The 57,671-nt window shown below is 73.6% G+C and carries 46 protein-coding genes, 1 tRNA gene and 2 riboswitches (2 of these 49 running past the window's edge); of the genes, 26 read left to right on the plus strand and 21 right to left on the minus strand.

Annotated features, from left to right (window positions below; all coding sequences use genetic code 11):
- A protein-coding gene (locus ACZ5GH_RS29820) for a protein kinase domain-containing protein (RefSeq protein WP_464335821.1) crosses the window boundary here: on the plus strand, positions 1-2,702 show its 3' portion. It extends 472 nt beyond the left edge of the window; 2,702 of the gene's 3,174 nt are visible here — the last part of the coding sequence; its start codon lies beyond the left edge, outside the window; the stop codon is at positions 2,700-2,702.
- Between the two features lie 28 nt (positions 2,703-2,730).
- Here ACZ5GH_RS29820 and ACZ5GH_RS29825 read toward each other — a convergent pair whose 3' ends face one another.
- Positions 2,731-3,360: a GTP cyclohydrolase II gene (locus tag ACZ5GH_RS29825; RefSeq protein WP_464335822.1), complete on the minus strand. Its 630-nt coding sequence runs from the start codon at positions 3,358-3,360 to the stop codon at positions 2,731-2,733.
- A 293-nt stretch (positions 3,361-3,653) separates the two neighbouring features.
- Here ACZ5GH_RS29825 and gdhA point away from each other — a divergent pair, with 293 nt between their 5' ends.
- The 3 genes from gdhA (at position 3,654) to ACZ5GH_RS29840 (ending at position 7,161) form a co-directional block, all read left to right on the plus strand.
- Positions 3,654-5,072, plus strand: a complete 1,419-nt coding sequence (gene gdhA, locus ACZ5GH_RS29830; RefSeq protein WP_464335823.1) for an NADP-specific glutamate dehydrogenase — start codon at positions 3,654-3,656, stop codon at positions 5,070-5,072.
- Positions 5,073-5,235: 163 nt separating this feature from the next.
- Positions 5,236-6,111: an AraC family transcriptional regulator gene (locus ACZ5GH_RS29835; RefSeq protein WP_387756694.1), complete on the plus strand. Its 876-nt coding sequence runs from the start codon at positions 5,236-5,238 to the stop codon at positions 6,109-6,111.
- Positions 6,112-6,396: 285 nt separating this feature from the next.
- A complete protein-coding gene (locus ACZ5GH_RS29840) occupies positions 6,397-7,161 on the plus strand; it encodes a VOC family protein (RefSeq protein WP_464335824.1) in 765 nt (254 codons plus the stop codon).
- Here ACZ5GH_RS29840 and lnt read toward each other — a convergent pair.
- The 3 genes from lnt to ACZ5GH_RS29855 form a co-directional block, all read right to left on the minus strand.
- Entirely contained in the window at positions 7,137-8,735 is a 1,599-nt protein-coding gene (gene lnt / locus ACZ5GH_RS29845) for an apolipoprotein N-acyltransferase (RefSeq protein WP_464335825.1), read from the minus strand. The genes ACZ5GH_RS29840 and lnt overlap by 25 nt on opposite strands.
- A gap of 234 nt (positions 8,736-8,969) precedes the next feature.
- Positions 8,970-12,593, minus strand: a complete 3,624-nt coding sequence (gene cobN / locus ACZ5GH_RS29850) for a cobaltochelatase subunit CobN (RefSeq protein ID WP_464335826.1) — start codon at positions 12,591-12,593, stop codon at positions 8,970-8,972.
- A complete protein-coding gene (locus tag ACZ5GH_RS29855; RefSeq protein ID WP_387756690.1) occupies positions 12,590-12,766 on the minus strand; it encodes a hypothetical protein in 177 nt (58 codons plus the stop codon). Before ACZ5GH_RS29855 ends, cobN begins: the two co-directional genes overlap by 4 nt.
- Before the next feature lie 47 nt (positions 12,767-12,813).
- Positions 12,814-12,899, minus strand: a riboswitch (cobalamin riboswitch).
- A gap of 261 nt (positions 12,900-13,160) precedes the next feature.
- Between ACZ5GH_RS29855 and ACZ5GH_RS29860 the strand changes: the two genes are divergently transcribed.
- The 3 genes from ACZ5GH_RS29860 to ACZ5GH_RS29870 are packed head-to-tail and all read left to right on the plus strand — an operon-like array spanning position 13,161 to position 16,704.
- Positions 13,161-14,567, plus strand: coding sequence for a hypothetical protein (locus ACZ5GH_RS29860; RefSeq protein ID WP_464335827.1), 1,407 nt, complete (start codon positions 13,161-13,163; stop codon positions 14,565-14,567).
- The gene (locus ACZ5GH_RS29865; RefSeq protein ID WP_387756688.1) at positions 14,564-15,190 is read left to right on the plus strand and encodes a precorrin-8X methylmutase; all 627 of its coding nucleotides are present in this window, start codon (positions 14,564-14,566) and stop codon (positions 15,188-15,190) included. The genes ACZ5GH_RS29860 and ACZ5GH_RS29865 overlap by 4 nt, the downstream gene beginning before the upstream one ends.
- Positions 15,187-16,704, plus strand: a complete 1,518-nt coding sequence (locus ACZ5GH_RS29870) for a precorrin-2 C(20)-methyltransferase (RefSeq protein ID WP_464335828.1) — start codon at positions 15,187-15,189, stop codon at positions 16,702-16,704. Before ACZ5GH_RS29865 ends, ACZ5GH_RS29870 begins: the two co-directional genes overlap by 4 nt.
- A gap of 154 nt (positions 16,705-16,858) precedes the next feature.
- Here the strand turns inward: ACZ5GH_RS29870 and ACZ5GH_RS29875 are convergent, their stop codons facing one another.
- Entirely contained in the window at positions 16,859-18,598 is a 1,740-nt protein-coding gene (locus ACZ5GH_RS29875; protein ID WP_387756687.1) for a TIGR03767 family metallophosphoesterase, read from the minus strand.
- Between the two features lie 389 nt (positions 18,599-18,987).
- Between ACZ5GH_RS29875 and ACZ5GH_RS29880 the strand changes: the two genes are divergently transcribed.
- Positions 18,988-20,265 (plus strand): cobalt-precorrin-5B (C(1))-methyltransferase, encoded by a 1,278-nt coding sequence (locus tag ACZ5GH_RS29880; RefSeq protein WP_464335829.1) that lies wholly within the window; start codon positions 18,988-18,990, stop codon positions 20,263-20,265.
- 146 nt (positions 20,266-20,411) lie between these two features.
- Positions 20,412-21,941, plus strand: a complete 1,530-nt coding sequence (locus ACZ5GH_RS29885) for a UDP-N-acetylglucosamine 1-carboxyvinyltransferase (RefSeq protein ID WP_387756685.1) — start codon at positions 20,412-20,414, stop codon at positions 21,939-21,941.
- A gap of 25 nt (positions 21,942-21,966) precedes the next feature.
- Here ACZ5GH_RS29885 and ACZ5GH_RS29890 read toward each other — a convergent pair whose 3' ends face one another.
- The 6 genes from ACZ5GH_RS29890 to ACZ5GH_RS29915 form a co-directional block, all read right to left on the minus strand.
- A complete protein-coding gene (locus ACZ5GH_RS29890) occupies positions 21,967-22,473 on the minus strand; it encodes a protein-tyrosine phosphatase family protein (RefSeq protein WP_464335830.1) in 507 nt (168 codons plus the stop codon).
- 97 nt (positions 22,474-22,570) lie between these two features.
- On the minus strand, positions 22,571-23,077 hold the full coding sequence (locus ACZ5GH_RS29895) for a DinB family protein (protein ID WP_464335831.1): 507 nt from the start codon (positions 23,075-23,077) through the stop codon (positions 22,571-22,573).
- Between the two features lie 103 nt (positions 23,078-23,180).
- A complete protein-coding gene (locus ACZ5GH_RS29900) occupies positions 23,181-23,918 on the minus strand; it encodes a cobalt-precorrin-6A reductase (RefSeq protein WP_464336894.1) in 738 nt (245 codons plus the stop codon).
- Entirely contained in the window at positions 23,918-24,679 is a 762-nt protein-coding gene (cobM, locus tag ACZ5GH_RS29905) for a precorrin-4 C(11)-methyltransferase (RefSeq protein ID WP_387756682.1), read from the minus strand. The genes ACZ5GH_RS29900 and cobM overlap by 1 nt, the downstream gene beginning before the upstream one ends.
- A complete protein-coding gene (gene cbiE, locus ACZ5GH_RS29910; RefSeq protein ID WP_464335832.1) occupies positions 24,676-25,974 on the minus strand; it encodes a precorrin-6y C5,15-methyltransferase (decarboxylating) subunit CbiE in 1,299 nt (432 codons plus the stop codon). The genes cobM and cbiE overlap by 4 nt, the downstream gene beginning before the upstream one ends.
- 61 nt (positions 25,975-26,035) lie before the next feature.
- The gene (locus tag ACZ5GH_RS29915) at positions 26,036-26,470 is read right to left on the minus strand and encodes a gamma-glutamylcyclotransferase family protein (RefSeq protein WP_464335833.1); all 435 of its coding nucleotides are present in this window, start codon (positions 26,468-26,470) and stop codon (positions 26,036-26,038) included.
- A 132-nt stretch (positions 26,471-26,602) separates the two neighbouring features.
- Between ACZ5GH_RS29915 and ACZ5GH_RS29920 the strand changes: the two genes are divergently transcribed.
- On the plus strand, positions 26,603-27,694 hold the full coding sequence (locus ACZ5GH_RS29920) for an EamA family transporter (RefSeq protein WP_464335834.1): 1,092 nt from the start codon (positions 26,603-26,605) through the stop codon (positions 27,692-27,694).
- A gap of 181 nt (positions 27,695-27,875) precedes the next feature.
- Here the strand turns inward: ACZ5GH_RS29920 and ACZ5GH_RS29925 are convergent, their stop codons facing one another.
- From ACZ5GH_RS29925 to ACZ5GH_RS29945, 5 genes are all read right to left on the minus strand, one after another.
- Positions 27,876-28,439, minus strand: coding sequence for an EF-hand domain-containing protein (locus ACZ5GH_RS29925; protein WP_387756678.1), 564 nt, complete (start codon positions 28,437-28,439; stop codon positions 27,876-27,878).
- Positions 28,440-28,655: 216 nt separating this feature from the next.
- The gene (locus ACZ5GH_RS29930) at positions 28,656-30,320 is read right to left on the minus strand and encodes a dipeptide ABC transporter ATP-binding protein (RefSeq protein ID WP_464335835.1); all 1,665 of its coding nucleotides are present in this window, start codon (positions 30,318-30,320) and stop codon (positions 28,656-28,658) included.
- Between the two features lie 110 nt (positions 30,321-30,430).
- Positions 30,431-31,423 (minus strand): ABC transporter permease, encoded by a 993-nt coding sequence (locus tag ACZ5GH_RS29935; RefSeq protein WP_387756676.1) that lies wholly within the window; start codon positions 31,421-31,423, stop codon positions 30,431-30,433.
- Between the two features lie 95 nt (positions 31,424-31,518).
- Positions 31,519-33,279 carry an ABC transporter substrate-binding protein gene (locus tag ACZ5GH_RS29940; protein ID WP_464335836.1) on the minus strand — a complete coding sequence of 587 codons (1,761 nt, stop codon included), beginning with the start codon at positions 33,277-33,279 and terminating at the stop codon, positions 31,519-31,521.
- A gap of 74 nt (positions 33,280-33,353) precedes the next feature.
- Entirely contained in the window at positions 33,354-34,334 is a 981-nt protein-coding gene (locus tag ACZ5GH_RS29945; protein WP_387756674.1) for an ABC transporter permease, read from the minus strand.
- Between the two features lie 302 nt (positions 34,335-34,636).
- Positions 34,637-34,735: riboswitch (ZMP/ZTP riboswitch) on the plus strand.
- 19 nt (positions 34,736-34,754) lie between these two features.
- Between ACZ5GH_RS29945 and ACZ5GH_RS29950 the strand changes: the two genes are divergently transcribed.
- Positions 34,755-36,212, plus strand: coding sequence for a glycine hydroxymethyltransferase (locus ACZ5GH_RS29950; RefSeq protein ID WP_464335837.1), 1,458 nt, complete (start codon positions 34,755-34,757; stop codon positions 36,210-36,212).
- Between the two features lie 184 nt (positions 36,213-36,396).
- On the opposite strand, the gene ACZ5GH_RS29955 is transcribed toward ACZ5GH_RS29950, so the two are convergent.
- The 4 genes from ACZ5GH_RS29955 to ACZ5GH_RS29970 all read right to left on the minus strand — a co-directional run bounded on the left by ACZ5GH_RS29955 (position 36,397) and on the right by ACZ5GH_RS29970 (position 40,830).
- Positions 36,397-37,824: an aldehyde dehydrogenase family protein gene (locus ACZ5GH_RS29955; RefSeq protein ID WP_387756672.1), complete on the minus strand. Its 1,428-nt coding sequence runs from the start codon at positions 37,822-37,824 to the stop codon at positions 36,397-36,399.
- A 113-nt stretch (positions 37,825-37,937) separates the two neighbouring features.
- A complete protein-coding gene (locus ACZ5GH_RS29960; RefSeq protein WP_464335838.1) occupies positions 37,938-38,459 on the minus strand; it encodes a DUF6624 domain-containing protein in 522 nt (173 codons plus the stop codon).
- A 311-nt stretch (positions 38,460-38,770) separates the two neighbouring features.
- Positions 38,771-40,420 carry an APC family permease gene (locus ACZ5GH_RS29965; RefSeq protein WP_464335839.1) on the minus strand — a complete coding sequence of 550 codons (1,650 nt, stop codon included), beginning with the start codon at positions 40,418-40,420 and terminating at the stop codon, positions 38,771-38,773.
- 325 nt (positions 40,421-40,745) lie between these two features.
- Positions 40,746-40,830, minus strand: a tRNA-Leu gene (locus tag ACZ5GH_RS29970).
- Positions 40,831-41,241: 411 nt separating this feature from the next.
- On the opposite strand from ACZ5GH_RS29970, the gene ACZ5GH_RS29975 reads away from it, so the two are divergent.
- On the plus strand, positions 41,242-41,808 hold the full coding sequence (locus ACZ5GH_RS29975; RefSeq protein ID WP_464335840.1) for an ATP-binding protein: 567 nt from the start codon (positions 41,242-41,244) through the stop codon (positions 41,806-41,808).
- A 114-nt stretch (positions 41,809-41,922) separates the two neighbouring features.
- Here ACZ5GH_RS29975 and idi read toward each other — a convergent pair whose 3' ends face one another.
- Positions 41,923-42,576, minus strand: coding sequence for an isopentenyl-diphosphate Delta-isomerase (gene idi / locus ACZ5GH_RS29980; protein WP_359901625.1), 654 nt, complete (start codon positions 42,574-42,576; stop codon positions 41,923-41,925).
- Between the two features lie 605 nt (positions 42,577-43,181).
- On the opposite strand from idi, the gene ACZ5GH_RS29985 reads away from it, so the two are divergent.
- The 14 genes from ACZ5GH_RS29985 to dxs form a co-directional block, all read left to right on the plus strand.
- The gene (locus ACZ5GH_RS29985; protein WP_387756668.1) at positions 43,182-43,937 is read left to right on the plus strand and encodes a phosphocholine cytidylyltransferase family protein; all 756 of its coding nucleotides are present in this window, start codon (positions 43,182-43,184) and stop codon (positions 43,935-43,937) included.
- On the plus strand, positions 43,925-44,986 hold the full coding sequence (locus ACZ5GH_RS29990; RefSeq protein ID WP_049649808.1) for an iron-containing alcohol dehydrogenase family protein: 1,062 nt from the start codon (positions 43,925-43,927) through the stop codon (positions 44,984-44,986). The genes ACZ5GH_RS29985 and ACZ5GH_RS29990 overlap by 13 nt, the downstream gene beginning before the upstream one ends.
- 91 nt (positions 44,987-45,077) lie before the next feature.
- Positions 45,078-45,815 carry a CDP-alcohol phosphatidyltransferase family protein gene (locus ACZ5GH_RS29995; RefSeq protein ID WP_387756821.1) on the plus strand — a complete coding sequence of 246 codons (738 nt, stop codon included), beginning with the start codon at positions 45,078-45,080 and terminating at the stop codon, positions 45,813-45,815.
- Positions 45,812-46,711, plus strand: coding sequence for a glycosyltransferase family 2 protein (locus ACZ5GH_RS30000; RefSeq protein ID WP_387756667.1), 900 nt, complete (start codon positions 45,812-45,814; stop codon positions 46,709-46,711). Before ACZ5GH_RS29995 ends, ACZ5GH_RS30000 begins: the two co-directional genes overlap by 4 nt.
- Positions 46,712-46,865: 154 nt before the next feature.
- A complete protein-coding gene (locus tag ACZ5GH_RS30005; RefSeq protein WP_387756666.1) occupies positions 46,866-47,807 on the plus strand; it encodes an ABC transporter permease in 942 nt (313 codons plus the stop codon).
- Positions 47,800-48,609, plus strand: coding sequence for an ABC transporter ATP-binding protein (locus tag ACZ5GH_RS30010; protein ID WP_387756665.1), 810 nt, complete (start codon positions 47,800-47,802; stop codon positions 48,607-48,609). The genes ACZ5GH_RS30005 and ACZ5GH_RS30010 overlap by 8 nt, the downstream gene beginning before the upstream one ends.
- Positions 48,610-48,912: 303 nt before the next feature.
- The gene (gene hpnC, locus ACZ5GH_RS30015) at positions 48,913-49,875 is read left to right on the plus strand and encodes a squalene synthase HpnC (RefSeq protein WP_387756664.1); all 963 of its coding nucleotides are present in this window, start codon (positions 48,913-48,915) and stop codon (positions 49,873-49,875) included.
- A gap of 41 nt (positions 49,876-49,916) precedes the next feature.
- Positions 49,917-50,774 carry a presqualene diphosphate synthase HpnD gene (hpnD, locus tag ACZ5GH_RS30020; RefSeq protein WP_387756820.1) on the plus strand — a complete coding sequence of 286 codons (858 nt, stop codon included), beginning with the start codon at positions 49,917-49,919 and terminating at the stop codon, positions 50,772-50,774.
- Between the two features lie 127 nt (positions 50,775-50,901).
- On the plus strand, positions 50,902-52,335 hold the full coding sequence (hpnE, locus tag ACZ5GH_RS30025) for a hydroxysqualene dehydroxylase HpnE (RefSeq protein WP_387756663.1): 1,434 nt from the start codon (positions 50,902-50,904) through the stop codon (positions 52,333-52,335).
- A 200-nt stretch (positions 52,336-52,535) separates the two neighbouring features.
- Positions 52,536-53,624: a polyprenyl synthetase family protein gene (locus tag ACZ5GH_RS30030; protein WP_387756662.1), complete on the plus strand. Its 1,089-nt coding sequence runs from the start codon at positions 52,536-52,538 to the stop codon at positions 53,622-53,624.
- 7 nt (positions 53,625-53,631) lie between these two features.
- Positions 53,632-55,713, plus strand: a complete 2,082-nt coding sequence (gene shc, locus ACZ5GH_RS30035) for a squalene--hopene cyclase (RefSeq protein ID WP_464335841.1) — start codon at positions 53,632-53,634, stop codon at positions 55,711-55,713.
- Positions 55,710-56,390, plus strand: coding sequence for a 5'-methylthioadenosine/S-adenosylhomocysteine nucleosidase family protein (locus tag ACZ5GH_RS30040; protein ID WP_387756660.1), 681 nt, complete (start codon positions 55,710-55,712; stop codon positions 56,388-56,390). The genes shc and ACZ5GH_RS30040 overlap by 4 nt, the downstream gene beginning before the upstream one ends.
- Positions 56,391-56,392: 2 nt before the next feature.
- Positions 56,393-57,421, plus strand: coding sequence for an adenosyl-hopene transferase HpnH (gene hpnH / locus ACZ5GH_RS30045; protein WP_464335842.1), 1,029 nt, complete (start codon positions 56,393-56,395; stop codon positions 57,419-57,421).
- Between the two features lie 168 nt (positions 57,422-57,589).
- Positions 57,590-57,671, plus strand: partial view of a 1-deoxy-D-xylulose-5-phosphate synthase gene (gene dxs / locus ACZ5GH_RS30050; protein ID WP_464335843.1) — the beginning only. The gene runs 1,829 nt beyond the window's last position; the window shows 82 of its 1,911 coding nt (coding positions 1-82); it begins with the start codon at positions 57,590-57,592; the stop codon falls past the right edge of the window.

The following is a 57,671-nucleotide window of genomic DNA, read 5'->3' on the forward strand; positions in this document are numbered from 1 at the left end:
CGCACGTCGCCGGGCTGTGGCGGGCGGGCGGGCACGGCGACCGGCGGACCACCGAGCAGATCGTCTACGAGCTCGTCGCCCTGCTCGACTTCTGGCAGCGGCGGATCAAGCGCAACCCGCTGGACTTCAAGCCCGCCAACATCCTGGTGCGCCCCGGCAGCGGGGCCGGCGAGTTCGTGATCGCCGACTTCGGCGGCGTCGACCGGCTCACCGACAGCCGCCGGTTCAGCTCCGCGATGATGGTCACCGTCGCCTACATGGCCCCCGAGCAGCTGGCCGGCAAGAACCACCAGGCCGGGCCCTGGTGGGGGCTCGGCAACGTGCTGTACGAACTGTTCGTCGGCCGCCCCCGGTTCGTCGGCGCGGACGGTGAGCGCCCGGCCGACCAGGAGCTGGAGCTGGAACTGGTCATGGGCGAGGAGGTGGACCTCAGCGCCGTCCGGGACCCGCGCCAACTGCTGCTGCTCCAGGGCCTGTTCACCAAGAAGCCGGAGGACCGCTGGACCGCTCCGCAGGTCCGCAGCTGGCTGGCCGGCGGCACCCCCGAGGTGATCCGCCGACGGCCGCAGGCGCACACCCGGGCGCACCGGCCGGTCACCTTCCTCGGCAACCCGTTCACCGACCCGGTCCGGCTCACCGAGGCGCTGCTCAAGAACTCCGGTGCGGCGGCCCGTTGGCTCTCCACCGGGGGAGCGGAACGGGTGCGGGACTGGCTGCGGGACGAGGTCGAGGACACCGTCTTCGACCTGCACTACCTTTCCGAGGTGGCCCGGGCGCCCGGCTCCCGGCGCGAGCCCGTGGCGGCGGTCGCGGTGCTCGCGATGGGCGCCGCCTTCGTTCCGGGCGCCGTCCCGCACTACCGCGACCGTCCGATCGACACCCCCGGGCTGGAACGCGTCGTCACCGAACCGGACGGCGCCGAGTTCATCGACGAACTGGTCCGGGGCGGGGCGCCGGCCGTGGTCGCCCGCTACGACTGCTTCCATCCCGAGTGCGCGGGCGAGCACTGTTCGCGGCTGCTCGCGCTGGCCGGACTGCCGGAGGTGCTGGCCGAGGTGGACCGGCTGGCCCGCACCGTCGGCGGCGGCCGGCGCGGCGGCGACGGGCTCAGCCCGGAGGAGCGCGAGGAGGCGCACCGGCAGGCGGTTTGGCTGAGCATCCGGCCGGAGGAGCGCGCGCGGCTGCTCGGCCGGCTCTCGCCGCTGCCCGCCGCACTGCACCGGCTGCCGCTGCCCGAGCGGGTCGCGGAACTCGCCGCCGTGGTGGCCGCCACGGTCGTGGACGGCGCGCTGGCGGCGGGCGCGGGCGCCCGCACCGTCGTACGGACGGTGGCCCGCAGACCGGCGCCCGACCCGGCGGCGGCCACGCCCCGGGACGTGGTGCGGCGCCGCTGGTCCGCGCTGCGGCGCCGGGCGGTGGGCGCGGATCCGGCGCAGCCCGGCGGGCGGGCGGCCCTGGTCGCGGCGGAGGCGCTGCGGCGGCGCGGCCGGGGACGGCCCGAGCGGCCCGAGCCGCAGGCCGGGGCCGGAGGCGGGGTGCGACAGGAGGGGCGGGTGGCCCTGCTGTGGCGCAACCGGCGCCGACGGCCGCCGGTGGACTGGCGGGGGCGGCTGGCGGCCTGGTGGCCGCACGCCCGCACCGCGCTGCCGCGCCGGGCGGGGGCGGTCGTGCTGCTGCTCCTCGCCTTCGGGCTGCTGCTGTGGGCGGGGGCGGTGCTGCGCTACCCGGTCGAGGCGGGGGAGAAGCTCGACATCTCGCCCACCGGCGTGTTCGGCGGCCCGCTGCGGAAGGCGGGCGACCACGCGGCCCGGCAGGTGGTGGGCCAGCTCGGCGCGGGGCTCGTCGCGGCCGCCGTGATCGCCTTCTTCCCCGCCCGGGTGGGCGTCGGCACGGCGCTGCTGACCGGGGCCGGGGCCGTCGCCATCGGCTACCTGCGGCTCGGGCCGCCGATGACGGCGCTGGAGACGCCGCCGTCGGTGGCCGAGCGGGTGGTCGTGTTCGAAGGGGGGATGGGGAGTTGGGCGGGCATCGCGGCCGTGGTCGCGATCGTGGTCTCGCTCGTCCTGGTCGAGCGGGCCTCGAACCGGCTGCTGAAGCCGGCCCAGGAGGCGCGCAGGCAGGTCCGGGAGGCCTGGCGGCGGCTGGACGCGCGGAGCGCGGCACGGTCGTCCGGGACGGCCACCGCCGCCGGACGGTCGGCCGCCGCAGCCGGGCGGTCGGCGGGCGCGCCGTCCGGGCGGTGGCGGACGGGCGGCGCGGGCACCCGCGACCGGCTGCGGTTCGCGCTCGGGACGACGGCGGTGCTGGTGCTGCTGCTGTGGGCGGCGGTCGAGGTCCGACTGGCGGCCACCGGGGTGCACCGGACGCCCGCCTCCTGGGGGACGGGGCAGACCGGTGCGGCCTACCAGGCCGGATTCGTCCTGCTGCTGGCGGTGGTGTCGCTGGTGAGCACCCTCGGGACGCCGGCCACCGCCCGGGGGCTGTTCGCGCTCTGGATCCCGGCCACCCTGTTCCTGGGGGCCTGGCCGGGGCCGCTGGGGCCGGTCGAAGCGCTGCGGATTCCGGTGCTGGAGGGGCCGTTCCGGGCGATCGCCGGGCTGTGGGGGCGCGGGGCCTTCTGGGCCGCGCTGCTGGTGGCGCTGCCGCTGGCGGCGTACGCGGGGCTGCGGACGGTCGGGAGGCGGGCGGGGCGCGGTAGGTGATGGACGGGCTGACGGGCGGGCGCGCCCGTCAGCCGACCAGTCGGGAGAGCTCGATCGAGTGCCCCGTCCGCTCCACCTTCGCCCGCAGGTAGCGGACGTTGCTCGCCGACAGGTGCACCCCCGTCGGCACCCGGTGCCGTACGACGATCCCCAGTTCGGCCAGCTGCGCCGCCTTGTCCGGGTTGTTGCTCAGCAGGTCGATGCCGGTCGCGCCGAGTGCGGCGAGCATCTGGGCGGCGGCGGTGTAGTCCCGGCCGTCCTCGGGCAGTCCGAGCGCGGTGTTGGCGTCGTACGTGTCCAGGCCGGAGTCCTGGAGGGCGTAGGCGTCCAGCTTGTTGTAGAGCCCGATGCCGCGGCCCTCCTGCCGCAGGTAGAGCAGGTACCCGCCGGCCTCGCTGATCCGCTCCACCGCCTCGCGCAGCTGCGGACCGCAGTCGCAGCGGTCCGAGCCGAAGACGTCGCCGGTCAGGCATTCGGAGTGCAGCCGCACCAGCGGTGTCCCGCCCTCGGGGACGGTGCCGAGCGCGAGCGCGAGGTGCTCGGCACCGTCGGCGAGGCCGTGGAAGGTGAAGGCATCCGCCTCGGCCCGGTAGCCGTCGGGGAAGGTCAGCGGGATGCGCACACGCGAGCGCACCGTGGCGGAGCCGGGCTGCGGCATGGGTGGGCCTCCGTGGTTCGGGGGTGGATCGTTGCGGATCGGGCGTGGATCGGAGGTCGACCGTACTAGGTAGTTCCAATTTGAACAACTGGAGCCGGGTGGGACCGGACTCGATCACGGAGGCGCACAACACCCCGTCAGCCCCGCCTGTTCCCCGCGGCTCTTCCAACATGTGGATGGTGCGGGACCCGCGGTGTGGACATTGCGAGACTTGCCCCGTTTCCCTGGGCACGTCCCTCAGGCCCGCCGGGACATCGCGCACGCCCATCGACGACCACGGAAGGGCCCACCAGATGCCGACGACCCCCGCCAGCCCCCGCCCCTTCTCCTCCTCCTTCTCCTCATTCGACGCCGGCTCCTCCTTCGAAGCCGAACGGCGCGCGATCGAGGCGCTCTACGCGGACGTGGTCCGCCGCAACCGGGGCGAGGAGGAGTTCCACCAGGCCGTCCACGAGGTGCTGGAGACCCTGGCACCGGTGCTCGCGCACCGCCCCGAACTCCTCGACGCCCGGATCATCGAGCGGATCTGCGAGCCCGAGCGGCAGCTGATGTTCCGGGTGCCGTGGACGGACGACTCCGGCGACATCCACGTCAACCGCGGCTTCCGGGTGGAGTTCAGCAGCGCCCTCGGCCCGTACAAGGGCGGGCTGCGCTTCCACCCCTCGGTGAACCTCGGGATCGTCAAGTTCCTCGGTTTCGAGCAGATCTTCAAGAACGCGCTCACCGGTCTGCCCATCGGCGGCGGCAAGGGCGGCTCCGACTTCGACCCGAAGGGCCGTTCGGCCGCCGAGGTCATGCGGTTCTGCCAGTCCTTCATGACCGAGCTGTACCGCCACCTCGGCGAGTACACCGACGTGCCGGCCGGGGACATCGGCGTCGGTGGCCGGGAGATCGGCTACCTCTTCGGCCAGTACAAGCGGATCACCAACCGGTACGAGAGCGGCGTGCTCACCGGAAAGGGTCTCGGCTGGGGCGGCGCGCGGGTCCGTACCGAGGCCACCGGCTACGGCTGCGTGATGTTCACCTCCGAGATGCTGAAGAGCCGCGGCGAGGGCCTGGACGGGCGCCGGGTGGTCGTCTCAGGATCCGGCAACGTCGCCGTCTACGCGATCGAGAAGGCGCAGCAGCTGGGTGCGACCGTGCTCACCTGCTCCGACTCCTCCGGGTACGTGGTGGACGAGAAGGGCATCGACCTCGACCTGCTCAAGGAGGTCAAGGAGGTCCGGCGCGGCCGGGTCTCCGACTACGCCCGACTGCGCGGGAGCCACGTCCGGTTCGTCGAGGGCCCGGGCGTGTGGAGCGTGCCCTGCGACGTCGCGCTGCCCTGCGCCACCCAGAACGAGCTGACCGGGGCGGACGCGCTGGCCCTGGTGCGCAACGGGGTGCTGGCCGTCGCCGAGGGCGCGAACATGCCCACCACCCCGGAGGCGGTGCGGGTGTTCCAGGAGGCCGGGGTGGCCTTCGGTCCGGGCAAGGCGGCGAACGCGGGCGGTGTCGCGACCAGCGCGCTGGAGATGCAGCAGAACGCCTCGCGCGACTCCTGGACCTTCGAGCACACCGAGGAGCGGCTGGCCGGGATCATGAAGCACATCCACGAGTCCTGCTTCACCACCGCCGAGCGCTACGGCCACCCGGGCAACTACGTGGTCGGCGCGAACATCGCCGGCTTCGAGCTGGTCGCGGACGCGATGCTCGCCCAGGGCCTGATCTGAGCCGCTGACGGCCACCGGGGCCCTGGCCACCGGGACCCGGCCATCGGGACCCGGCCATCGGAGTCCCGGCCATCGGGACCCGACCGGAGCGGGCACCGATTGTCGGGTGCGGCAGGGTGGGTCCTTTCTACGGTGAAGTCAGTAAGGGAAGGACGGGGTTGGCGTGCTGGAGCACCTGAACCGGGCGATGGACCGGATCGAGAACGGGCTGGACCGCGAGGTCGACGTGGCCGAGCTGGCGCGGATCGCGATGACGTCGGAGTACCACTTCCGGCGGTTGTTCTCGATGCTCGCCGGGATGCCGCTGTCGGAGTACGTCCGGCGCCGGCGGCTCACCGTCGCCGGTGCCGAAGTCCTGGACGGCGAGCGGACGTTGCTCGACATCGCGGTCCGGTACGGGTACTCCTCGGGGGAAGCGTTCGCCCGGGCGTTCCGGGCCATGCACGGGGTCGGGCCGGGGGACGCCCGGCGCGACGGTGCGGTGCTCGTCTCCCAGCCCCGGATGTCCTTCCGACTCGTCGTGGAGGGAAGCAGCAGTATGGAATACCGGATCGTCGAGAAGCCGGACTTCCGGATCGTCGGCAAGAAGGCCCGGGTCACCCTGGTCTACCTGGGGATCAACCCGGGGATCGCCGAGTTCGTCAAGGGGCTCGGCAAGGAGCGGATCGAGCGGATCGCGGCGCTGTCCGGGGACGACCCGGCCGGGATCGTGGCGGTGAGCGACGACCTCTCGCCGAACCGCGAGGAGGGGTCCGAACTCGACTACTGGCACGCGGTGGTGGCGCGCGAGGGCGTCGCCGTCCCGCCGGACCTGGACGTGCTCGACGTCCCGGCCGGCACCTGGGCGGTGTTCACCAACACCGGGCCGTTCCCGCAGGCCCTGCAGGAGATGTGGGCGGACGTGGCCGGCCAGTGGTTCCCGTCCAACCCGTACGAGGCCCGGCCGGGCCCGGAGATCCTCCAGACCCGGTTCGTCCCGGGAACGGCCGATGCCGAGGCGGAGCTGTGGATCCCGGTGTCACGGGCGGTCCGCGGCTGACGGACGGCGGTCGCCGAGGGCCGGCAGCTGGCAGCTGGCGGCGAACAGCCAACAGATGACAGCCGACAGCTGACGGCGAACAGGTAACAGCTAACAGATAACAGATAACAGATGACAGCTGACAGATTTCGAAATCTGTCAGCTGTCATCTGTTCGCGGCCGCACCCCGTTCGGCCCACCCCCGCCCGCCAAGCTCCGCCCCGCCCCGCATGCTGGGGCACGAGGTGCGGGGGCCGAGGCGCCGAACAACCGGGAGTTCCCGAGCAAGCTGCGAGGACAGACGTCATGAAGCAGACCTCCGTGACCACCAACGCCCCCTGCTGGACCGAGCTGGGCACCTCCGATCCGGCCGCGGCCCGGGTGTTCTACACCGAGCTCCTCGGCTGGCAGGTGGACGACACGGCCCGCCCCGGGGACGGCGACTACACCCAGATGCTGGTCCACGGCGCCCCGGCCTCCGCCATCACCCCGCGCTACGCCCCGCAGCAGCCGATCGCCTGGACGGTCTGCATCGCGGTCGCCGACGCCGACGCCACCGCCGGGAGGATCAAGGAGGCGGGCGGCCGGATCCTGAAGGACCCCACCGACGTCTCCGACCTCGGCCGCTTCTCGGTGGCCGCCGACCGCTCCGGCGCGGTGTTCATCCTCTGGCAGGCCCGCGCCTTCCGGGGTGCCGGGGTGTTCAACGAGCCCGGCGCGCTCGGCTGGGTGGAACTGCTCACCCGCGACCCCTCCGGCGCGCTCGACTTCTACCCGGAGGTCTTCGGCTGGTCCGTCGCGCCGTCCGAGCACTACCCCCAATGGGGTTTGGACGGAAGGGACTTCGGCGGCATGCTGACGATGGACAACCGCTTCCCGCCCCAGGTGCCGCCGCACTGGCTGCCGTACTTCGCGGCCGCCGACGTCGACAACACCGTCAGCCGGGCGGCGGCACTCGGCGGGGACGTGCTGATGCCCGCGACCGGTCTGCCGGGCGGCCGGCGGATCGCCGTGCTGCGCGACCCGCAGGGCGCCGCGTTCGGCGTCTACACCGCCGGTACCGAGGGCTGACCGGAACGCCGGACCACGCGCGAGCGGCGCCACCCGGCCGCGGCGGTGCCCGCCGCGCCCGCCGTGACCACCAGCGCCCCCAGCGGCACCACGTCGCCGATCCGGTCGTACCAGGTCAGCGTCCCGGGCGCGGTGAGCGGCAGCCGGACGGTCGCCGCTCCGGTGCCGTCGGTGCCGAGCCGGGCGAGTTCCCGGCCCTGGCCGTCGAAGGCGGCCGAGACCCCGGTCAGCGAGGCCTGGACGGCCGGCCGGCCGGTCTCGGCGGCCCGGATCGCCGCCAGCGAGGCGTGCTGCTCGGGGGCCCAGGTGCGCTGGAAGGTCGAGGTCGAGGACTGGTAGACCAGCACCCGGGCGCCGTCCCGGGCGGCGGTGCGGGCCATGTCGGGGAAGGCCGACTCGAAGCAGATCAGCGCCGCGACGGGCAGCGGCCCGCCCGCCCGGTCGGTGGCGGGCAGGACGTGGAAGGACGTGCCGGGCGCCCGGTTCTCGCCCGCGGCGCGGCTGACCCCGGCGATCCAGCCGAGCACCGGCCGCAGCGGGATGTACTCGCCGAACGGCACCAGCCGGATCTTGCGGTAGCGGTCCACCACGCCGGTGGGGGAGACGAGCACCGCGTCCTTGGAGATCCGCCCGTCCGCCTTGCGCGTGTCCTCCCCGGCGACGACTTCGGCACCGGTGGTCGCGGCGAGTCGGCGCAGGGTGTCCAGGGCGGCCGGGTCGCGGTCCAGGTCGGCGGTGCTGCTGCTCTCGCCCCAGACGACCAGGTCCACGGGCTGCCCGACCAGTGCGGCCGTGATCCGCGCGCTCGCCTCGAACCGGGCCTGCGGGTCCTCCACGATGCCGGGCTGGACCAGCGCCACGGTCACCGCGCCGTCCCCGGCGGGCGCCTCGCGCAGCGCGAACAGCAGCGGGCCGCAGGCCAGCACCAGCACGACGGACCCGGCGGCGACGGCCCGCGGCCGCCAGTGCACCCCGGTCAGCGCGATCAGCACCCCGGTGTTCACCGCCGCCACCGCCGCGCTGACCAGCCAGATCCCGCCGGCCGCGGCCAGCCCGAGGATCGCCGGGTGCTGCCACTGGGTGGCGCCGAGCAGCGCCCACGGCCCGCCGAGCGCGGGCCAGGACCGCGCGTACTCGGTGGTCACCCAGACCGCCGGCACGACCAGGAGCGCGAGCAGTGCCCGACGGGCGGTCAGCTGGGGGCGCAGCAGCCGGTGCACGGTGTACCCGACGCCGGCCTGGAGCGCCCCGAACAGCACCGCGAGCACCGGCAGCCCCGGCCCGACGGACGGGACCAGCCAGTACATCGCGGTCAGGATGAACCCCGCGCCGAACCACCAGCCGCGCACCGCCGCCTCGCGGCCCGACGGCGCCCGCTGCAACAGCAGCAGTCCGGGGACGAGCGCGATCCAGGCCAGCCAGGCCTGCCCGGGCGCGGGGAACGCGAGCACCGGAACCGCCCCGGCCGCCAGCGCACCGGTCCGCGCGCGGTACCGGTGCGGCGGACGCGGCTCCCGTTCCTCGCCGACGGGCGTGCTCAGGACCGGGGTGGTGGGAGCGGAGCGACGCGACATGACCCGTATTGTCCGCTGGAAGGGCGTACACCACCAGTGCGCTGCTCGGCCGAACGGGTGACGGGGACACCATCTCCGGAACCAGTGGCCCCGGTCGAACTGGCGACCCGGCAGCGATCCCGGAGCAAGCCGCGGGTGATACGGGGCAGGCCGGAGGCCGAGCAAGGGCAGGCCGGGAGCCGAGCCGGGGCAGGCCGGAAGCGAAGCCGGCCCGCCCCGCGCGGGGTCGGGGCCTCAGCCCTCGTCGCCCTCCAGGTCCCCCTCGGTCTCCAGGAACGCGGCCTGCAGCTGCTCGATCAGCTCCGGGTCCGGCTGCTCCCACAGCCCGCGGCTCGCCGCCTCCAGCAGCCGCTCGCTGATGCCGTGCAGCGCCCACGGGTTGGCGCCCGCGAGGAACTCCCGGTTGACCGGGTCGAGGACGTACTCCTGGGTCAGCTTCTCGTACATCCAGTCCGCGACCACGCCCGTGGTGGCGTCGTAGCCGAACAGGTAGTCCACCGTCGCGGCCATCTCGAAGGCGCCCTTGTAGCCGTGGCGGCGCATCGCCTCGATCCAGCGCGGGTTGACCACCCGGGCGCGGAAGACCCTGGCGGCCTCCTCGGTCAGGGTGCGGGTGCGGACCGTCTCCGGGCGGGTCGAGTCGCCGATGTAGGCGGTCGGCGCCTTGCCGGTGAGGGCGCGCACGGTGGCCACCATGCCGCCGTGGTACTGGAAGTAGTCGTCCGAGTCGGCGATGTCGTGCTCGCGGGTGTCGGTGTTCTTCGCGGCGACGGTGATCCGCTTGTACGCGGTCTCCATCTCCTCGCGCGCCGGGCGCCCGTCCAGCCCGCGGCCGTACGCGTAGCCGCCCCAGACCGTGTACACCTCGGCCAGGTCGGCGTCGGTGCGCCAGTCCCGGCTGTCGATCAGCTGGAGCAGGCCCGCGCCGTAGGTGCCCGGGCGGGAACCGAAGACGCGGACGGTGGCCTTGCGCTCGTCGCCGTGCACCGCGAGGTCGGCCTGGACGTGGGCGCGCACGTAGTTCGACTCGGCGGACTCCTCCTGGGCGGCGGCCAGGCGCACCGCGTCGTCCAGCAGGGCGACGACGTGCGGGAAGGCGTCCCGGAAGAAGCCGGAGATGCGCAGCGTGACGTCGATGCGCGGGCGGCCCAGCTCGTCCAGCGGGATCGGCTCCAGGCCGGTGACCCGGCGGGAGGCGTCGTCCCAGACCGGCCGGACGCCGAGCAGCGCGAAGGCCTCGGCGATGTCGTCGCCGGCGGTGCGCATCGCGCTGGTGCCCCAGAGCGAGAGCCCGACCGAGGGCGGGAAGGCGCCGTCGTTGTCCGCGCGGTAGCGCTCGACCAGCGAGGAGGCGAGCGCCTGGCCGGTCTCCCAGGCGAGCTTGCTGGGGACGGCCTTCGGGTCGACGGAGTAGAAGTTGCGGCCGGTCGGCAGCACGTTGACCAGGCCGCGCAGCGGCGAGCCGGACGGGCCGGCCGGGACGAAGCCGCCCTGGAGCGCGTGCAGCACGGCGTCCAGCTCGTCGGTGGTGGCGGCCAGTCGCGGCACCACCTGGGTGGCGGCGAAGGCCAGCACCTCGCGGACCGGCTCCTGGACGGCCTCCGGCAGACCGGCGGTGACCTTCTCGACCGCCTCGGGCGCCCAGTCCTCCGCCTCCATCGCCTCGACCAGGGCGCGGGCCTCGGCCTCGGCCGCGTCGGTGGCGCCGAGGGTCAGCGCCGCCTCGTCCAGGCCGAGCGCCTCGCGCAGGCCGGGCAGGGCGCTGACGCCGCCCCAGATCTGCCGGGCGCGCAGGATGGCCAGCACGATGTTGACCCGGTCGGTGCCGGCCGGCGCCTGGCCGAGGACGTGCAGGCCGTCGCGGATCTGGGCGTCCTTGACCTCGCAGAGCCAGCCGTCGACGTGCAGCAGGAAGTCGTCGAAGCCGTCGTCCTCGGGGCGCTCCTCCAGGCCGAGGTCGTGGTCGAGCTTGGCGGCCTGGATCAGGGTCCAGATCTGGGCGCGGATCGCCGGCAGCTTGGCCGGGTCCATCGCGGCGATGTTGGAGTGCTCGTCCAGCAGCTGCTCCAGGCGCGCGATGTCGCCGTACGAGTCGGCGCGGGCCATCGGCGGGACGAGGTGGTCGACGAGGGTGGCGTGGGCGCGGCGCTTGGCCTGGGTGCCCTCGCCCGGGTCGTTGACCAGGAAGGGGTAGACCAGCGGCAGGTCGCCGAGGACGGCGTCCGGACCGCACTCGGCGGACAGCGCCGCGGTCTTGCCGGGCAGCCACTCCAGGTTGCCGTGCTTGCCGAGGTGGATCACCGCGTGGGCGCCGAAGCCGCCGTCCTCCTGGGCGGCCTCGATCCAGCGGTAGGCGGCCAGGTAGTGGTGGCTCGGCGGCAGGTCGGGGTCGTGGTAGATGGCGACCGGGTTCTCGCCGAAGCCGCGCGGCGGCTGGATCAGCACCAGCAGGTTCCCGGAGCGGATCGCGGCCAGCACGATGTCGCCGTCCGGGTTCTGCGAACGGTCGACGTACAGCTCGCCGGGCGCCGGGCCCCAGTGCTCCTCGACCTGCTCGCGCAGGCCCTGCGGAAGGGTGGCGTACCAGCGGCGGTAGTCGGCGGCGGGGATGCGCACCGGGTTGCGGGCCAACTGGTCCTCGGTGAGCCAGTCCTGGTCGTAGCCGCCGGCCGCGATCAGGGCGTGGATCAGCGCGTCGCCCTCGTGGCCGCCGTCCTCGTCGTGGAAGGAAGGGAGGTCCTCCCCCAGGTCCATGCCCTCCGCACGCAGCCGCTCCAGCAGCCGCACCGCGCTGGCCGGGGTGTCCAGGCCGACGGCGTTGCCGACCCGGGCGTGCTTGGTCGGGTAGGCGGACAGCACCAGGGCGAGGCGGCGCTCGGCGGCCGGGACGTGCCGCAGCCGGGCGTGCTTGACGGCGGTGCCGGCGACGCGGGCGGCGCGCTCCGGGTCGGCGGCGTAGACGGTGAGGCCGTCCTCGTCCAGCTCCTTGAAGGAGAACGGGACGGTGATCAGGCGGCCGTCGAACTCCGGCACCGCGATCTGGGTGGCGGTGTCCAGCGGGGACAGGCCGTCGTCGCTGGCCTCCCACTGGGCGCGCGACCAGGTGAGGCAGAGCGCCTGGAGGATCGGGCGGTCGAGCGCGGCCAGCGCGCCCGCGTCCCAGGCCTCCTCGTCCCCGCCGGCCTGGGCGTCGGCCGGGCGGGTGCCGCCGGCGGCGAGCACGGTGGTGACGATCGCGTCGGCCTCGCCGAGCGCGGCCAGCAGTTCGGGCTCGGCGCCGCGCAGCGAGGCGCAGTAGTAGGCCCTGGCCCGGGCGCCCTGGTCCTCGACGGCCCGGCAGAGCGTCTCCACGAAGGCGGTGTTGCCGCTCATGTGGTGGGCGCGGTAGTAGAGCACCGCGACGGTCGGGCCCTCGTTCGTACGGGCTTCGCGCTCCAGCGGGCCCCAGGCGGGGGCGGAGGCGGGCGGGGCGAAGCCGTGGCCGGTCAGCAGCACCGTGTCGGAGAGGAAGGAGCCCAGCTCGGCCAGGTTGGCCGCGCCGCCGTGGGCCAGGTAGGCGTGCGCCTCGGCGGCGATGCCGGCCGGGACGGTGGACAGCTCCATCAGCTGGGCGTCGGGGGCCTGCTCACCCGTCAGCACCACCACCGGGCGGGGGCCGGCCAGCAGCGCGTCCAGGCCCTCCTGCCAGGCGCGGCGGCCGCCGAGCAGGCGGACCACGACGAGTTCGGTGCCCTCCAGCAGCGCGGGCAGGTCCTCGGGGGTGAGCCGGGCCGGGTTGCCGAGCCGGTAGCGCACCGGGCCCTCGGAGGCCCGGGCGCTGAGCAGGTCGGTGTCGGACGTCGACAGCAGCAGGATCATGTGAAGGCCCTCCCGGCCTCGTCGGTGGCCAGGGTGGCCGGGATCTGGGCCGGGACGGCCGCCGTGGTGGCCGGGGCGGCCGTGGCGTCGACCGGGGTGGTCGTGACGGCGGCCCGGACGGCCGTGGTGGCGGCCGGGGACGCGGGCGCGGGCATGCGACAGCGCTGGAACATTTCTGCCTTCCTCGGGGTCCGCGCCCCGGGCCGGTGGAGGACGGCAGGAGTTCCTGGCTCCCGCGGCTGACCGGTCTACCGGTGAACCGCGGTCACAGTGGCGGGACCGCACCGGGTTCGCACCGGTTTCCTCCCCTGCGCCGTCGCTGGCGTGCGGACGGTCCGCGGGGGACCGTCCGCCAGCATCGTACGGGGTACGGCTGAGCTGGGGGAGGGTGAGCTTTCGGACGGCCGGGCACCCGGGGCGACGTCCGACACCCGGGAGGGCTCCCGTGGCGGTACCTGCGGCGGTACCTGGGCTGGGCGCGGGCAGGGGTGCGGGCCGGGGCGCGGGACCGGGGGTGTGATGCAGCGGACGGAGGCAAGCGATCGGATCATCTGTATGCTCGCCGCCATGCCACCGACACCCGACGCCACCGCGCCGGGCGCCGCAGGACCCGACCGGGAGGTGCCCGACCGGGGGCGTGCGGACGCCTGTCCCGGAGCGCTTCGTCTGCATACGGCCGACGACGGCGCCCTGGCCCGAATCCGCCTGCCCGGCGGGCTGCTGACGGGCCGTCAGGCGCTCGCGCTGGCCGAGGCGGCCGAGGCCCTCGGCGACGGTGAGCTGGAGACCACCTCGCGCGGCAACGTCCAGCTGCGCGGCCTGGCCCCGCACTGCGCCGCCGAGCTCGCCGACCGGCTGCGCGCCGTCGGGCTGCTGCCCTCGGACACCCACGAGCGGGTCCGCAACATCGTCGCCTCGCCGACCGCGGGACTGGACCCGGCCGACGCCCCCGGTGGCGCCGATGTGCAGTCCTGGGTGCGGGAGTTGGACGCGCGGCTCTGTGCGAGCGACTGGGCGGCCGGGCTCTCCGGCAAGTTCCTGTTCGCGCTGGACGACGGCCGGGGCGACGTCGCCGCGCTCGACGCCGATGTGACATTGATCGCAAGCCCGGACGGCACCCGGCTGCTGCGCCTCGGACGGGACGGCCGCGGGCACCCGGTCGAGACCGGACGGGAGGTCACGGCCGTACTGGACGCGGCCCGCTCCTTCCTGGCGGCGCTGCGGACGAACGGGCGCAAGGCCTGGCACCTGCGCGAGGTCCCCGAACTGCTGCCGGCCGGCTCGGTGCCGCTGCCCGCCTTCGCCGGCACCGCGCCCGCGGTCGGCGCGCTGCCCGGCGGGCTCTCGGTGGGACTGCGCTTCGGCCGGGCGAGCGCCGGGCAGTGGCGGACGCTGGTCGCCGCCTCGGCCGGTGAACTGCGGCTGACCCCCTGGCGCGGGGCGGTGCTGCCAGGCGCTCCGGCCGACCGGCTGCCCGCGCTCGCCGCGGCCGGCTTCCGCACCGAGCCGGGCTCCGCCTGGGAGCGGGCCACCGCCTGCACCGGGCTGCCGGGCTGCGCCAAGTCGCTGGCCGACGTCCGCGCGGACGCGGCCCGGGCGCTGGACGCCGGCGCGGCCGGTGTCGCCGCGGGGTCCGGCCTCGCCGGTGCGCCCGGTGCCGGTGCCGCTCCCGTCGGTACCGCTCTCGCCGGTGTGCTGCCCGTCCACTGGTCGGGCTGTGAACGGCGCTGCGGCCACCCGGCCGGGCGGTGGGTGGACGTGCTCGCCACCGGGCGCGGCTACCGGGTGACGGTGAACGGGTCGGTGAACGAGGCGGTCAACGGGTCGGTGAACGAGTCGGTCGGCGGGGCGGGGGCCGGAACGACGGCCACCGCGACCGCCGCCGATGCGACGGTCGTCAATGCGGCGAGCGTCGACGTGACGAACGAGGAGATGGCCGAGGCGGTCGCCGAGGCCAGGAGGACCACGAAGTGATCGAGTACGAGAAGGACGGCGCGTCCATCTACCGCCAGTCCTTTGCCACCATCCGCGCGGAGGCCGATCTGGCCGCCCTCCCGGCGGACGTCTCGCAGGTCGCGGTGCGGATGATCCACGCCTGCGGGATGGTCGACCTGGTCGAGGACCTGGTGTACTCGCCCGGCGTGGTCGCCTCCGCGCGCGCCGCGCTGCGCGCCGGTGCGCCGATCCTCTGCGACGTCAACATGGTCGCGAGCGGCGTCACCCGCAAGCGGCTGCCCGCCGACAACGAGGTGATCTGCACCCTCACCGACCCGTCGGTGCCCGAACTCGCCCGGGCGATGGGCAACACCCGCAGCGCCGCGGCCATGGAGCTGTGGCTGCCCCGGCTGGAGGGCGCGGTGGTCGCCGTCGGCAACGCGCCGACCTCGCTGTTCCGGCTGCTGGAGATGATCGAGGCGGGCGCGCCGCGACCGGCCGCGGTGATCGGCGTCCCGGTCGGCTTCATCGGCGCCGCCGAGTCCAAGCAGGCCCTGGCCGAGCACCCGTCCGGCCTGGAGCACCTGGTGGTGCGCGGCCGGCGCGGCGGCAGCGCGATCGCCGCCGCCGCCATCAACGCGATTGCGAGCGAGGAAGAGTGACGGACCGTCAGAACACCACGGGTCGGCTGTACGGGGTCGGACTCGGCCCGGGCGACCCGTCGCTGGTGACCGTCCGCGCCGCCGAACTCATCGGCAAGGCGGACGTGGTGGCCTACCACAGCGCCCGGCACGGCCGGTCCATCGCGCGCTCGATCGCCGAACGGTACCTGACGGGTAGTCAGATCGAGGAGAAGCTGGTCTACCCGCTCACCGTCGAGACCACCGACCACCCCGGCGGCTACCGGGGCGCGCTGGACGACTTCTACGCGGAGGCCGCCGCCCGGCTGGCCGCCCACCTGGACGCCGGGCGCGACGTGGTGGTCCTCGCCGAGGGCGACCCGCTCTTCTACGGCTCCTACCAGCACATGCACAAGCGGCTCGCGCACCGCTACCCGACCGAGGTGGTGCCGGGCGTGACCTCGCTCAGCGCGGCTGCCGCCCGGCTCGGGCAGCCGCTGACCGAGGCCGAGGAGACGCTCACCGTCATCCCCGGGACACTGCCCGAGGAGGAGCTGACGGCGCGGATCGCGGCCGCCGACTCGGCCGTGATCATGAAGCTGGGGCGCACCTTCCCGACCGTCCGCCGGGCCCTGGAGCGGGCGGGGCGGCTGGCGGACGCGCAGTACGTGGAGCGGGCCTTCATGGCGGGCGAGCGGGTCGCGCCGCTCGCCGAGGTCGACGGCGAGACGGTGCCGTACTTCTCGGTCGCGGTGCTGCCGAGCAAGGTCGCGCCGCTGGAGCCGGAGGTCCGGCTGTCGGACGGCGTCGGCAGCGTGACCGTGGTCGGCACCGGGCCGGCCGGACCGCTCTGGCTGACCGCCGAGGCGCGCGGTGCGCTGGCCGAGGCCACCGACCTGGTCGGCTACACCACCTACCTGGACCGGGTGCCGGAGCGGCCGGGGCAGCAGCGGCACGGCTCGGACAACAAGGTGGAGTCGGAGCGCGCCGAGTTCGCCCTGGACCTCGCCCGGCGCGGACACCGCGTCGCGGTGGTCTCCTCCGGTGACCCGGGGGTGTTCGCGATGGCCACCGCGGTGCTGGAGGTCGCCTGCGAGGAGGCGTACCGGGACGTCCCGGTACGGGTGCTCCCGGGGATGACCGCCGCGCACGCGGCCGCCTCCCGGGCCGGCGCCCCGCTCGGCCACGACTACGCGACGGTGTCGCTCTCGGACCGGCTCAAGCCCTGGGACGTGGTGGCGAAGCGGCTGCGCGCCGCGGCCGAGGCGGATCTGGTGCTCGCGCTGTACAACCCGGGCTCGAAGTCCCGGACCACCCAGGTCGGGCTCGCCCGGGACCTGCTGCTGGAGTACCGGGCCCCGGAGACCCCGGTGGTGATGGCCCGCGACGTCGGCGGCCCGACCGAGCGGGTGCGGATCGTCCGGCTGGGCGAGCTGGACCCGGCGCTGGTCGACATGCGGACCATCCTGCTGATCGGCTCCTCGCAGACCCGGGCGGTCGAGCGGGGCGGCGGCGTGGAGGTCGTCTGGACGCCGCGGCGGTACCCGGAGGAGTGACGGGGGACTGACGGGCGAACAGATGACAGCGAACAGATTTCATCATCTGTTCGCTGTCATCTGTTATCCGTTCGCCGTCAGCTGTTCTCTGTCAGCCGTCAGCCGTCAGCCGTCAGCCGTCAGCCGTCGGCCCGTAGCGCGCTCCCGCCACCCGCTACCGGGTCGGCTTGGTGATCAGCAGCTCGGTGTTGTGGTCCCCGCCCGAGCCCAGCAGCGCCGTCGGGCGGCCGTTCGGGTCGTTGTACGACAGCTCGCGGTAGAGCGCCGCGAGGTTGGCGTCCGAAGTGCCGCCGAAGTCCGTCCCGTACGGCGCCGAGGACTCGATCAGCGTGGTGAACAGCGAGAGCGTGCCGTCCCCGTTGTCCGCGATCTCGATGATCCGCCCGTGCTGCGGGTAGTCGATGTGCGAGGCGGTGTTGATCTCCCAGAACGCCCGCTCCGGCACCGTGTGCCCGTGCGGCGTGATCTTGTTCATGTGGGTGTGCCCGTTCACCCACGCGACGACGTTCGGGTAGCGCTGGAGCAGCGCCACCAGCTCGTTGCCGTCGTGCCGCCCCTCGAAGATGTTGCGCGGGTCCGGCAGCAGGTTGCCCATGGTGCCGCTGGTGTGGTGGCTGAAGACGAGGATCAGCTCGTCCGTGCTCCCGCCCGTCACCCGGCGCCCGTCGGCGTCGTACCAGTGCCCGCTGTGGGCCTTCAACTGCTGCTCCAGCCAGCGCAGTTGCGCGGTGCCCAGCGAACCGTCGGCGAACCCGGCCTGGTTGGTGGTGTCCAGGCTGATGCCGACCACCTTCTCCGAGATGCGGAAGGTGTAGTAGAGCTTCCCGCTGTTCACCATGTCCGAGGTGAATCCGTGCCCGTACGGGCCGGCGCCGGTGACCGCCGGGTCCAGGTGGGCCTTGGCGAACTCCTTGAGCGTGAACGGCCGGCGGCGCTCGTCGGGGGTGACCTTGCGCACCAGGTCGCCGTCGGCGAGCAGCTTCGCCAGCAGCAGCACGGCGCCCGCCGGGTCGCGGCGCAGCGAGTCCGTCAGCTGGGCGGCCGTGGCGTCGTCGCAGCCCTCCAGCTTGTACTGGCCGGTGTACAGGTCGTTCAGCAGTCCGAAGTCCGGCAGCGAGCCCTCGATGCTGTCGTCGTGGTTGCCGACCGTGGTGTACCAGGGCGTGCGCAGGCCCGGCGCGTCGAAGGGGCGTCCGGCGGCGGACAGGAAACCGGGTATCTGCGGGAAGCCCTTCGCCTTGTAGCCGTCGCTGTAGGCGAGTTCGGGGTTCCAGTAGGCGGCGTTGCCGGAGTTCTGCACGCCCTCGTAGCGGTTGGGGTCACCGGTGTTCTGGGCCAGCCGGCCGCCGCCCATGACCTTGAGGTACCAGTCGAGTTCGGCGAGCTCGTGGTTGTCGGTGTTGTCGCCGGTGGCCATCACCATGCTGAACGGCATCCCGGTGTGCGGGCCGCCGGCGAGCGAGTTGACCCGCTCGACCAGGGCCGAGACGCCGCGGGCGTTCAGGGCCTCCTGCGGCCGGTAGGCGCTGCCGTTGAGCTTGGCCAGGTACTCGAAGCGCACCGGGGACTCGGTGTCCACCAGGTGCAGGTCGCTGAACTGGACGAAGCTGGCGAGGCCGGTCCGGCGGTCGTCCCGGCCGGCGGTCGCCGACGCCAGGTCGCCGCGCACCACCAGCGGCCAGCCCGGTCCGGCCGTCAGTCGCTTGTAGCCGCCGGTGCCGACCGGCGTGGCCACCTGCTCCAGCGTGGTCCCGGTGATCCTGACCGCCCGCGCGGCCGTCGTCGCCAGCGCCTGGTCGCGCGCCGCGGCCGAGGCGAACTGCGCGCCGCCCAGCGACAAGGCCGACCAGGCCGCGGCCACCGACGTACCCGTGAGGAACGTACGCCGACTCATCCCTGCCACAAATAACCCCCACATACTGATGGCCCGGCGGGGCGGTCGTCCCCGGCCGGGCCCACGTGTGTCATGAACCCGCTTTCTGGCGGACCGCCAGATTACTCACTGGTAGGCACGGTGGGCGAGGCCCATGCGGAGAACTCTTCGGGAACGCGGGGCGGCGCGCCTTCACACCTCGCGCCACCGGAATCGCCGACCCGCGCCCGACGCGGCCGCCGCCACCCCGGTCGGGTCCCGCCACTCGATCGGGTCCCGCGACTCCGGTCGGGTCCCGCGACCCCGGTCGGGTCCCGCCGGGCCGGGTGGGGGAAAATCGGCGACTGGCGGCCGGTGCGGTCGCCGGAGCGGAGCAGGACGGCGCGGGCGCCGTCGGAAACGGGGCGCAGGTGGCCGCAGCGGGAGCCGAGGCGGGAGCGGGAGGCCGGGCCGGCCAGCTGAAGAGCAGCGGACTGCGGCCCGGCTGGACGACGGGCGCCTGCGCCACCGCCGCCACCAAGGCCGCGTACACGGCGCTGCTCACCGGCGAGTTCCCGGACCCGGTGGTCATCACCCTGCCCAAGGGCCAGCAGCCCGCCTTCGCCCTCGCCGCCGAGGAGCTGACCGGGGCCGGGGAGCCGGCGCATGCGGTGGTCCCGACCGGCACGACGAACTCAACCGGTACGACGGACCCGACCGGTACGACGGACCCGACCGGTGCGACGGACCCGACCGGCACGATGGTCCCGACCGGCACGGACGCCCGGCCGGCTGCCGCCATGGCCGGGGTGGTCAAGGACGCGGGCGACGACCCCGACGTCACCCACGGCGCGCTGATCCGTTCGACCGTGCGGTCCGGCGAGCCCGGCACCGGGGTGGTGTTCCGGGCCGGCCCCGGGGTGGGGACGGTCACCAAGGCCGGCCTGCCGCTGCCCGTCGGCGAGCCCGCGATCAACCCGGTGCCCCGGCAGATGATCCGGGACGCCGTCGCCGAGGTGGCCGCCGCGCACGGCGGCAGCGGGGACGTGGTGGTCGAGATCTCGATCGACCACGGCGAGGAGATCGCCCGTTCCACCTGGAACCCCCGGCTCGGCATCCTCGGCGGTCTGTCCGTCCTCGGCACGACCGGGGTGGTCGTCCCCTACTCCTGCTCGGCCTGGATCGACTCGATCCGCCGCGGGGTGGACGTGGCCCGGGCCGCGGGGCGCACCCACGTGGCCGGTTGCACGGGCTCGACCTCGGAGAAGGTCGCGGTCGCGGAGCACGGGCTGCCCGAGGACGCCCTGCTGGACATGGGCGACTTCGCCGGCGCCGTCCTCAAGTACCTCAAGCGCCACCCGGTGCCCCGGCTGACCATCGCCGGCGGCTTCGCCAAGCTGTCCAAGCTCGCGGCCGGCCACCTCGACCTCCACTCGGCGCGCTCCCAGGTGGACAAGGGGTACCTGGCCGGACTGGCCCGGCAGGGCGGGGCGGACGAGGCGCTGGTCGACGCGGTCGCGGGCGCCAACACCGCACTGGAGGCGGTGCAGTTGTGCCGGGCGGCCGGGGTGCCGCTCGGAGACCTCGTCGCCGAGGCGGCCCGGGCGACGGCGCTCGGCGTGCTGCTGGGCTCGCCGGTCGCGGTGGACGTCATCTGCATCGACCGGGCGGGCACGGTCGTCGGCCGGGCGGAGCCGCTGGGGCCGTGACAATGTCACGAGTGTCACGGCGGCGTGACAACATCACCTGGTGATGTGGAGAACTGACGTCCATACGGGGTGAGAAACGGACAAATAGCGCACCATGCCGGGCCCTCGTCCTGTCGTCATCTCAACCATGAGATATCGTCTGGCGAGTGACAGGCGACTACCTCACCCGTATCGGCACCCTCATCCGTACCGCGCGCCAGCACCGCGGCTGGTCCCAGGCGCAGCTCGGAGAGGCCCTCGGAACCAGCCAGAGCGCGGTCAACCGCATCGAACAGGGCAAGCAGAACGTCAGCCTTGAGATGATCGCCCGCATCGGCGAAGCCCTCGACAGCGAGATCGTCTCCCTCGGGTACTCCGGCCCGATGCACCTGCGCGTCGCCGGCGGCACCCGGCTCTCCGGCGCGATCGACGTCCGCAGCAGCAAGAACGCCTGCGTGGCGATCCTCTGCGCCTCGCTGCTGACCACCGGGCGCACCACGATCCGCAGCGTCGCCCGGATCGAGGAGGTCTACCGCATCCTCGAGGTGCTCACCAGCATCGGCGTCAAGAGCCGCTGGATCAACGAGGGCCGCGACCTCGAACTCACCCCGCCGCTCGAACTGGACCTCGCGGCGATGGACGTCGAGGCGGCCCGCCGCACCCGCAGCGTGCTGATGTTCCTCGGCCCGCTGATGCACCGCGCCCAGCGCTTCGCCATCCCGTACGCGGGCGGCTGCGACCTCGGCACCCGCACCGTGCAGCCGCACCTGACCGCGCTGCGCCGCTTCGGCCTGGAGGTCGCCACCACCGGCGGCGCCTACCACGCCTCGGTCGAGCCGGGCGCCCCGCTGGACCGGCCGATCGTGCTGACCGAGCGCGGGGACACCGTCACCGAGAACGCCCTGCTGGCCGCCGCCCGGCACGACGGCGTCAGCGTCATCCGCAACGCCTCGCCCAACTACATGGTCCAGGACCTCTGCTTCTTCCTGGAGGAGCTGGGCGTGAGGATCGAGGGCATCGGCACCACCACCCTCACCGTGCACGGCGTCCCGGAGATCACCTGCGACGTCGACTACACCCCGGCCGAGGACCCGGTGGAGGCGATGAGCCTGCTGGCCGCCGCCGTCGTCACCTCCTCCGAGCTGACCATCCGCCGGGTGCCGATCGAGTTCCTGGAGATCGAGCTCGCGGTGCTGGAGGGCATGGGCCTCGACTACGACCGCACCCCCGAGTACCCGGCCCACAACGGCCACACCCGGCTGGTCGACCTCACCGTGCGCCCCTCCAAGCTGACCGCGCCGATCGACACCATCCACCCGATGCCGTTCCCCGGCATCAACATCGACAACGTGCCGTTCTTCGCCGCCATCGCCGCGGCCGCGCACGGCACCACGATGATCCACGACTGGGTGTACGACAACCGCGCGATCTACCTGACCGAGCTGACCCGCCTCGGCGCCGACGTCAAGCTCCTCGACCCGCACCGCGTGCTGGTCCAGGGTCCCACCCGCTGGCGCGCCGCCGAGATGATGTGCCCGCCGGCCCTGCGCCCCGCCGTGGTCATCCTGCTCGCCATGCTCGCCGCCCAGGGCACCTCCGTCCTGCGCAACGTCTACGTCATCAACCGCGGCTACGAGGACCTGGCCGAGCGCCTCAACTCCATCGGCGCCCAGATCGAGACCTTCCGCGACATCTGATGAGCCGCCATGCCGCTGACCGGCCTCACCCGTTGAGGCCGGTCAGCAGCACGGCGACCTCCAGCCCGGTGTCCAGGTAGTCCACGAACACCGCGTTGTTCAGCGCCCAGGGCGAACGCCGCTCCCGGACCAGCCGGACCGCCTCACCGCCGTCGTACCCGAGCCCCACCAGCGCCTGCGCCACCACCAGGCCCGAGCGGTTGTACCCGGAGTGGCAGCGCACCAGCGTCCGCCGCCCCCGCCGGACGGCGGCCGCGGTGAGCTCCGCCGCCTCCTGGACGGCGAGCAGCTGACCGGGGGAGAGCGGGGCGTCGGGAACCTCCCGGACGACGTGCTCCACTCCCGGTGCCGGGCCGTGCCCGGGGAGTGTGAACAGGCTGACCACCAGATCGAACCCGGTGCGGACGATCGCGGGTTCCAGCTCGCCGCCGGGCGGGGTGAAGTAGTGCCCGCCCATCCAGAGCCCGGGGACGATCTCGTTCCAGGGCTCGGACGGCCCGGGGGTCTCGCGTTCCTTCTGGCGGGTCCGCACGTCCTGCTCGCTCCCTCGCTGCCGGTGGCGTTCCGGCGTCGTTCCGGCCCGGCCCGGCGCCGTCCGGTGCTACTCGCCGCTCCCGGACGCGTCGGTGCTACTCGCCGGTGGTGCCGTCGAGGTGTTCGCGGAGCAGGTCGGCGTGGCCGTTGTGGCGGGCGTACTCCTCGATCATGTGGGTGAGGATCCAGCGGAGCGAGAAGACCTCTTCGCCGTGGTGGCCCAGGACGTCCAACGACTCCGCGGCGGCCACGAGTTCCCTGGCGTGGTCGCACTCGCGGCGCCAGATCGCGAAGGCCTCGTCCGGGTCGGCGGACTCGACGTCGAACTCGGCGAAGGCGCCGTCCGGGCGGCGTCCCCAGAAACCGCGCACGTCCTCGCCGTTGAGGACGTTGCGGAACCAGCCTCGCTCCACCTCGGCGAGGTGGCGGACCAGCCCGAGCAGGGAGAGCCCGGACGGTTCCAGCACCCGGGTGCGGAGCTGCTCCGTGGTGAGCCCCGCGCACTTCATCGCGAGGGTGTCGCGCTGGTGGTCCAGGAAGCCCGCCAGCGTGGCGCGTTCGTCGGCGGTACGGGGGGCCTGGGTGCGCTGGTCATCGGTCATCGGGCCATCCTGCCCGCCCGCCGGCAGGTCTGCCCGCTATTTCCCCCGGGCCCGGGGTCTCGCCGCTCCCCGGCCTCGACGGACGGCGCCCGGTTCGGGCGTTCTACCGCAGTTGTTCCAGCCAGCGCAGCGCGCCCGGGACATCGGGTACGACCGGTACGCCCTCCGGGACCGGCGGGCGCTCCACGATGATGACGGGCAGGCGGAGTTCGCGGGCCGCGGTCAGCTTGGCGGCGGTCGCGGCGCCGCCGCTGTCCTTGGTGACCACGACGTCGATCCGGTGCCTGCGCAGCAGCGCCTCCTCGCCCTCGACCGTGAACGGGCCGCGGTCCAGGAGGACTTCGAAGGAAGGCGGGAGCGGAGGTTCGGGCGGGTCCACCGAGCGGGCGACGAAGTGGACCCCGTCCAGGTGGGCGAAGGCGGCGACGCTCTGCCGGCCGGTGGTGAGGAAGACCCGCTCCCCGTGCCGGGGCACCAGGTCGGCAGCCGCGGCGAGCGAGGGGACGGGGAGCCAGCGGTCCCCGTCCACCCGGGTGAAGCCGGGGCGGCGCAGCACCAGCAGGGGGACGCCGGTGTCGGCGGCCGCGAGGGCGGCGTTCCGCGAGATGCCGGCGGCGAACGGGTGGGTGGCGTCCACCACCGCGTCCACGTCTTCCGCGCGCAGCCAGTCGGCCAGCCCCGCCGGCCCGCCGAAGCCGCCGATCCGCACCTCCCCGGCGGGCAGCCGGGGTCGGGCGACCCGGCCGGCCAGCGAGCTGGTGACCCGGTGGCCGGCCGGGACGAGTTCGGCGGCCAGCGCCCGCCCCTCGGTGGTCCCGCCGAGGACCAGGACGTGCCGCATCACGCCCCGCAGGGCTCGTGCGGGCGCTCGCGGTCCGCCGAGTAGAGGTGGCTGTCGCGGAACTGCTCGGCGGCCAGCGTCCGGCCGACGAGGATGACGGCGGTGCGGACCACGCCCGCCGCCTTCACCTGCTCGGCGATGTCGCCGACGGTGCCGCGCAGCACCAGCTCGTCGGGGCGGCTGGCCATCGCGACCACGGCGGCCGGGCAGTCGGCGCCGTAGTGCGGGAGCAGCTGCTCGACCACGTCGTCCACGTACCCGGCGGCCAGGTGCAGCACCAGCAGGGCGCCGCTGCGGCCGAGGGTGGCGAGGTCCTCGCCCTCGGGCATCGGGGTGGCGCGCTTGGCGATCCGGGTGAGGATGACGGTCTGGCCGACGGTCGGTACGGTCAGCTCCCGCTTCAGCGCGGCCGCGGCGGCGGCGAAGGCGGGCACGCCGGGCACCACCTCGTACGGCACGCCGGCCGCGTCCAGGCGGCGCATCTGCTCGGCGACGGCGGAGAAGACGGACGGGTCGCCGGAGTGCAGCCGCGCCACGTCCTGACCGGCCTCGTGCGCGGCGACCAGCTCGGCGGTGATCTGGTCCAGGTTGAGTTGCGCGGTGTCGATCAGCCGGGCGCCGGGCGGGCACTCGTCCAGCAGCTCGCGCGGCACCAGGCTGCCCGCGTACAGGCAGACCTCGGCGCGGGCCAGGATGCGCTGGCCGCGCAGGGTGATCAGGTCGGCGGCGCCCGGGCCGGCTCCGATGAAGTGGACGGTCACGAGGCGTTCTCCTGAGGGGTCTCGGGCTTGACGGCGTCGGGCTTGCTGTCGTCGGACGTGACGCCGTCGGACGTGACAGCGTCGGGCTTCACGGCGGACCACTGGGTGACGGGCATGGCCTGGCGCCACCCGGTGAAGCCGCCCACCGGGACGGCGTGGGCGACGGCGAGTTTGACGAGCTCCCCGCCGTGGCGCCGGTACCACTCGGTGAGCAGCGCCTCGGACTCCAGCGTCACGGTGTTGGCGACGATCCGGCCGCCGGGGCGCAGCGCGGCCCAGCAACCGTCCAACAGGCCGGGCGCGGTGAGGCCGCCGCCGATGAACACGGCGTCGGGGGAGGGGAGTTCCGTGAGCGCGGCGGGGGCGGGGCCGGTCACCACGCGGAGCCGGGGCACGCCGAGGGCGGCGGCGTTGCGGGCGATCCGCTCGGCCCGCACCGGGTCGCGCTCGACGCTGACGGCCCGGCAGTCCCGGTGGGCGCGCAGCCACTCGATGGCGATCGAACCGGAGCCGCCGCCGACGTCCCAGAGCAGTTCGCCGGGGGAGGGGGCCAGCGTGGCGAGGGTCGCGGCGCGGACGTGGCGCTTGGTGAGCTGCCCGTCGCTCTCGTACGCGGTGTCGGGCAGGCCGGGGACGAGGGAGGTGCGCGGGCCGTCGCCGAGGTCGACGGCGATGACGTTCAGCGGGTCGCCGGAGGGGTGCGGCCAGCCGTCGGCGGCGCCGTCCAGGTGGCGTTCGGCGGGGGCGCCGAGCTGTTCGAGCACCCGTAGCCGGGCGGTGCCGTAGCCGCGGGCGGTGAGCAGCCCGGCGACGGCGGCCGGGGTGGCCGCGTCGGCGCTGAGCAGCAGCAGGCGGCGGCCGGGGTGGAGGGCGAGGGAGAGGGTGTCCAGTGGCCGGCCGACCAGGCTGACCACCTCGGTGGCCTCCAGCGGCCAGCCGAGCCGGGCGCAGGCGTAGGAGACGGAGGAGGGGTGCGGCAGGACGCGCAGGCGCTCGGCGCCGACGGTCTCGGCGAGGGTGCGGCCGATGCCGTAGAACATCGGGTCGCCGCTGGCCAGGACGGCGGTGCGGCGGCCGGCGTGGGCGGCGAGCAGTCCGGGGACGGCCGGGCGCAGCGGGGACGGCCAGGGGACCCGCTCGGCGCTGACCTCCTCGCGGGGGAGCAGGTCCAGCTGGCGGGGGCCGCCGACGACGACCTCGGCCTCCCGCAGCGCGGCCCGGGAACCGGCGGCGAGGCCGGGCCAGCCGTCGGCCCCGATCCCGACGACGGTGATCGGGGGTGGCAGCTCGGGCACCGGGTGGCTCCTCGTCGTTCGAATGGACCAATGGGTAGGAAAATCCAACTAGCGGGGCAGCCTACCTGGCGGTCTCATCCGCCCAGTCCCCCGACTCGATCAGCGCCGGCCGCTCCCGCAGCCGCGCCTCGGCCCTGGGCCCGGCGAAGTAGACCCAGGCCTCCCGCAGCCCGTCCGCCGCCGTCCGCACCGCCGCCCGCCGCCGCACGTACAGCCCGGTCCCGTCCGCTCGGCAGTCCTCCAGCCGGTCCAGCGCCTCCAGGGCTCCGGCGTACGCGCTCGGGCGTACGGTGACGAGCTCGCCCAGGATCCGGCGCCCTGGCGCCGGGTCCGGCACCGCGTACGGGAAGCCGGGTCCCTCGTGCAGCGCCGCACCCTCCAGCACCGCGGGCCGGACGTCGGCGCAGCGCCCGGCCAGGTGGACGGCGTGGTTGCGGCCACCGCTGCGCAGAGTGCCGTACACGAAGAACGGCAGGGCCTGCTCGGGTGCGGACAAGGGCTCGACCTCCTCGCTGGGGAGCGCCCACCGTACGTCCTGCGGTCCGATTCCTGATACCGACTGGCGCGCCGGGCCGTCCATGCGCTGTCATGTCGGTTGTTCGGCCAGCACCGTCCAAGGGGGACACACATGACATCGCCCGCTTCACCCTCCCAACCGGCCGAGATCCCCGGCTCAGCCCCAGACACTCCCACCCCGACCCCTGCCCCTGCGGGCAAGCGCGGGGCGCAAGCGGCCCCCACCCCGGCCCCGCTCGCCGACGCCCTTCCCGCCTCCCGTCTCGGCGGCGCGGTCTGGCTGGCCCTCCTCGTCGTCTACGTCGTCTGGGGCTCGACCTACCTGGCGATCCGGATCACCGTGGAGACGATGCCCTCGTTCCTCTCCGCGAGCGCCCGCTTCATCACCGCCGGCCTGGTGTTGGCCGGCTTCCTCCTGGTGCGCCAGGGGCCGGCCGGCCTGAAGGTGACCCGGCGGCAGCTGGCCTCCTCCGCCCTGGTCGGCCTGCTGCTGCTGACCGGCGGCAACGGCATGGTGGTCCTGGGCGAGACCTCCGTCCCCTCCGGCCTGGCCGCCCTGCTGGTGGCCGCCGTCCCGCTGTGGATGGTGGTGCTGACGGCGTTCGGCGGCGACCGCCCGAAGCCGGCCGAACTGGCCGGGGTGCTGCTCGGACTGGTCGGGCTCGGTGTCCTGTCGGCCCCCGCGATCGGCGGGTCGATCGAGCCGGGCGGCGTGATCCTGATCATCGGCGCCACCCTGCTCTGGGCGACCGGCTCCTTCGTGAGCAAGAAGATCCCGATGCCCGGCAACGTGCTCGCCGCGAGCGCCTACCAGATGCTGGCCGGCGGCCTCGGCAACCTGCTGGTCGGGCTGGGCCGCGGCGAGCAGCACGGTCTGGACCTCGGGGCGGTCTCCGGCCGGTCCTGGCTGGCCCTCGCCTACCTGGTGCTGTTCGGCTCGCTGCTCGCCTTCACCGCGTACGCCTGGCTGCTGCGCGCCGCCCCGCTGACCCTGGTGGCCACCTACGCGTACGTGAACCCGGTGGTCGCGGTGCTGCTGGGCTGGCTGATCCTGGCCGAGCCGCTGACCGGTCCGACCCTCGCGGGCGGCGCGATCGTGGTGGCGGGCGTCTGCCTGGTGGTGAGTGTCAGCCGACGGCCGGGCCGCTCGTCGCGCGCCGGGGGCACGGCCGGCCCGGCGAAGGGGCCGGCCGCCCGGAGGTGAGCACGCCGCGGCCCGGCCGTACGCGGCGGCCCGGCGGCGCACCCCAGCTCCGCAGTGCACCGCGACCCGGCAGCAGGCGACGCCGGCGCCGTACCGAACCGGTGCCGTAGCCCCCGAACCGTCGCCGAGCGGCCCGTCCCCGCGCTTCCGGCGCGTGGGGGCGGGCCGCCGGACGTACGGCTCAGAAGCTGTGCGGCGGCTTGCCCGTCCACCAGTTGCCGGGCGCGTCCGGGTCGCGGCTGGTCCAGAACTCGATGATGGCGCTGGTGAACTCGGCCGCGGAGAGCACGCCGTCGCCGTCGGTGTCCAGGTGGCGGAAGGCCTCGTCGGCGTCGTCGCGGGAGAGGCCGGCGAAGTGGCCGCGCTGGAAGACGAAGAACTCGCCGGCGTCCACCGTCCCGCTGCGGTCGGCGTCGGCGACGGCGAGGAAGGCCCCGGCGAGCGCGCCGAGGATCTCGTGCGCGGCCTTCGGGTCGTCGGCGAGCGAACCGGTCGAGTCGACGAACTGCTCACGGGTGATCGCCTGGGTGCCGGCGGGCAGCCGGGCGAGGTGCAGGTCGTGCCAGGTCGTCAGGTAGGCGCGGACGATCAGGGCCTCCGCGTCGGAGCCCTCCTGGTGGCCGAGCGATCGGGCCACCGAGAGGCCCATCAGGACGTGGTCCCGCTCGGTGAGCAGGCCGTCGCCGTCGGCGTCGAGGTGATCGAAGCCGTGGTTGATCTTTGCGATGAGCAGGTCGTCCGACACGTGCTCCCCCTCGGTCGGTGATTCCTTGTCCGGGTCTCCCAGGTCACATCGCCTGCACGCTAGCGCCTCGAACCTGACCGGCGCAGCCGAACGAACGGCGAACGACCTGCTGCTTCACTCCTACGGGGTCCGCCGCGGCCGTTGCCGGTGGACCCCGCCGCCGCACCTCTCCATCGCGTCCGACGGCCCGATCGTGCCCGCCGGGCCTCGGTCGCCTCAGTGCACCGCCGCCAGCAGCTCCCTCGTGTACTCGGTGTGCGGCGCCTCGAACAGCCGGTCCCGGTCGGTGGACTCGACCAGCCGGCCCCGGTGCATCACCGCCACCCGGTCGCAGAAGTGCCGGACCACCGCGAGGTCGTGGGAGACGAACAGGAAGGCGACGCCGAGCCGTTCGCGCAGCTCCATCAGCAGGTTGAGCACCTGGGCCTGCACCGACACGTCGAGCGCGGAGACCGGCTCGTCGGCGATGATCAGGCGCGGCTGCGGGGCCAGCGCCCGGGCGATGCCGATCCGCTGGCGCTGCCCGCCGGAGAACTCGTGCGGGTAGCGGTCCAGGTGCCCGGCCTCCAACCCGACCTGTTCCAGTAGTTCGGCGGCGCGCTTCCGCCGTTCGGCCGGGCCGAGCGCGGTGTGCAGGCGCAGGGGGGTGTCCAGGGTGCGGGCGATGGTCCGGCGCGGGTTGAGCGAGGCGTACGGGTCCTGGAAGACCAGCTGGATCTCCCTGCTGAGCCGCTTCCGCAGCTCCCGGTCCGGCCGGGTGACGTCCTGGCCGTCGTACAACACCGTTCCGCCGGTGGGTCGTTGGAGCCCGGCCAGGACCCGTGCGGTGGTGGACTTGCCGGAACCGGACTCGCCGACCAGCCCGAGCGTCTCGCCGGGTGCGATCCGCAGGCCGAGGCCCTCGACCGCCCGGACCGGTTCGGCCCGTAGGCCGGGCAGGCGCCGGCGCCCGGGGAAGTGCACGGACAGCTCGTCCACCTCGACCAGCCACCGCTCGGGACGCCCGACCGTCCGCGGCCGGAACGTCCGCGACGGCGCCGGCTCGTCGACCGTCGGCAGGGCGGCCCCCGGCACCGAGTCCAGCCGGAGCGCCGCGCCCACCAGCGCCCGGGTGTACGGCTCGCGCGGCGCGGACAGCAGCTCGGCGGTCGGCGCGGACTCGATCCCGACCCCGCCGCGCAGCACCAGCGTGCGGTCCGTCGTCCCGGCGACCACGCCCAGGTCGTGGCTGACCAGCAGCACCGCCGTCCCGTGCTCGCGCTGCAACTCGCCGAGCAGGTCGAGGACCTGCCGCTGGACGCGGGCGTCCAGGGCAGTGGTCGGCTCGTCCGCGATGAGCAGCCGCGGGTCGTTCATCAGCGCCATCGCGATCATGACGCGCTGGCGCATGCCGCCGGAGAACTGGTGCGGGAAGTCGCGGGTCCGGGCCGCGGGGATGCCGACCCGGTCGAGCATCTCGGCCGCCCGTCGGCCGGCCTCGGCCCGGCCCGCGCCCGGGTGGTGCAGCCGGTACATCTCCGCGAGCTGGGCGCCCACGCCGTGGAAGGGGCTGAGCGAGGTGAGCGCGTCCTGGAAGACCAGTGCCGCCCGTCCGCCGCGCACCCCGCGCAGCGCGGACTCCTCGGCGTCGACCACCTCCTGCCCGTCCAGCCGGATCGAGCCGGTGACGGTGGTGGTGCGCGGATCGTGCAGGCCGAGGACGGCGAGCCCGACGGTCGACTTGCCGGAGCCCGACTCGCCGACCAGGCCCAGGACTTCACCCGGTGCAAGGTCGAAGGAGAGGCCCCGGACGGCGGTCACCGGCGCGCCGCCGCGAGGGTCGGCGAAGGTGACGGTCAGGTCGCGGACGCTCAGCACCGGCTCGGCGGCCTTCGCCGCCACGCCTCGCGCAACGGTGGCCTTCGCCGCCACGCCTCGCGCAACGGCGGTACCGGCTACCGTGGCCCGCACGCCCGCTCCCGGCACACTGGACTTCATCGAAGGACTCCCCATCAGCTCAGCCGCACACGCGGGTCGAGCCAGGCGACCGCGAGGTCGGCCAGCGCGACGAACAGCACCATGAAGCAGGCGGCCAGCAGCACCGCGCCGACCACGGCGGGCAGGTCCTGCCCGGCGACGGCCTCCGTGGCGAACCGCCCGACCCCGTTCAGCCCGAACACCGTCTCGGTGATCACGGCTCCGCCGAGCAGCACCCCGGCCTCCAGCCCGATCAGCTGCACCAGCGGCCCGGCGGCGCCGCGGGAGGTGTACTTGAGGTGGGCGCGCAGCCGTCCCAGGCCCTTGCCACGGGCGGTGCGGACGTACTCCTCGTTCATCGTCTCCAGCAGCTGCGAGCGTGAAAGCCGGGCGAAAACCGCCGAGTTGACGAAGCCGAGGACGATCCAGGGGAGCAGCAGCCCGCCCGCCCAGGCGGCCGGGTCGTCGGTCGGCGAGGTGTAGGAGGGGAGCGGCAGCACGCCGGTGGAGTACACCAGCAGCCACTGCGCGACGTACCCGAGGAAGTAGATCTGCACGCTGGCGCCGACCAGGGTGAAGCCGGACAACAGCCGGTCGGTCCGCCGGCCGTGCCGCAGCGCGGAGACGAACCCGGCGCCGAGCCCGAACACCAGCAGGACGGCGAGGGCCCCGGCGGTCAGCGAGAGGGTGACGGGCAGGTGGTCGGCGAGCGCCTCGCTGACCGGCTGGTGCAGCCGGTAGGAGTAGCCGAGGCAGGGCGCGTCGCAGTGGATGGTCGAGCCGTCGACGTCGCCGATGTCCCGCCCGGCGACGACCCCGGCCAGGTAGTCGGTGTACTGGGTGAGCAGCGGCTGGTCCAGGCCCATGCTCTGGCGCACCGCCGCGACCTGCCCGCTGTCGCAGCGCGGGCCGCAGGCGGCGCGGGCCGGGTCGGCGGGCGCGGCGTAGAAGAGGGCGAAGGCGGCGGCGGAGACCGCGACCAGGACCGCGAGGGCCTGGGCGGTCCGCCGCAGGACGAAGGAGAGCATGGCCGATCCGGGGTCGACGTGACGGGGGGAGGCGGAGGAGCGCGGCAGGAGGGGGCCGCCCCTCGTCCCGACGGGGGCGAGGGGCGGCCCGGCACTCAGGACTTCAGGTACAGCCAGGCCAGCGAGACGGTCCCGTAGATCGGGTGGATGAACGCCCCGCCGACGTTGCCGCCGCGCAGTTGGTTGACCGTCGGGTAGGCGAACGGCAGCACCGGCACGTCCTTCATCACGGTCTGCTCCAGCGCGTACAGCTCCTTGGCCTTGGCGCGCGGCTCGCCGACCTGGTTGATCCGGTCGATCTCCTTGTCGACCTCCGGGTTGCGGTAGCGCGCGGAGTTGAGGTCGCTGCCGGCCCGGCCGTCGAAGGAGAACGGGACGAGGGTGGACGGGGTCGGCCAGTCGACCGAGCTGGTCTCCTCGAACAGGTCGTACGGGGAGTCGGCGCGGTGCACCTCGTCCAGGAAGGCCTTGGGGTCGACCGGCTTGGGCACGACGGTGATCCCGGCCTTGCCGAAGCCCTCGACCAGCACCTGCGCCACCCGCTGCCCGGTCGGGGTGTTCCGGTACGCGTAGGTCAGGCTCCCGGGCGCCTGCTTGGCCTTGGCGAGCGCGGCCTTGGCGGCCTCCGGGTCGCCCTCGGGCCGGACCGGGTGGAGGTCGTACTTCTGCCAGTCGATCAGCGCGGGCGAGCTGAGCGTGGTGGCCAGCTCGCCGGTCCGGGCGCCGCCCTGGACCTGGCGGGCCTGCTGGCGCGGGTAGGCCAGGTGCAGCGCCGTGCGGACCTCGACGTCCGGCACCCGCTCGTTGTTGATCACCAGCTGGGTGACGAAGGCGCCCTGCCGGCCGGAGACGACCAGTTCCTTGGCCTTCGGGTCGGTGTCGGTGGTCTGGTACAGCTCGGCGGAGAGGGTGTCGGCGGCGGTGGTGGCGTTGGCGCCGCCGTCCCGGCCGGAGAGGATCTCCTGGTTGATGTTGAGCGATTCCTTGCCGTACGTGAAGACGAACTTCTCCGGGTACTGGCTGCGGATCGGGTCGGTCTCGGGCTTCCAGGCCGGGTTGCGCTCCAGCACCATCCGGGTGTTCTGGACGTGCTCGACGATCCGGTACGGGCCGGTCGCGAACGGCAGCCGGTCGTACTCCGTCCCGGTGTCCTTGTCGCGGCGCACCGGCGAGGAGGAGGACTGGGCGGCCATGTACGGGACGTCGGCCTGCGGCTGCGGGAAGTGGAAGACGATGGTGCGCTCGTCCGGCGTCTCGATCGCGTCCAGGTCGCCGGCCTGCGGGCCCGCGTACTTGGCGCGCGCCGCCTCGTAGCTGGCCTCGCCGGTGAGCCACTGCGGCCAGTACGGCGGGCCGACCTCGTAGCCCTTGCCGAAGGTGCGCTCGATGCCGTACTTGACGTCCTGGGCGGTGATCGGCCGGCCGTCCTCCCAGGCGACGCCCTGCTTGAGCCGGTACGTCCAGGTGCGTCCGCCGTCGGCCGGGGTGCCGGTGTCGGTGGCCAGGTCGCCGACCAGCTTGGCCTTGCCGTCCACGACCTGGTACTGGGTCAGCTGGCGGCCCCAGAGCAGCGAGGCGTTGTAGGCGGCGCCGGCGTAGACCTTCTGCGGGTCGAGGTGGCGGAACTCGACGCTGTTGTACACGTTCACCGTGCCGCCCGCCCGGGCGCCCGGGACGGCCGGGGCGGGGCCGGCGCTCTCCTGCTCGCTGCCGAGGACGGCGGTCAGCGGGGAGGTCTCCTTGGCGGAGGCCCCGGCGGCGCCGCCGGGGCCGGTGGTGGTGCCCGCGCCGGCCGAGCAGGAGGTCGCCAGCAGGGCGGTGGCGACGACGGCGAGGGACGGTCTGGTCCAGCGCATGGCGAATCTCTCCTTGTCCCGGCGGGTCGTGCCGGGACGGGCTCGGGTTGGTGGACGGGAGGAGGTGAAAGGTTTCAGCGGGCAGTGCCGGCGCGTGGGTCCAGCGCGTCCCGGACGGCGTCGCCGAGCAGGTTGAAGGCGATGACGAACAGCAGCAGCGCCACGCCGGGGAACACCATGTAGGTGGGGTCGGCCTGGAAGACCTCGGAGCCGCGCGCGATCATCCGCCCCCAGTCCGGGACCGGCTCGGTGACGCCGACGCCGAGGAAGGACAGCGCGGCCTCGGAGGCGACGAAGGTCGGCACCGCCATGGTGGCGTGCACCAGCAGCTGCGAGCGCACGTTCGGCAGGAGTTCGTGGACGACGACATGGAACCGGCTCGCGCCCTGGGCCCGCGCGGACTGCACGAAATCCCTTTCCCGGAGCGAGCGGACGGTGGCCCGCAGGGAAAGCGCGAGCGGAATCCAGCCGAACGCCGAGAACACCAGGATCAGCACCAGGAACTGCATCCATTCCGGTTCCGCGGTGCCCGGGTCGACCAGCCGGGACTGGATCACCGGACTGAGCGCGAGCAGCAGGAGCAGGGTGGGAAAGGCCAGCAGCACGTTCGCGAGGAATCCGAACAACCGGTCCGTGAGCCCGCCCAGATAGCCGACCGCGACGCCGGCCAGCACGCCCAGGGTGGTGGTCACCGCGGCCGCCGCGAAGGCGATCAGCAGCGAGGTGCGGATGCCGTACAGCAGCTGGGTGAACACGTCCCGGCCGAGGCCGGGCTCCAGGCCGAACCAGAAGTCCCCGGAGATCCCGCCGTTCGGCAGCATCGGCAGCCCGCCGTCGCTGAGCAGGCCGGGGAGGTTCTGGCCGTAGTGGTCGACCGGGTTCCTCCCGTACAGCGCGGCGATCAGCGGGGCGCCGAGCGCGAGCAGCAGGAACAGCACCACCACCGCCAGGGCGGTGGCGCCGACCCGGTCCCGCAGGATCCGGCGCAGCAGTCCGGGGTTCGCGGCGGGCGCGGGCCCGGCCACGGTGACCGGGACGGTGTCGACCACTGCCATGAGGCGTAACCCCCGAATTCTCCGCCGCCCCATGGTGAGGGTGCGCTGGTGTGCATTTCCGGTGCGGCCTCCGGGGGTTTCCCGGCGGCCGTTCGAGCGTCATTTGATCGGATGCGTCCGAGGTTCGCGAATCACCTTCGACGGCTGTTCGGGTAATTCCTGCCGAACTGTTTCGGGAAATGTGGCGGCTTCATTTCACCGAAACACCCGCGTTGCAGAAGAACGGACATAAGCGGACGGAACGGGCGGCCCGTTCCGCATTCTGAGACCTCCGCCACAGTCCCTCCGGTGTTGGTACGATCCCGGTGGGCCGCGACTGGCGCGTAGGGATGGAATCAACCATCGGGAAGCGGCCCCGTGGATCCTCACGTGCATGTCTGCCGAGCGCCTGGGCCCCCGCATCCCCACCAGGAGACCGCCATGGCCCAGCAGCCCCACACCGCCGCCTCCCCCGCGGCCGACACCGCCTTCCGCACCGCCCTCGACGTCGTCGCCGGCGTCGAACCGCGGATCGCCGCCGCCATCGGCCAGGAGCTGGCGGACCAGCGCGCCTCGCTCAAGCTGATCGCCAGCGAGAACTACGCCTCCCCGGCCGTCCTGCTCACCATGGGCAACTGGCTCAGCGACAAGTACGCCGAGGGCACCGTCGGCCGCCGCTTCTACGCGGGCTGCCGCAACGTCGACACGGTCGAGAGCATCGCCGCCGAGCACGCCCGCGAACTGTTCGGCGCCGACCACGCCTACGTCCAGCCGCACTCCGGCATCGACGCCAACCTGACCGCCTTCTGGGCCGTCCTCTCCCAGCGGGTCGAGAGCCCGGCGCTGGAGCGCGCCGCGGTGCGCAACGTCAACGACCTCACCGAGGAGGACTGGGCGCGGCTGCGCCAGGAACTCGGCAACCAGCGGATGCTCGGCATGTCCCTGGACACCGGCGGCCACCTCACCCACGGCTTCCGGCCCAACATCTCGGGCAAGATGTTCGAGCAGCGCAGCTACGGCACCGACCCGGCCACCGGCCTGATCGACTACGACGCGCTGCGCGAGACCGCCCGCGAGTTCCGCCCGCTGATCATCGTGGCCGGCTACTCCGCCTACCCGCGCCTGGTGGACTTCCGCAGGATGCGCGAGATCGCCGACGAGGTCGGCGCGACCCTCATGGTCGACATGGCGCACTTCGCCGGCCTGGTCGCGGGCAAGGTGCTGACCGGCGACCACGACCCGGTCCCGCACGCCCACATCGTCACCACCACCACCCACAAGTCCCTGCGCGGCCCGCGCGGCGGCATGGTGCTGTGTCAGTCCGAACTGGCCGAGCACGTCGACCGCGGCTGCCCGCTGGTGCTCGGCGGCCCGCTCTCGCACGTCATGGCCGCCAAGGCGGTCGCCCTCGCCGAGGCCCGCCGCCCCGAGTTCCAGGCCTACGCCCGCGCTGTCGTCGCCAACGCCCAGGCGCTCGCCGAGGGCCTGTTGCGCCGCGGCGGCAAGCTGGTCACCGGCGGCACCGACAACCACCTGGTCCTCGCCGACGTCTCCGGCTACGGCCTGACCGGCCGCCAGGCCGAGGCGGCGCTGCTCGACTCGGGCATCGTCACCAACCGCAACTCCGTCCCGCAGGACCCGAACGGCGCCTGGTACACCTCGGGCATCCGCCTCGGCACCCCGGCCCTCACCACCCGCGGCCTGGGCACCGCCGAGATGGACGAGATCGCCGACCTGATCCACACCGTCCTGGGCGCCACCAACCCCTCCACCACCGCCAAGGGCGCCCCGTCCAAGGCCGCCTACACCCTGGACGCCGCCCTCCGCGACGCCACGGCCAAGCGCGCCGCCGACCTGCTCACCCCGTACCCCCTCTACCCGGGCGTCGACCTGGCCTGACGGCCGGCCCGCCCCCCCGCCGGGGCGGTGGCGCCGCGGGCGGCTGGCGGCGAACGGCGAACAGCGAACAACCGACAGCGAACAGATGACAGATGATGAAATCTGTCATCTGTTCGCTGAACTCTGTCAGCCGTCAGCCGTCAGCCGTCAGTCGCCCGCCGCTCGCCGCCCGCCGTTCGTCGCGCTAGTACTGCAGGGACTTGTACTGGAGGAACTCCTCCAGCCCGTGGCGGCCCAGCTCCCGGCCGAGGCCCGAGCTCTTGTAGCCGCCGAAGGGTGCGAGCGGGTTGAAGCGGCCGCCGTTGAGGTCGACCTGGCCGGTGTCGAGGCGGCGGGCGAAGGCGGCGGCGGTGTCGGTGTCGCGGGCCCAGACACCGCCGGACAGGCCGTACGGGGTGCCGTTGGCGAGTTCGGCGGCGTGGTCCTCGTCCCGGTAGCGGAGGATCGCCAGGACCGGGCCGAACACCTCCTCCTGGGCCACCGTCATCTCCGGGGTGACGTCCGCGAGCACGGTCGGGCGGACGTAGTACCCGGTGGGCAGTTCGGCGATCGGCTCCGAGCCGCCGACCACCAGCCGGGCGCCCTCGGCCAGCGCGCCGTCGATGTAGCCGCGCACCCGGTCGAGCTGCCTGGCGTTGACCACCGGGCCGATCCGGGTCTGCGGGTCGGTCGGGTCGCCCGGGCGGTACTGGGCGGCGACCTCCTCGGCCCGGGCGACCGCCTCGTCGTACTGGTCCTCGTGCACCAGAAGCCGGGTCAGCGCGCTGCAGGTCTGGCCCGAGTTGGCGAACACGTTGGCCACGTTCGCCTTGACCGCGCGGGCCAGGTCGGCGCCCGGCAGCACCACGTTGGCCGACTTTCCGCCCAGCTCCAGGGAGACCCGCTTCAGCCCCCGGCCGGCCGTCTCGGCGACCTGCCGGCCGACCGCGGTGGAGCCGGTGAAGGAGACCAGGTCCACCTCCCGGTGCCCGACGAGCGCCGCGCCCGCCACCGCGCCGGTGCCGGTGACCAGGTTGAAGGCGCCCGCCGGGAACCCGGCCTCGTGCACCAGGCGGGCGAACAGCCGGGCCACCAGCGGGGTGTCCTCGGCCGGCTTGAGGACCACCGGGCAGCCGGCCGCCAGCGCCGGGACGGCCTTGGCCACGATCTGGTGCAGCGGGTAGTTCCACGGCGTGATCGCCGCGACCACCCCGGCCGGCTCGGCGTGCACCACCGAGTTGCCGATCCGCTCCTCGAAGGGGTGCTCGGCGAGCAGGCTCAGGTAGGAGGTCGCCACGGCGAGCGGCAGCCCGGCGTGCACGGCCCCGGCGAAGCCGACCGGCGAGCCGAGCTCGGCGACGACCGTCTCGGTGATCTCGTTCTGCGCGGTGGCGATCCCGTCCCGCAGCCGGGTCAGCAGCGCCAGCCGCTCCTCGCGGGTGGTCGCGCCCCAGCCGCGGGCCGCCCGGCGGGCCGCCGTCGCCGCCGCGTCGACGTCGGTCACGCCGCCGGCCGGCACGGTGGCCAGCACCTGCTCGGTCGCCGGGTTCAGTACGGTGATCGACCCGGCGTCCCCGGAGGGCCGCCACTCGCCGTCGATGTACTGGTCGCTGTGTTCCGCGTACTGCCGCACCCGATCGTCCCCTCATCCACTCGACCGATTAACTAGCAGCGCTAGTCGAGGGTCAGTCAACGCGGCACGGGCGGCCGCGCGCAAGAGTCAATCCCGATCGGCGGACGTGACGGTTACTTCGGAGCGAACCGCGCGGTGTACTCGTCGAACGGCTCGATGCCCACCGCCGCGCGCCGCTCGTCCAGCCGCTCCGGCTCCTCGCAGGGCCACGGCACCGGTCGGCCGTCCGCCACCGCGCCGATCTGGGTGCCGTAGCGCTGCTCCCGGCCCTCGTTGACGGCGAGCCGGTCCTGGAGGAAGGCCAGGTCGCGGGCGCTCGCCTCGCCCCGGGCGACCGCCTCGCCCATCAGCTCCGCCGCCCGCCGCTGGACGTCGAGCTGCCGGTCCGCGTGCTGCGCCACCAACCATGCCGCCCGGGCCGCCTCGGGGCCGACTGTGCGCCCGGTCGGCCAGCCGTGCGTCGCCATGATCTCCGCGAGCCGGTCCCCGTGCCGGGCGGTGAGCCGCCGCCAGACCGCCTGCTCGGCGAGGTCGGGGCTGTGCGCCAGCCGGGCGGCCGCGCCGTCCTCGGCCATCATCCCGACCAGTTCCTCGGCCAGTTCCCCGGCCAGTTCCCGCCCCTGCACGTCCGCCATGCCGATCCGCTCCTCCGCGTCCGGGCCCTCCTACCGAGGACCGCCCGGTACCACGCTAGGAGCGGAATCCGCGACGAAGATCATCCCCGAGGACGGTGACCCGGGGGTGCCGTCCGCGGCAGAATGGATGCACACCGGGAACGGAGCGCACCGCGCCCGCCCCGACGGACGCCGAAGGCCGGTCGGATTCCTCCGACCGGCCTTCACCGTGAGCCGCATGAACTCATGAGCTCATGCGGCTCAAGAACTCACGAGCTCAAGAACTCACGAACTCACGGGTTCATGCGGCTCAGCTCGCCACGTCCCGGACCTCAGACCCGCGAGGCCTCCGCGGCGTCGAGCGGCGCGGCGCTCTCGGCCTCCGCCGCCATCTCCCTGCGGACCTCGGCCAGCGAGGGGTTGGCCCAGGCGCTGGCGACGCCCCAGCGGTAGAACGCCAGCCCGATCGCGGCGACGATCAGCAGGTCCCAGCCCTCCGGCAGGTAGCCGTTCCCGCCGAAGTCGGCGCTGCCCGCCCAGGAGACGCCGGCCATCACGAACAGGTACGCGACCATCCAGGCGCCGGCCTTGAGGTGCGGCTTCAGCTCGGCGAACGGCTTGCGCAGCTCGTACCAGGCCCAGATCGGCAGACCGGCGGCCATCAGCAGGATGACCTTGCCGGTGAGCGGCCAGCGGGCCCAGTAGAGCACCAGCGAGCCGAAGACCATCGCGACCGGGGCGATCACCGGCATGGCGCGCAGTCGGACCGGCCGGGGCAGGTCCGGGGCCAGGCGGCGCAGCGCCATCACGGCGACCGGGCCGGTGATGTACGAGATCACGGTGGCCACCGAGACGATCTCGGCCAGCGAGCCCCAGCCGCGGAAGACCGCGAGGAACAGGAAGGCGACCACCAGGTTGAGCAGCAGCGCCGGGCGCGGGATGCCGGTCTTGGCGTCGACCTTGCCGAAGACCTTCGGCAGGTGGCCGTTCTCCTGCACGCCGTGGATCATGCGCGAGGTGGTGGCGGCGTAGATCATGCCGGTGCCGGACGGCGAGATGAACGCGTCCGCGTAGAGCAGGATCGCCAGCCAGTTGAGACCCCAGGCGATGGCCAGGTCGGCCAGCGGCGAGGTGTAGGAGAGGTTGCTCCAGCCGTTCGCCAGGTCGCCGCTCGGGATGGCGCCGAGGAAGGCGATCTGCAGCGCGACGTAGATCACCAGGGCGATCAGGATCGAGCCGATGACGGCCTTCGGCAGCGACTTGCCGGGGTTGCGGGCCTCGCCGGCCAGGTTGAGCGGCGACTGGAAGCCGTTGAAGGCCCAGACGATGCCGGAGACCGCTACGGCGGTGAACACCGCGCTCCAACCGTTCGGCGCGAAGCCGCCGTGGTCGGTGAAGTGCGCCGAGTCGAAGTGCGCGAAGAGCAGTGCACCGGCGGTCACCGTCGGGACGATGACCTTGAAGACGGTGATCGCGGTGTTGGTCTTGGCGAACAGGGTGATCGCGAACCAGTTGAGGACGAAGTAGATCACCAGCAGCACGCTGGCGAGCGCCACGCCGCTGAGGGTCAGCTCCTGGCCGTCGTACAACCCCTTCGCCCAGCCGAAGTGCCAGGAGCTCATGTACTGCACGGAGGCGGTGGCCTCACCCGGGATGACCGAGACGATGGCGATCCAGTTCGCCCAGGCGGCCAGGTAGCCGGCCAGCGAGCCGTGCGAGTACTGGCCGTACCGGACCATGCCGCCGGCCTTGGGGAACATCGAGCCGAGCTCGCTGTAGGTGAGCGCGATGGTCAGCGCCACCGCGGCACCGATCACCCAGGCGAGGATCGAGGCGGGGCCGGCGAGCTTGGCGGCGCGCTCGGCACCGAACAGCCACCCGGAGCCGATGATCGATCCCAGCCCGACGGCGGTCAGGCTGATCGTGCCGAGCGATCGGCGGTAGTTCTGGTGTGATGGCGTCGACGAGTCGGGCTCACTCAACGTATCGGTCCTCTCGCTCGTGGTTCATCGGGTGGTGTCGGTGTTTTTGCGATTTTGAGCCGGTATTTCGGGCAAACGGAGAGCAGCCTATGTTCCGAAAAGGGGCGAATACCTCAGAGGAAGCTCAAACCGTCCGATTGTTGCCATCTCGTGTCCGGCTTCCGCCGGTACGGACCGGGGAGGAGACCGGCGCCACAGCGCCTGCAGCGGACGGTGGCCGGGGATGGCGACCGGGGATGGCGACCGGGGTCGGCCCGGGAAAAGGGCGGCCCGAAAAACGAAATTCCCCGTGGGGGCCTTTCGGCTCCCACGGGGAATTCGGCTGTGTCCGAGGGGGGACTTGAACCCCCACGCCCGATAAAGGGCACTAGCACCTCAAGCTAGCGCGTCTGCCATTCCGCCACCCGGACGGGGTGTGTGCTTCGGGGGCTTTTTCCTCGCCCCCTCGGCGACAGAGAGAACATTACCAGGGTTCTGGAGTGCTTCTCACCTGCGCTTCCTCGGAGCCGCGCCCCGGGACGCCCTGGTCGGGGAGTCCGGGGGGCCAGTGGGCCGCGGCGGCGGGCCCGTACGCCACCCGCGCCCAGGCCCCACCCGCGCCCCCGCGAGCCCGCACCTCGTCCGCACCCGGTCCCCACAGGTTGGTACGGCCTGTGAACGCGCTCGAATCCGGACCGAAGCGGTGGCGTCCGCGAAGGAACCGGTCGACTTTCGCGCCTCCCGCGGTCGGTTGCGGGCGGAACCGGTCCGACACGGGCAACTTGTCGACGGTGCCACGGCCGCCACGACGGCTCTCCTAGCCTCTGTGGACCGAGGGCGCCATGAGCGGATCGCCTGATTCCCGGGTCGCGGACGAAGGGCGGCTGGACGTGGAGCAGATCAGCGGAGCGGCGAAGGCCGAACCGAGACGCGGCGCGGGGCCGGAGGGCCTGGCCGGGGCCCCGGCCTCCGGAGGCCCGGCGGAGGGCGTGTGGCGCTTCCCGGTGCCGGCCACCGAGGCCTCGGTGCCGCTCACCAGGCACGCGGTGCGCGACCGCCTGCTCGCCCAGGGGATGACCGGGGTGCGCTACCAGGAGCTGGTGGACGACCTGCTGCTGATCGTCTCGGAGCTGGTGAGCAACGCGGTGACGCACGCCGCCGAGCTGTCGCCCGAGGTGGTCACCGAGCTGTCGGTGCGCCGGTCCTGGGTGCGGGTGTCGGTCGAGGACGGCGACCCGTACCGGCCGAAGGCGCTGGAGAACGACACCGGACGCACCGGCGGGCGCGGGCTGCTGCTGGTGAAGAGCGTCACCCTCCAGGCCGGCGGGGTGTGCGACGTCGAACACACGGGGGAGGGCGGCAAGGTCATCTGGGCCTCGCTGCCCGTCCCCCCGGAGCCCGGCCACTGACCGGCCGGGCCCGGCGCCGGAGCGGCCGGACGGTGGACCGACGCTGCCGGACGGTGAACCGACGGCGCACGGCCGCGCAGCGAAGCGGCCCGCCCGGGAACCGACGGCTCCGGACTACCAGTCCCGCCCGGCGATCTCCCGGATGCCCGGCAGCGCGGCCTCGAAGACCGTCTCGAACCAGACCGAGAACGGCCGCTCCGCCCGCAGCTCCCGCAGCTCCTGCGCGGTCACGAAGGCGAAGTCGTCCACCTCCTCCGGGTCCGGCTCGACCGGGGCGGTCACCAGTCCCACGAACAGGTGGTTCCACTCCCGCTCGATCAGCCCGGACGCCTCGTCCGGCAGGTCGTAGCGGACGGTGCCCGCCTCGCAGAGCAGCGCCGGTGCGACGCCCAGCTCCTCGGCGGTGCGCCGGGCGGCGGCGACGAACGGCGGCTCGTCCGGGTACGGGTGGCCGCAGCAGGTGTTCGACCAGACGCCGGGGGAGTGGTACTTGCCGAGGGCCCGGCGCTGGAGCAGCAGCCGGCCCTGGCGGTCGAACAGGAAGACCGAGAAGGCCCGGTGCAGCCGGCCCGGCTGCTGGTGGGCCCAGAGCTTCTCGCCGGTGCCGATCGTGACGCCCTCGTCGTCGACCAGTTCCAGCAGGATCTCGGCTCCGGCGGGGGCGGACCCGGTGGCCCGGGGGTCGACCGTCACATCGGTCTCCACGTCGAGACCGGTGTCGATCTCGGCGGCGAAGTGCGTCGGGTCGGTCGGCAGACTCTGGGGCATGGGGCCTCTTTCGGGAACGGGAGCAACGGGAGCATCGGGTGCCTCCGACGCACCGGCTGGAGTGCGGCGGACACAGCGGGGGCACCGGCACCGGCGTCGGGCTCCAGTCTGCCGTATGGGTGGCACTCGGCAGGGGTCCCACGCACAACCGGGCGGATCATGACTCGGAGGAGTCGGAAACCGCCGGGAGAAGGGTCCGGGAAACCCTCGAAAGAGTCACGGAATTCGCAGAACCGTTCGGCGGACGTTCGGGGCCCGTTCGACCGTTCCGCACCCTCTCGGCGAACCCCGGGCCGCCCTGCTGCCACCCCCACCGTCAGCCCCGCCGGCACCCCGCCCACCGGCTCCACCGCGCCCCGCCCACGGCCCGCCGCCACCCCGGCCGCAAACCCCGCCCACCAGCCCGTCTCCCGCCCCCGGGCCTGCGGGCGCGTTCTGGTCGGTCGCCCTGGTCGCCTACCATCACATACGACACGGTGCCCGGATCTGTGCCGGCACCGGCGCGCCGCCGCCCGGCCCGGTCGAACCCCGGTCCGGGCGAACCAGTGGCGCCGCCGAACCCCCGGCGCGGCCCCGCGCACAGCACGACGGATCAGGAGACCCGCATGATCGGCCTCGTTCTGGCAGCCGGCGCCGGCCGCCGGCTGCGCCCGTACACCGACACCCTGCCCAAGGCGCTGGTGCCGGTCGACGGGGAACGGACCGTCCTGGACCTCACCCTCGGCAACTTCGCCGAGGTCGGACTGCGCGAGGCCGCGATAGTCGTCGGCTACCGCAAGGAGGCGGTGTACGACCGCAAGGACGCCCTGGAGAGCAAGTACGGCGTCAAGCTCCACCTGGTCGAGAACGACAAGGCGGAGGAGTGGAACAACGCCTACTCGCTCTGGTGCGCCCGCGACCTGTTCGCCGAGGGCCTGCTGCTCGCCAACGGCGACACCGTCCACCCGGCCTCCGTCCAGCGCACCATGCTGGAGGGCAACCAGCGGCTGACCGAGGCCGGCACCGCCCCCGGCATCCTGCTCGCCCTCGACACGGTGAAGAAGCTCGCCGACGAGGAGATGAAGGTCGTCGTCGACCCGGCCACCGGCATGCGCCGCATCACCAAGCTGATGGAGCCGGCCGAGGCGACCGGCGAGTACATCGGCGTCACCGTGATCAACCCGTCCGCCGCGGCCGACCTCACCGACGCGCTGCGCGCCACCTACGAGCGCGACCCGCAGCTGTACTACGAGGACGGCTACCAGGAGATGGTCAACCGCGGCCTGCGGATCGACGTGCAGCCGATCGGCGAGGTCTCCTGGGTCGAGGTCGACAACCACGACGACCTGGCGAAGGCCCGGGAGATCGCGTGCCGGTACTGACCCGACTGGTCCCGTCGCCGCTGTTCGTCGAGATCCGCCCGGGCGCGCTGGACGCGCTCGGCGGCATCCTGGCGGACCAGCGGCTGTCGGCCTCGGGCCGGATCGCCGTCGCGATCAGCAACGGCTCCGGCTCGGCCATGCGCCGCCGCCTGGAGCCGGCCCTGCCCGGCGCCGACTGGTACAACGTGGACGACGGCAGCCTGGACAGCGCCGTGCGGCTGGCCGAAGCGATGCGCGGCGGGCACTACGACGCGATGGTCGGCCTCGGCGGCGGCAAGATCATCGACGCCGCCAAGTACGCCGCGGCCCGGGTCGGCCTGCCGCTGGTCGCGGTCGCCACCAACCTGGCCCACGACGGCATCTGCTCGCCGGTCTCCACCCTGGACAACGACGCCGGCCGCGGCTCCTACGGGGTGCCCAGCCCGATCGGCATCGTGGTCGACCTGGACGTGATCCGGCAGGCCCCGCAGCGCTTCGTGGCGGCCGGCGTGGGCGACGTCGTCTCCAACATCTCCGCGTGCGCGGACTGGGAGCTTTCGCACGCGGTGACCGGCGAGCCGGTGGACGGGCTGGCCGTGGCGATGGCCCGCTCGGCGGGCGAGAACCTGCTGCGGCACCCGGGAAGCACCCAGGACCAGGACCTCCTGACGGCGCTGGCCGAGGCCCTGGTACTGTCCGGCATCGCGATGAACATCGCGGGCAGCACCCGGCCCTCGTCGGGCGCCTGCCACGAGATCTCGCATGCCCTGGACGTGCTGTATCCCAAGCGGTCCGCCCAGCACGGCGAGCAGGTCGGCCTCGGCGCCGCCTTCGCCAGCTTCCTGCGGGGCGAGCGCGAGCTGACCGGTCTGATCGTGGAGCGCCTGGCGAGCCACGGACTACCGGTGACCGCGGCTCAGATCGGCTTCACCGAGGCGGAGTTCACCGAAGCGGTGCACTACGCTCCGAACACCCGACCGGGGCGCTTCACCATCCTCGAACACCTCGACCTCTCCCCTTCCGCAATCAGGGACGCGTACGCCGACTATGTCCAAGCCGTCAACAGCTGACCCCTCCACCGCGGGCACCCAGCGGCCCCCGGTGGACCTGACCCGCCGGCCCTCGATCGAGGAACTGCGCGCGGTGATCCACCCGGAGGGCATGCTCCAGCGCCGCAGCGCCGAGCACTGGGCCGGACGCCTGTACATGCGGAAGATCTCGCTGCGGATCACCCGCGTGCTCTCCACCGTGACGGCGATCACGCCCAACGGCCTGACGTACCTGATGATGTTCACCGGCATCCTGGCCGGTGCCGGGCTGGTCGTGCCGGGCATCGCGGGCGCCGTCCTGGGCGCCCTGCTGATCCAGGTCTACCTGCTGCTGGACTGCGTGGACGGCGAGGTGGCCCGCTGGCGCCGGCAGACCTCGCTCACCGGTGTCTACCTGGACCGGGTCGGCCACTACATGTCCGAGGCGGCGCTGCTGACCGGTCTCGGCCTGCGCGCCACCGACCTGCTGCACCGCGAGGGCTCCGGCTCGCACTGGGAGTGGGCCTTCCTCGGCACCCTGGCCGCGCTCGGCGCGATCCTGATCAAGTCCGAGACCGACCTGGTGGACGTCGCCCGGGCACGCAGCGGCCTGACGGCCGTCGAGGACAGCGCCTCGGTGCCGCGCTCGGCGTCCGTGGCCAAGGCCCGCCGGGCGGCCGCCTTCCTGAAGTTCCACCGGCTGGTCGGCGCGGTCGAGGCCTCGCTGCTGATCCTGGCCGCCGGCGTCGCCGACGCCGTGCACGGCGGACTGCTCTTCACCCGGCTCGCGGTGGTCGTCCTGGCGGCGATCGCGATGCTCCAGACCGTGCTCCACCTGCTGAGCATCGTCCTCTCCAGCAGGCTGCGATGAGTGCGGCGACGGACGCGGAGGACTTCCGCCTCGGCGCCGTGATCATCACCATGGGCAACCGGCCCGCCGAGCTCAACGCCCTGATCGAGGCCGTCCGCGCCCAGGAGGGCCGGGCGGTCGAGCTGGCCGTGGTCGGCCAGGGCGTGAAGCTGCCCCCGCTGCCGGAGGGCGTGCGCAGCGTCGAGCTGCCGGAGAACCTCGGCATCCCGGGCGGCCGCAACGTCGGCATCGAGCTGTTCGGCCGGGACGGGGCGGACGTCGACGCCATCCTCTTCCTGGACGACGACGGCAACCTGCCGCGGACCGACTCGGCCCGTCTGCTGCGCGAGGCCTTCACCGCCGACCCGGAGCTGGGCATCGTCTCCTTCCGGATCGCCGACCCGGACACCGGTGTCACCCAGCGCCGGCACGTCCCCCGGCTGCGCGCCAGCGACCCGCTGCGCTCGTCCCGGGTGACCACCTTCCTGGGCGGCGCGAGCGCGGTGCGCTGCAAGGTGTTCGAGCAGGCCGGGCAGCTGCCCGCCGAGTTCTTCTACGCCCACGAGGAGACCGACCTCGCGTGGCGCGCGCTGGACGCCGGCTGGGCCATCGACTACCGGGCGGACGTGGTGCTGCACCACCCCACGACCTCGCCGGCCCGCCACGCGAGCTACTTCCACAACGTGGCCCGCAACCGGGTCTGGCTCGCGAGGCGGAACCTTCCGGCCCTGTTGGTGCCTCTCTATCTGGGAACCTGGTTCCTGCTGACCCTGGCCCGCCGCCCCTCCCCGGAGGCGCTGAAGGCCTGGTGGGGCGGATTCCGGGCGGGTTGGCGCGAACCCTGCGGTCCGCGGCGGCCCATGCGGTGGCGTACCGTCTGGCGACTGACCAGGCTGGGCCGACCTCCGATCATCTGATCGCATCCGATGGCATCGCATCGAATGACCGATCGCTGCGGCCGGTGCCCACACACCGGCCGGCTCCCCCGAGATCCCAGTGGATCCCCATCGGTGCACGACCGGCGGACCCCGCCGACCGGCCGCCCCGACCGATCCCGCGTGAAGGACGAATGTGTCGACAGTGAGTGAACCCGTCAGCCTCTCGGCCCCCAGGGGGGCGGACGCGGGCCTGACCCCCAAGCAGCTTGCGGACAAGTACGGTCTGGCGGTGAGCGGCGCCCGTCCCGGCCTGTTCGCCTACTCCAAGCAGCTCTGGGCCCGGCGCCACTTCATCTGGGCCTTCGCCACCGCCCGACTGGTGGCGCAGTACACCAACGCCAAGCTCGGCCAGCTGTGGCAGGTGGTGACCCCGCTGCTCAACTGCGCGGTGTTCTACCTGGTCTTCGGTGTGATCCTGGCGAGCAAGCAGGGCTTCCCGGACCAGACGTACATCGCCTGGCTGTGCATCGGCGTCTTCGTCTTCCAGTTCACCCAGAACGCGGTGCAGGCCGGCACCCGGGCGATCTCCGACAACCTCGGGCTGATCCGGGCGCTGCACTTCCCCCGGGCCAGCCTCCCGATCGCCTTCACCGTGATCCAGCTCCAGCAGCTGCTGATCTCGATGGTGGTCCTGGTCATCACGGTGCTCGCGGCCGGCATCACCCCGGGCCGGACCTGGCTGCTGATCATCCCGGCGCTGCTGCTGCAGACGCTCTTCAACACCGGCATCTCGCTGGTGATGGCCCGGATCGGTTCCCGGACCAGCGACATCTCCCAGCTGATCCCGTTCGTGATGCGCGCCTGGATGTTCCTGTCCGGCGTGATGTTCAGCATCCAGGACAAGATCTCGCACTGGCCGCAGTTCATCCAGACCCTGATGGCCGCCAACCCGGCGTCGGTCTACATGGACCTGCTGCGGCACGCCTTCGCGCCGGTCATCTACAACCCGCACCAGCCGGTCCACCAGACCCTGCCGTCGCACCTGTGGGAGTACGGCATCGCCTGGGGCGTGGGCATGTTCGTCGTCGGATACGTCTTCTTCTGGAAGGCCGAGGAGGAGTACGGCCGTGGCTGACCTCGAACTGAGCAAGAACGACCTCGTCCAGGACGCGGACGTGGCCCGCGAGCCCACCGTCGTCGTCGACGACGTGCACATCGTCTACAAGGTGCACGGCGCCGGCTCCGGCAAGGGCAGCGCCACCTCGGCGCTGAGCCGCATCATCAGCCGCAAGCGCGCCGCCGGCGTGCGCGAGGTGCACGCGGTCAAGGGCGTCAGCTTCACCGCGTACAAGGGTGAGGCGATCGGCCTGATCGGCTCCAACGGCTCCGGCAAGTCGACCATGCTGGCCGCCATCGCCGGCCTGCTGCCGACCGAGAAGGGCGGCATCTACACCAACGGCCAGCCCTCGCTGCTGGGCGTCAACGCCGCGCTGATGAACGAGCTCACCGGTGAGCGCAACGTCATCCTCGGCTGCCTGGCGATGGGCATGACCCCGGCCCAGGTGAAGGCGCGCTACCAGGACATCGTCGACTTCTCGGGCATCAACGACAAGGGCGACTTCATCTCCCTGCCGATGCGCACCTACTCCTCCGGCATGGGCGCCCGGCTGCGCTTCTCGATCGCGGCCGCGAAGACCCACGACGTGCTGCTGATCGACGAGGCCCTCGCCACCGGTGACCAGGCCTTCCAGCAGCGCAGCAAGCGCCGGATCGACGAGCTGCGCAAGTCCGCCGGCACGGTCTTCCTGGTCAGCCACGACAACAACTCGATCCGCGAGGTCTGCGAGCGGACCATATGGATCGAGGCCGGCGAGCTGGTCATGGACGGACCGACCGAGGAGGTCGTGAGCCGCTACGAGCGCGGCGAGCGGCCGTAGTCCCCGCACACCCGCAGGGGCCGGTCCCGGAACTTCCGGGGCCGGCCCCTGGTCCTTCGCGCCGCCCGGGATCGCGGTCCGGGGCACCGTCCGGCCGCCGCCGCGGGGGTGAGCGCCGGGTGTCCCGGGCGGGGCGCTCTTCTCCGGCGGGCCCGGGCGTGTCAGCCTGGTGGTCTCGGGGGCGGTGTGCCGTGCGTGACGCCCGCGCTCGGACGCGTGTCCGAGTCGGGCCGGTCGTGCCAAGCGGTGTAGAACGGGGGAGTGACAGCAGTGTCGGCTTCGGCCCAGCCCAGAGATACGCCGGTGAACGGTTCCGCAGGACAGACCCTGGACAAGGCGGGCGCGGAGAACTTCCCCGTCGCCCCGTTCTTCCTGCCCGCGGCCTGGCGCGACGACCTGATGGCGGTGTACGGCTTCGCCCGCCTGGTCGACGACACCGGCGACGGCGACCTGGCCGACCCGGCCGCCACCGGCCGGCTGCTCGGGGTCGAGCAGGCGCCCCCCGCCACCCCTTCGGACCAGCCCGGCCCGCCGACCGCGCAGGAGACCGCCTTCCGGCTCGCCCTGCTCGACGGCCTGGAGCGGGACCTCGACCGGGCCTTCGAGAGCGCCCTGCGCGCCTCCGGCGGTTCCGGAGCCGACGCCGACCGCCCCCGCCACCCGCTGATGAGCGCGCTCGTCCCGCTGGTCGACCGCCGCGGGCTCACCCCCGAGCCGTTCCGCCGTCTGATCGAGGCCAACCGGGTGGACCAGACCACCGCCCGCTACGCCACCTTCGACGACCTGGTCGGCTACTGCACCCTGTCCGCCGACCCGGTCGGCCGGCTGGTGCTGGCCATCGCGGGCGTCTCCACCCCCGAGCGGATCGAGCTCTCGGACGCCGTCTGCACCGGCCTCCAGGTGGTCGAACACCTCCAGGACGTGGCCGAGGACCTGGCCCACGGCCGGATCTACCTGCCCGCCGAGGACATGGCCCGCTTCGGCGTCACCGAGGCCGACCTGGCCGCGCCCTCCGCCGACGGCGCCGTCCGCGAGCTGATCGCCTTCGAGGTCGAGCGGGCCCGCACCCTGCTCGATCGCGGCGCACCATTGGTAGGTACGGTTCGGGGGAGGCTTCGACTGCTCCTGGCGGGATTCACCGCAGGCGGCTACGCGGCCCTGGCGGCCGTCGAGGACGCCGGGTACGACGTGCTCGCCCGGCAGGCGAAGCCGGACAAGCGCCGCCTCGCAGCGAAGGCGGCGGCCATCTTCGCGAAGGGAAGGTGAACGCCCGAGTGGCGGCATCACCACTGGCGTCGGCCCAGGTCATGGCGGCGTACCGGTACTGCGAGGCAGTCACCGGACTGCAGGCGCGCAACTTCAGCTACGGCATCCGCCTGCTGCCCGAACCCAAGCGGCTGGCCATGTCGGCCCTGTACGCCCTGGCCCGCCGGGTGGACGACATCGGCGACGGCGACCTCCCGGAGGACCGCAAGGCCGAGGCGCTGCTGCGCACCCGGGAACTGGTGGACGAGGTCCGCTCCGGGGTGGTCGCCGAGGACGACACCGACCCGATCAAGGTCGCCCTGGCCGACGCGGCCCGCCGCTTCCCGATCCCGCTCGGAGGCTTCGACGAGCTGATCGACGGCGTCGAGATGGACCTCAAGGGCGCCGAGTACCAGACCTACGAGGAACTGAAGGTCTACTGCCGCTGCGTGGCCGGCGCGATCGGCCGGCTCTCGCTGGGCGTCTACGGCTGCGACGACCCGGAGCTCGGGGCGCGCTACGCGGACACCCTGGGCCTGGCGCTGCAGCTCACCAACATCCTGCGCGACCTGCGCGAGGACGCCCTGAACGGCCGCACCTACCTGCCCGCCGAGGACCTGGTCCGGTTCGGCTGCGAGCAGGGCTTCGCCCTTCCCGCGCCGCCGGTCGGCGCGGACTTCACCGGCCTGGTGGCCTTCGAGGCCGCCCGAGCCCAGGCCGCCTTCGAGGAGGGCCTGCGGCTGCTGCCGATGCTCGACCGCCGAAGCCGCGCCTGCACCGCCGCGATGGCCGGGATCTACCACCGGCTGCTCGGCCGGATCGCCGCCGACCCGGAGTCGGTGCTGCGCGGCCGGGTCTCGCTGCCGGGCTGGGAGAAGGCGTACGTGGCGCTTTCCGGGCTCGCCGGGGGGCGTTCTTGATTCTCGCGACAGTTCTGTCACGCTGTGTCAGCGCGGAATCACGGGCGGGTGGTTCCGTGTCCACCGAACGAGTACCGGCTTCCGTGACCGCCTGCGGGCGGTCCACCGACTGCGAGGGGAAGGGCCGATGACCGGGCGAGCCGATGCCGCGCGCCCGGCCGCCGTCGTGGTCGGCGGCGGCCTGGCCGGGATCACCGCCGCACTGCGCCTCGCCGAGGCGGGCCACAAGGTCACCCTCGCCGAGGGCCGGCCCCGGCTCGGCGGCCTGGCCTTCTCCTTCCAGCGCGGCGAGCTGACCGTCGACAACGGCCAGCACGTGTACCTGCGCTGCTGCACCGCCTACCGCGGCCTGCTGGAGCGCCTCGGCGCCACCCGGCTGGTCCACCTCCAGGACCGCCTCGACATCCCGGTGCTCTCCGTCACCGGGCCCGGGGCCGCCCCGGTGCGCACCCTCGGCCGACTGCGCCGGACCGGTCTGCCCGTCCCGCTGCACCTGGCCGGCAGCCTGGCCCGCTACCCGCACCTGTCCGCGGCCGACCGCGCCCGGGTGGTCCGCGGCGCGCTCGCCCTGCAGGGCCTGGACCTCGCCGACCCGGCGCTGGACCGGATCTCCTTCGGCGAGTGGCTGCGCCGCAACGGGCAGAACGCCGCCACCAGGGCCGCCCTGTGGGACCTGGTCGGCGTCGCCACCCTGAACGGCCGGGCCGACCAGGTGTCGATGGCGCTCGCCGGGATGGTGTTCAAGACCGGCCTGCTCTCCGACCCGGGCGCCTCGGACATCGGCATCTCCGCCGTCCCGCTCGGCACGATCCACCACGACCGGGCGCTGGCCGAGCTGGAGCGGGCCGGCGTCCGGGTGCTGCTGCGGGCCCGGGCGGCCGAGCTGAAGCCCGCCGCGCCGCAGCACGCCGTCCGGCTGGAGAGCGGCGAACTGCTCACCGCCGACACCGTCGTGCTGGCCGGCGCCCAGGACAGCGCGGCCGCGCTGCTGCCGCCGAACGCCGTCCCCGGGCAGGAGCGGCTGGCCGGCTTCGGCACCGCGCCGATCCTCAACGTCCACGTGGTCTACGACCGCCAGGTGCTGCGCCGGCCGTTCTTCGCCGCGCTCGGCTCCCCGGTCCAGTGGGTCTTCGACCGCACCGCGCACTCCGGCCTGGCCGCCACCCCGCTGGGCCTGGCGCACCCGGGCGCCCAGTACCTGGCGCTGTCGCAGTCCGCCGCGCAGGACGAGATCGACCTGCCGGTCGCCGAGCTGCGCGGCCGCTACCTGCCCGAGCTGGGCCGGCTGCTGCCGGCCGCGGCCCGGGCCGAGGTGCTGGACTTCTTCGTCACCCGGGAGCGCACCGCGACGTTCGACCCGGCCCCGGGCAACGCGGCACTGCGCCCGTCGGCCCGCACCGACGTCCCCGGCCTGCTGCTGGCCGGCTCGTGGACCGCCACCGGCTGGCCCGCGACCATGGAGGGGGCCGTGCGCAGCGGCCACGCCGCGGCCGACGCCGCGCTCGCCGCGGCCGGCACCCGGGTGCCGGTGGACCGCGGCGACGGGAGGTGGCCCAGGTGACGGCGGGCCCCGCCGCCGGAGAGCCCGCCAGAGCCGACGGGCGTACCGTCGAGCGCATCGGCGCAACCACCACGAGCGGCCCGGTCGGCCGCACCGGCACCACTGGCACCGGCACCATTGGCACTGGGTTCGACACCAGCCGCACCGACAGCACCCGGCCGCCCCGTGCGGTCCGGCACCCCGAGGGAGAGGGAACGCACGTGGAGTCACGCACCGGCATCGCCGTCGGAGGCACGGCGCACGCCGAACCGGTCTCGGTGCCGGAGCTGCTCGCCCGCAGCCGTACGCTCTGCACCCCGCCACTACGGGCCGCCGTCGCCCGTTTGGCCGCACCCATGGACACCGTCGCCGCCTACCACTTCGGCTGGATCGACCGGGACGGCACCCCGGTGGTGGGGGACGGCGGCAAGGCCGTGCGCCCGGCGCTGGCGCTGCTGTCCGCCCGGGCCACCGGCGCGGCGGCCGAGGCGGGGGTGCCCGGCGGGGTCGCGGTTGAACTGGTGCACAACTTCTCCCTCCTCCATGATGATCTGATGGACGGTGACGAGACCCGACGGCACCGGGCCACCGCCTGGACGGTCTTCGGGCCGGCCCAGGCGATCCTGGTCGGCGACGCCCTGGCGACGCTCGGCACGGAGGTTCTGCTCGACGCCGCGGTGACCGGCGGCGCGAGCGCCACCGACGCGGCGCGTGCCGTCCGGCTGCTCACCACGGCGACCCGCCGGCTGATCGACGGCCAGGCCATGGACGTCGCCTTCGAACAGCGCGACAGCGTCACGGTCGCGGAGTGCCTGGAGATGGAGGGCGGCAAGACGGCGGCCCTGCTGGCCGCCGCCTCGGCGATCGGCGCCGTCCTGGCCGGCGCCGACGACAAGGTCTCCGGCGCGCTCGAGCGCTACGGCTACCACCTGGGCCTGGCCTTCCAGGCGGTGGACGACCTGCTCGGCATCTGGGGTGCCACCGAGGTCACCGGCAAGCCGCACTGGGGTGACCTGCGCCAGCGCAAGAAGTCCCTGCCGGTGGCCGCCGCACTGGCCGAGGGCGGAGCGGCCTCGCGCCGGCTCGCCGGGCAGCTGGCCGACCCGAAGGGACGCGGGGAGGAGAGCGAGCCCGAGCTCGCCGCCCGCGCCGCGCTGATCGAGGAGGCCGGCGGCCGCGCCTGGACCCAGGAGGAGGCCCGCCGCCAGCACACGACTGCCCTCGCCGCCCTGGACGAGGTGCCCATGACCGACGAGGTGCGCGAGCACTTCGTCGCACTCGCCGAATTCGTGGTGGTACGAGAGAGGTGACGTTACGTTGACAGCAACCGCGGACGGCCGGCTCGACCCTGAGTACGATCCCGAGCCGGTCGCGGTGGGCGACCGCCCCCCGGCCCTGCTGGGGACGGGGCGGTGGCAGCCCGAGGACGCCGACCGGCTCCGGCCGGCCGGTGAGACGGACCTCCGACCGGCCGACGCACGGGAGGCCCTGGCCCGCGCCACCACGCACCTGCTCTCCCTGCAGTCGTCCGAGGGCTGGTGGAAGGGCGACCTGGAGACCAACGTCACCATGGACGCCGAGGACCTACTGCTCCGCCAGTTCCTCGGGATCCGCATCGAGGAGCAGACCCGCGCCACCGCCGAGTGGATCCGCTCCCAGCAGCGCGAGGACGGCACCTGGTCCACCTTCCACGGCGGGCCGCCCGAACTCTCCACCACCGTCGAGGCGTACGTCGCGCTCAAACTGGCCGGTGACGACCCGGACGCCCCGCACATGCTGGCGGCCGCGCGCTACGTCCGCTCCGCCGGGGGCATCGCGGCCGCCCGGGTGTTCACCCGGATCTGGCTCGCCCTGTTCGGTTGGTGGCCGTGGGAGCGGCTGCCGGAGATGCCGCCCGAGATCATCTTCCTGCCCAAGTGGCTGCCGCTGAACATCTACGCCTTCGGCTGCTGGGCCCGCCAGACCATCGTCCCGCTGACCGTCGTCTCCTCGCACCGCCCGGTCCGCCCGGCCCCCTTCGCGCTCACCGAGCTGCACACCGACCCGAACGACCCGTACCCCCAACGCCCGCCGGCCCCCGCCACCACCTGGGACGGCCTCTTCGAACGCCTGGACAAGGCGCTGCACGCCTACCACCGCCGGGCCTTCCGCCCGCTGCGCCGGCTGGCCGTCTCGCAGGCCTGCCGCTGGATCGTCGAACGGCAGGAGGCCGACGGCTGCTGGGGCGGCATCCAGCCGCCGGCCGTCTACTCGCTGATCGCCCTGCACCTGGAGGGCTACGAGCTGGAGCACCCGGTGATGAAGGCCGGGCTCTCCTCCTTCGACCGGTTCACCGTGCACACCGAGGACGGCAAGCGCTGGCTGGAGGCCTGCCAGTCCCCGGTATGGGACACCTGCCTGGCCACCATCGCCCTCGTCGACGCCGGGGTCCCGGCCGACCACCCGGCGCTGGTCTCCGCCGTCGACTGGATGCTCGGCGAGGAGATCCGCAAGCCCGGCGACTGGGCCGTCCAGCGGCCCGGGCTCGCCCCCGGCGGCTGGGCCTTCGAGTTCGAGAACGACACCTACCCGGACATCGACGACACCGCCGAGGTGGTGCTCGCGCTGCGCCGGGTCGCCCACCCCGACCCGGCCAGGGTCGACGCGGCGGTGGAGCGGGGCGTGCTGTGGAACCTCGGCATGCAGTCCAAGAACGGCGCCTGGGCCGCCTTCGACGTCGACAACACCAGCACGCTGCCCAACAAGCTGCCGTTCTGCGACTTCGGCGAGGTGGTCGACCCGCCGTCCGCCGACGTCACCGCGCACGTGGTGGAGATGCTCGCCGAGACCGGCCGCGCCCGCGACCCCAGGACCAGGCGCGGCATCGAGTGGCTGCTGCGCAACCAGGAGGCGGACGGCTCCTGGTTCGGCCGCTGGGGCACCAACTACATCTACGGCACCGGCTCGGTGCTGCCCGCCCTGGTGGCGGCCGGAGTCCCGGACGAGCACCCGGCGATCCGCCGGGCGGTGCGCTGGCTGGAGGACCGGCAGAACGCCGACGGCGGCTGGGGCGAGGACATGCGCTCCTACGACGACCCGGCGCGCTGGGCCGGGCGCGGCGACTCGACCGCCTCGCAGACCGCGTGGGCGCTGATGGCGCTGCTCGCGGCCGGGGAAGGGCCGCAGGGCCGGGCCAACCCGGCCGTCGAGCGCGGCGCGGACTGGCTGGTGCGCACCCAGCTGCCCGAGGGCACCTGGGACGAGCCGCAGTTCACCGGCACCGGCTTCCCCTGGGACTTCTCCATCAACTACCACCTCTACCGGCTGGTCTTCCCGGTCACCGCGCTGGGCCGCTACCTCAACGGCGCCCCGGGCACGAGCCGGGCCGACGGCGCCCCGGCGATCGGGGCGTCGCGGTGACCACCGCACCCCTGCTGGTGCTCTGCGCCCTGGGCCCCGAGGTCTGGGCCCTGCGCGGCGGTGACTGGCGCGGCGCGGCCGGCGGGCCCCCGGTGCTGGTGCGCACCGGGGTCGGCCGGCGGCGCGCCGGGCTGGCCGTCCGGCGGCTGCTCGGCTCCGCCCCCGCCGGGTACGGCGCCGTGGTGGTGGCCGGCTTCGGCGCCGCGCTCGGCCCGGGCGTGCTGCCCGGCGACGTGGTCGCCGCCGACGGCGTGCGCGACGCCGAGGGCCACCTGTACCCGCTCGACTCCGGGGCGGAGCTCACCCGGGTGCTGAAGGAGCGCGGCCTGACCGTGCACACCGGGGTGCACCACACCGCCGACCACGTGGTGCGCGGCATCGAACGGCGGGCGCTGCACGTCCAGGGCGCGCTCGCCGTCGACATGGAGGCCGCCGCCGTCCTGGCCGCGCTGCGCGAGACGCGGCCCGCGCTGCCGGCCGCCGTCCTGCGGGTGGTGGTGGACACGCCCGAGCACGAGCTGCTGCGGTTCGGCACCCTCCCGGCCGGGGTGCGCGCCTGGCGGACCCTGCGGGCGACGGTACCCGCCCTCGTCGACTGGTACCGGCAGGAGCGCGCGCCCGGCTCCGCAGACCTGAACCACCCCACATCCTCGACGCTCCCCCAGGAGGCGAGCTAGCCATGGCCATGCCGTTGCGCCAGACCGTGCGGGTCGGCACCTACCTCATGCAGCAGAAGCTGCTCAAGCGCCGGGACATGTTCCCACTGATCGTGGAGCTGGAACCGCTCTTCGCCTGCAACCTCGCCTGCGAGGGCTGCGGCAAGATCCAGCACCCGGCGGGCGTCCTGAAGCAGCGGATGCCCGTCGCCCAGGCGGTCGGCGCGGTCCTGGAGTCGGGTGCCCCGATGGTCTCGATCGCCGGCGGCGAGCCGCTGATGCACCCGCAGATCGACGAGATCGTCCGGCAGCTGGTCGAGCGCCGCAAGTACGTCTTCCTCTGCACCAACGCGCTGCTGTTGCGCAAGAAGATGGACAAGTTCAGGCCCTCGCCGTACTTCACCTTCGCCGTGCACATCGACGGCATGCGGGAGCGGCACGACGAGTCGGTGGCCAAGGAGGGCACCTTCGACGAGGCGGTGGCCGCGATCAAGGAGGCCAAGCGGCGCGGCTTCCGGGTCACCACCAACAGCACCTTCTTCAACACCGACACCCCGCAGACCGTCATCGAGGTGCTGGACTACCTCAACGACGAGCTCAAGGTGGACGAGATGATGATCTCGCCCGCCTACGCCTACGAGAAGGCCCCCGACCAGGAGCACTTCCTCGGCGTCGAGCAGACCAGGGAGCTCTTCCGCAAGGCCTTCGCCGGCGGCAACCGCAGGCGCTGGCGGCTCAACCACAGCCCGCTCTTCCTGGACTTCCTGGAGGGCAAGGCCGACTTCGAGTGCACCCCCTGGGGCATCCCCAACTACTCGCTGTTCGGCTGGCAGCGGCCCTGCTACCTGATGGCCGACGGCTACGTGCCCACCTACCGCGAACTGGTCGAGAAGACCGACTGGAGCAAGTACGGCCGCGGCCGGGACCCACGCTGCGAGAACTGCATGGCCCACTGCGGCTACGAGCCGACCGCCGTCCTCGCGACGATGGGCTCGCTCCAGCAGTCGCTGCGCGCCATCACCGAGACCGTCAACGGCAACAAGGGCCGCTGAAACGGGACTTGACTCCGGCCCGGGCCCCGCGCCCGGGCCGGCTCCGCCCCAGTGCCGGGCCGGGCACTGCCGCAGAACCCGGGCCGGGCTCCCTCCCCGAACCGGGCCCGCCCCTGTCCCGTCCGGGCGGAGGCACCACCGCACCGCTCCGAGTCGTGAGGTGTACCCATGTCACTGCTCTCCCGCGTCACGTCCCCGGCCGAGCTGCGCAAGCTCCCGGCGGCCGAACTCCCGTTGCTCGCCGACGAGA

The organism is Kitasatospora sp. Xyl93 (genome assembly GCF_055383135.1).

Bases quoted from the DNA above. Each gene is read 5' to 3' on its own strand.
- ACZ5GH_RS29985 (WP_387756668.1), top strand. From the start codon at position 43,182: ATGATCGGCCTCGTTCTGGCAGCCGGCGCCGGCCGCCGGCTGCGCCCG.
- ACZ5GH_RS30000 (WP_387756667.1), top strand. From the start codon at position 45,812: ATGAGTGCGGCGACGGACGCGGAGGACTTCCGCCTCGGCGCCGTGATC.
- ACZ5GH_RS29855 (WP_387756690.1), bottom strand. From the start codon at position 12,766: ATGTTCCAGCGCTGTCGCATGCCCGCGCCCGCGTCCCCGGCCGCCACC.
- hpnE (WP_387756663.1), top strand. From the start codon at position 50,902: ATGACCGGGCGAGCCGATGCCGCGCGCCCGGCCGCCGTCGTGGTCGGC.
- ACZ5GH_RS29950 (WP_464335837.1), top strand. From the start codon at position 34,755: ATGGCCCAGCAGCCCCACACCGCCGCCTCCCCCGCGGCCGACACCGCC.
- ACZ5GH_RS29945 (WP_387756674.1), bottom strand. From the start codon at position 34,334: ATGGCAGTGGTCGACACCGTCCCGGTCACCGTGGCCGGGCCCGCGCCC.
- ACZ5GH_RS29825 (WP_464335822.1), bottom strand. From the start codon at position 3,360: ATGCCGCAGCCCGGCTCCGCCACGGTGCGCTCGCGTGTGCGCATCCCG.
- ACZ5GH_RS29875 (WP_387756687.1), bottom strand. From the start codon at position 18,598: ATGAGTCGGCGTACGTTCCTCACGGGTACGTCGGTGGCCGCGGCCTGG.
- ACZ5GH_RS29995 (WP_387756821.1), top strand. From the start codon at position 45,078: ATGCTCCAGCGCCGCAGCGCCGAGCACTGGGCCGGACGCCTGTACATG.
- ACZ5GH_RS29975 (WP_464335840.1), top strand. From the start codon at position 41,242: ATGAGCGGATCGCCTGATTCCCGGGTCGCGGACGAAGGGCGGCTGGAC.
- ACZ5GH_RS29895 (WP_464335831.1), bottom strand. From the start codon at position 23,077: ATGACCGATGACCAGCGCACCCAGGCCCCCCGTACCGCCGACGAACGC.
- ACZ5GH_RS29900 (WP_464336894.1), bottom strand. From the start codon at position 23,918: ATGCGGCACGTCCTGGTCCTCGGCGGGACCACCGAGGGGCGGGCGCTG.
- ACZ5GH_RS29940 (WP_464335836.1), bottom strand. From the start codon at position 33,279: ATGCGCTGGACCAGACCGTCCCTCGCCGTCGTCGCCACCGCCCTGCTG.
- gdhA (WP_464335823.1), top strand. From the start codon at position 3,654: ATGCCGACGACCCCCGCCAGCCCCCGCCCCTTCTCCTCCTCCTTCTCC.
- ACZ5GH_RS29860 (WP_464335827.1), top strand. From the start codon at position 13,161: ATGCCACCGACACCCGACGCCACCGCGCCGGGCGCCGCAGGACCCGAC.
- hpnD (WP_387756820.1), top strand. From the start codon at position 49,917: ATGGCGGCGTACCGGTACTGCGAGGCAGTCACCGGACTGCAGGCGCGC.
- ACZ5GH_RS29840 (WP_464335824.1), top strand. From the start codon at position 6,397: ATGAAGCAGACCTCCGTGACCACCAACGCCCCCTGCTGGACCGAGCTG.
- ACZ5GH_RS29935 (WP_387756676.1), bottom strand. From the start codon at position 31,423: ATGCTCTCCTTCGTCCTGCGGCGGACCGCCCAGGCCCTCGCGGTCCTG.
- cobN (WP_464335826.1), bottom strand. From the start codon at position 12,593: ATGATCCTGCTGCTGTCGACGTCCGACACCGACCTGCTCAGCGCCCGG.
- ACZ5GH_RS29920 (WP_464335834.1), top strand. From the start codon at position 26,603: ATGACATCGCCCGCTTCACCCTCCCAACCGGCCGAGATCCCCGGCTCA.
- hpnH (WP_464335842.1), top strand. From the start codon at position 56,393: ATGGCCATGCCGTTGCGCCAGACCGTGCGGGTCGGCACCTACCTCATG.
- ACZ5GH_RS29960 (WP_464335838.1), bottom strand. From the start codon at position 38,459: ATGGCGGACGTGCAGGGGCGGGAACTGGCCGGGGAACTGGCCGAGGAA.
- lnt (WP_464335825.1), bottom strand. From the start codon at position 8,735: ATGTCGCGTCGCTCCGCTCCCACCACCCCGGTCCTGAGCACGCCCGTC.
- idi (WP_359901625.1), bottom strand. From the start codon at position 42,576: ATGCCCCAGAGTCTGCCGACCGACCCGACGCACTTCGCCGCCGAGATC.